At 57.4% G+C, this 57,671-nt stretch carries 50 protein-coding genes and 1 pseudogene (2 of these 51 running past the window's edge); 11 read left to right on the top strand and 40 right to left on the bottom strand.

The window, feature by feature from the left end:
• From AC13D2_RS16765 to AC13D2_RS16755, 3 genes are all read right to left on the bottom strand, one after another.
• Positions 1 to 100, bottom strand: the start of a protein-coding gene (locus AC13D2_RS16765) for a phosphotransferase family protein (protein WP_300493153.1). The gene continues 965 nt to the left of window position 1, outside the view; 100 of the gene's 1,065 nt are visible here — the first part of the coding sequence; its start codon is at positions 98 to 100; the stop codon falls past the left edge of the window.
• Positions 101 to 274: 174 nt separating this feature from the next.
• Positions 275 to 1,090, bottom strand: coding sequence for an SDR family oxidoreductase (locus AC13D2_RS16760; RefSeq protein WP_300493156.1), 816 nt, complete (start codon positions 1,088 to 1,090; stop codon positions 275 to 277).
• 369 nt (positions 1,091 to 1,459) lie between these two features.
• Positions 1,460 to 2,671, bottom strand: a complete 1,212-nt coding sequence (locus tag AC13D2_RS16755; RefSeq protein WP_300493159.1) for an acyl-CoA dehydrogenase family protein — start codon at positions 2,669 to 2,671, stop codon at positions 1,460 to 1,462.
• Positions 2,672 to 2,791: 120 nt separating this feature from the next.
• Here AC13D2_RS16755 and AC13D2_RS16750 point away from each other — a divergent pair, with 120 nt between their 5' ends.
• Positions 2,792 to 3,685, top strand: coding sequence for a LysR family transcriptional regulator (locus tag AC13D2_RS16750; RefSeq protein WP_482938932.1), 894 nt, complete (start codon positions 2,792 to 2,794; stop codon positions 3,683 to 3,685).
• Between the two features lie 9 nt (positions 3,686 to 3,694).
• Here AC13D2_RS16750 and AC13D2_RS16745 read toward each other — a convergent pair whose 3' ends face one another.
• Both AC13D2_RS16745 and AC13D2_RS16740 read right to left on the bottom strand, forming a co-directional pair.
• Positions 3,695 to 4,051 (bottom strand): hypothetical protein, encoded by a 357-nt coding sequence (locus AC13D2_RS16745; RefSeq protein WP_421910368.1) that lies wholly within the window; start codon positions 4,049 to 4,051, stop codon positions 3,695 to 3,697.
• 21 nt (positions 4,052 to 4,072) lie between these two features.
• Positions 4,073 to 4,837: an EAL domain-containing protein gene (locus AC13D2_RS16740; protein WP_292050086.1), complete on the bottom strand. Its 765-nt coding sequence runs from the start codon at positions 4,835 to 4,837 to the stop codon at positions 4,073 to 4,075.
• A 182-nt stretch (positions 4,838 to 5,019) separates the two neighbouring features.
• Here AC13D2_RS16740 and AC13D2_RS16735 point away from each other — a divergent pair, with 182 nt between their 5' ends.
• Positions 5,020 to 6,186: an isocitrate/isopropylmalate dehydrogenase family protein gene (locus tag AC13D2_RS16735; protein WP_007152031.1), complete on the top strand. Its 1,167-nt coding sequence runs from the start codon at positions 5,020 to 5,022 to the stop codon at positions 6,184 to 6,186.
• On the opposite strand, the gene AC13D2_RS16730 is transcribed toward AC13D2_RS16735, so the two are convergent.
• The 3 genes from AC13D2_RS16730 to AC13D2_RS16720 all read right to left on the bottom strand — a co-directional run bounded on the left by AC13D2_RS16730 (position 6,173) and on the right by AC13D2_RS16720 (position 8,281).
• Positions 6,173 to 6,742, bottom strand: a complete 570-nt coding sequence (locus AC13D2_RS16730) for a YceB family lipoprotein (RefSeq protein WP_292050088.1) — start codon at positions 6,740 to 6,742, stop codon at positions 6,173 to 6,175. The two genes, AC13D2_RS16735 and AC13D2_RS16730, sit on opposite strands and share 14 nt — an antisense overlap.
• A 115-nt stretch (positions 6,743 to 6,857) precedes the next feature.
• Positions 6,858 to 7,049 carry a CPXCG motif-containing cysteine-rich protein gene (locus tag AC13D2_RS16725; RefSeq protein ID WP_420390739.1) on the bottom strand — a complete coding sequence of 64 codons (192 nt, stop codon included), beginning with the start codon at positions 7,047 to 7,049 and terminating at the stop codon, positions 6,858 to 6,860.
• A gap of 5 nt (positions 7,050 to 7,054) precedes the next feature.
• The gene (locus AC13D2_RS16720) at positions 7,055 to 8,281 is read right to left on the bottom strand and encodes a pyridoxal phosphate-dependent aminotransferase (protein ID WP_420390738.1); all 1,227 of its coding nucleotides are present in this window, start codon (positions 8,279 to 8,281) and stop codon (positions 7,055 to 7,057) included.
• A gap of 259 nt (positions 8,282 to 8,540) precedes the next feature.
• Between AC13D2_RS16720 and AC13D2_RS16715 the strand changes: the two genes are divergently transcribed.
• The gene (locus AC13D2_RS16715; protein ID WP_420390737.1) at positions 8,541 to 9,524 is read left to right on the top strand and encodes a D-2-hydroxyacid dehydrogenase; all 984 of its coding nucleotides are present in this window, start codon (positions 8,541 to 8,543) and stop codon (positions 9,522 to 9,524) included.
• Between the two features lie 82 nt (positions 9,525 to 9,606).
• Here AC13D2_RS16715 and AC13D2_RS16710 read toward each other — a convergent pair whose 3' ends face one another.
• The 4 genes from AC13D2_RS16710 to AC13D2_RS16695 form a co-directional block, all read right to left on the bottom strand.
• Positions 9,607 to 10,272 carry a LuxR C-terminal-related transcriptional regulator gene (locus AC13D2_RS16710; RefSeq protein WP_007152036.1) on the bottom strand — a complete coding sequence of 222 codons (666 nt, stop codon included), beginning with the start codon at positions 10,270 to 10,272 and terminating at the stop codon, positions 9,607 to 9,609.
• Positions 10,273 to 10,316: 44 nt separating this feature from the next.
• Positions 10,317 to 12,263 (bottom strand): acetate--CoA ligase, encoded by a 1,947-nt coding sequence (gene acs, locus AC13D2_RS16705; RefSeq protein ID WP_292050093.1) that lies wholly within the window; start codon positions 12,261 to 12,263, stop codon positions 10,317 to 10,319.
• 299 nt (positions 12,264 to 12,562) lie between these two features.
• Complete coding sequence (locus AC13D2_RS16700; RefSeq protein WP_482938931.1) at positions 12,563 to 14,101, bottom strand: fatty acyl-CoA reductase; 1,539 nt, start codon at positions 14,099 to 14,101, stop codon at positions 12,563 to 12,565.
• 251 nt (positions 14,102 to 14,352) lie between these two features.
• A complete protein-coding gene (locus AC13D2_RS16695; protein WP_482938930.1) occupies positions 14,353 to 15,681 on the bottom strand; it encodes a MinD/ParA family ATP-binding protein in 1,329 nt (442 codons plus the stop codon).
• Between the two features lie 319 nt (positions 15,682 to 16,000).
• Between AC13D2_RS16695 and AC13D2_RS16690 the strand changes: the two genes are divergently transcribed.
• The 4 genes from AC13D2_RS16690 (at position 16,001) to AC13D2_RS16675 (ending at position 22,126) form a co-directional block, all read left to right on the top strand.
• Positions 16,001 to 17,977, top strand: a complete 1,977-nt coding sequence (locus tag AC13D2_RS16690; RefSeq protein WP_482938929.1) for an HDOD domain-containing protein — start codon at positions 16,001 to 16,003, stop codon at positions 17,975 to 17,977.
• A 24-nt stretch (positions 17,978 to 18,001) separates the two neighbouring features.
• Positions 18,002 to 20,176, top strand: a complete 2,175-nt coding sequence (locus AC13D2_RS16685) for a putative bifunctional diguanylate cyclase/phosphodiesterase (RefSeq protein ID WP_482938928.1) — start codon at positions 18,002 to 18,004, stop codon at positions 20,174 to 20,176.
• Between the two features lie 239 nt (positions 20,177 to 20,415).
• A complete protein-coding gene (locus tag AC13D2_RS16680) occupies positions 20,416 to 21,069 on the top strand; it encodes a class I SAM-dependent methyltransferase (protein WP_317306675.1) in 654 nt (217 codons plus the stop codon).
• Between the two features lie 49 nt (positions 21,070 to 21,118).
• Entirely contained in the window at positions 21,119 to 22,126 is a 1,008-nt protein-coding gene (locus tag AC13D2_RS16675; RefSeq protein ID WP_317306676.1) for a DUF2156 domain-containing protein, read from the top strand.
• Here AC13D2_RS16675 and murI read toward each other — a convergent pair.
• Both murI and nudC read right to left on the bottom strand, forming a co-directional pair.
• Positions 22,104 to 22,955: a glutamate racemase gene (murI, locus tag AC13D2_RS16670; RefSeq protein WP_317306678.1), complete on the bottom strand. Its 852-nt coding sequence runs from the start codon at positions 22,953 to 22,955 to the stop codon at positions 22,104 to 22,106. The genes AC13D2_RS16675 and murI overlap by 23 nt on opposite strands.
• A complete protein-coding gene (gene nudC / locus AC13D2_RS16665) occupies positions 22,952 to 23,773 on the bottom strand; it encodes an NAD(+) diphosphatase (protein WP_300493202.1) in 822 nt (273 codons plus the stop codon). The genes murI and nudC overlap by 4 nt, the downstream gene beginning before the upstream one ends.
• A gap of 142 nt (positions 23,774 to 23,915) precedes the next feature.
• On the opposite strand from nudC, the gene plsB reads away from it, so the two are divergent.
• Positions 23,916 to 26,384 carry a glycerol-3-phosphate 1-O-acyltransferase PlsB gene (gene plsB, locus AC13D2_RS16660; protein WP_300493205.1) on the top strand — a complete coding sequence of 823 codons (2,469 nt, stop codon included), beginning with the start codon at positions 23,916 to 23,918 and terminating at the stop codon, positions 26,382 to 26,384.
• A 14-nt stretch (positions 26,385 to 26,398) separates the two neighbouring features.
• Here plsB and AC13D2_RS16655 read toward each other — a convergent pair whose 3' ends face one another.
• From AC13D2_RS16655 to ppc, 7 genes are all read right to left on the bottom strand, one after another.
• Positions 26,399 to 27,208: a class I SAM-dependent methyltransferase gene (locus tag AC13D2_RS16655; RefSeq protein WP_292050097.1), complete on the bottom strand. Its 810-nt coding sequence runs from the start codon at positions 27,206 to 27,208 to the stop codon at positions 26,399 to 26,401.
• Entirely contained in the window at positions 27,208 to 27,570 is a 363-nt protein-coding gene (locus AC13D2_RS16650) for a UDP pyrophosphate phosphatase (RefSeq protein ID WP_292048026.1), read from the bottom strand. The genes AC13D2_RS16655 and AC13D2_RS16650 overlap by 1 nt, the downstream gene beginning before the upstream one ends.
• An 85-nt stretch (positions 27,571 to 27,655) precedes the next feature.
• Positions 27,656 to 28,453: an undecaprenyl-diphosphate phosphatase gene (locus AC13D2_RS16645; protein WP_292048024.1), complete on the bottom strand. Its 798-nt coding sequence runs from the start codon at positions 28,451 to 28,453 to the stop codon at positions 27,656 to 27,658.
• 36 nt (positions 28,454 to 28,489) lie between these two features.
• Positions 28,490 to 29,185 carry a tRNA (adenosine(37)-N6)-threonylcarbamoyltransferase complex dimerization subunit type 1 TsaB gene (gene tsaB / locus AC13D2_RS16640; RefSeq protein ID WP_292048023.1) on the bottom strand — a complete coding sequence of 232 codons (696 nt, stop codon included), beginning with the start codon at positions 29,183 to 29,185 and terminating at the stop codon, positions 28,490 to 28,492.
• 4 nt (positions 29,186 to 29,189) lie between these two features.
• Positions 29,190 to 29,843: an adenylate kinase gene (gene adk, locus AC13D2_RS16635; protein ID WP_292048022.1), complete on the bottom strand. Its 654-nt coding sequence runs from the start codon at positions 29,841 to 29,843 to the stop codon at positions 29,190 to 29,192.
• Positions 29,844 to 30,047: 204 nt separating this feature from the next.
• A complete protein-coding gene (locus AC13D2_RS16630; RefSeq protein WP_292048020.1) occupies positions 30,048 to 31,418 on the bottom strand; it encodes an HDOD domain-containing protein in 1,371 nt (456 codons plus the stop codon).
• A 38-nt stretch (positions 31,419 to 31,456) separates the two neighbouring features.
• Positions 31,457 to 34,102, bottom strand: coding sequence for a phosphoenolpyruvate carboxylase (gene ppc / locus AC13D2_RS16625; RefSeq protein WP_292050098.1), 2,646 nt, complete (start codon positions 34,100 to 34,102; stop codon positions 31,457 to 31,459).
• Positions 34,103 to 34,205: 103 nt separating this feature from the next.
• Here ppc and AC13D2_RS16620 point away from each other — a divergent pair, with 103 nt between their 5' ends.
• Positions 34,206 to 34,439 (top strand): hypothetical protein, encoded by a 234-nt coding sequence (locus tag AC13D2_RS16620; protein ID WP_292050099.1) that lies wholly within the window; start codon positions 34,206 to 34,208, stop codon positions 34,437 to 34,439.
• A gap of 83 nt (positions 34,440 to 34,522) precedes the next feature.
• Here the strand turns inward: AC13D2_RS16620 and AC13D2_RS16615 are convergent, their stop codons facing one another.
• The 5 genes from AC13D2_RS16615 to cysM all read right to left on the bottom strand — a co-directional run bounded on the left by AC13D2_RS16615 (position 34,523) and on the right by cysM (position 40,433).
• Positions 34,523 to 34,867 (bottom strand): hypothetical protein, encoded by a 345-nt coding sequence (locus AC13D2_RS16615; RefSeq protein ID WP_007152055.1) that lies wholly within the window; start codon positions 34,865 to 34,867, stop codon positions 34,523 to 34,525.
• Positions 34,868 to 34,995: 128 nt separating this feature from the next.
• A complete protein-coding gene (gene mazG, locus AC13D2_RS16610) occupies positions 34,996 to 35,853 on the bottom strand; it encodes a nucleoside triphosphate pyrophosphohydrolase (RefSeq protein ID WP_300493217.1) in 858 nt (285 codons plus the stop codon).
• Entirely contained in the window at positions 35,850 to 38,087 is a 2,238-nt protein-coding gene (relA, locus tag AC13D2_RS16605; protein WP_300493219.1) for a GTP diphosphokinase, read from the bottom strand. Before relA ends, mazG begins: the two co-directional genes overlap by 4 nt.
• A 58-nt stretch (positions 38,088 to 38,145) precedes the next feature.
• Entirely contained in the window at positions 38,146 to 39,483 is a 1,338-nt protein-coding gene (gene rlmD / locus AC13D2_RS16600; protein WP_482938927.1) for a 23S rRNA (uracil(1939)-C(5))-methyltransferase RlmD, read from the bottom strand.
• A gap of 56 nt (positions 39,484 to 39,539) precedes the next feature.
• Positions 39,540 to 40,433 (bottom strand): cysteine synthase CysM, encoded by an 894-nt coding sequence (cysM, locus tag AC13D2_RS16595; protein WP_036204217.1) that lies wholly within the window; start codon positions 40,431 to 40,433, stop codon positions 39,540 to 39,542.
• A 239-nt stretch (positions 40,434 to 40,672) separates the two neighbouring features.
• Between cysM and AC13D2_RS16590 the strand changes: the two genes are divergently transcribed.
• Positions 40,673 to 43,561 carry an ATP-binding protein gene (locus AC13D2_RS16590; protein WP_482938961.1) on the top strand — a complete coding sequence of 963 codons (2,889 nt, stop codon included), beginning with the start codon at positions 40,673 to 40,675 and terminating at the stop codon, positions 43,559 to 43,561.
• Positions 43,562 to 43,576: 15 nt separating this feature from the next.
• On the opposite strand, the gene pdxJ is transcribed toward AC13D2_RS16590, so the two are convergent.
• The 14 genes and pseudogenes from pdxJ to rpoE form a co-directional block, all read right to left on the bottom strand.
• Entirely contained in the window at positions 43,577 to 44,311 is a 735-nt protein-coding gene (pdxJ, locus tag AC13D2_RS16585) for a pyridoxine 5'-phosphate synthase (protein WP_292048043.1), read from the bottom strand.
• Positions 44,312 to 44,315: 4 nt separating this feature from the next.
• Positions 44,316 to 45,044, bottom strand: coding sequence for a DNA repair protein RecO (gene recO, locus AC13D2_RS16580; protein ID WP_482938926.1), 729 nt, complete (start codon positions 45,042 to 45,044; stop codon positions 44,316 to 44,318).
• Between the two features lie 7 nt (positions 45,045 to 45,051).
• Positions 45,052 to 45,969: a GTPase Era gene (gene era, locus AC13D2_RS16575; RefSeq protein WP_482938925.1), complete on the bottom strand. Its 918-nt coding sequence runs from the start codon at positions 45,967 to 45,969 to the stop codon at positions 45,052 to 45,054.
• Entirely contained in the window at positions 45,969 to 46,658 is a 690-nt protein-coding gene (gene rnc / locus AC13D2_RS16570) for a ribonuclease III (protein ID WP_007152064.1), read from the bottom strand. The genes era and rnc overlap by 1 nt, the downstream gene beginning before the upstream one ends.
• Positions 46,655 to 47,044 carry a DUF4845 domain-containing protein gene (locus tag AC13D2_RS16565; protein WP_420390725.1) on the bottom strand — a complete coding sequence of 130 codons (390 nt, stop codon included), beginning with the start codon at positions 47,042 to 47,044 and terminating at the stop codon, positions 46,655 to 46,657. Before AC13D2_RS16565 ends, rnc begins: the two co-directional genes overlap by 4 nt.
• A gap of 29 nt (positions 47,045 to 47,073) precedes the next feature.
• Positions 47,074 to 47,859 carry a signal peptidase I gene (gene lepB / locus AC13D2_RS16560; RefSeq protein WP_300493236.1) on the bottom strand — a complete coding sequence of 262 codons (786 nt, stop codon included), beginning with the start codon at positions 47,857 to 47,859 and terminating at the stop codon, positions 47,074 to 47,076.
• An 11-nt stretch (positions 47,860 to 47,870) separates the two neighbouring features.
• On the bottom strand, positions 47,871 to 49,673 hold the full coding sequence (gene lepA / locus AC13D2_RS16555; protein WP_300493239.1) for a translation elongation factor 4: 1,803 nt from the start codon (positions 49,671 to 49,673) through the stop codon (positions 47,871 to 47,873).
• A 104-nt stretch (positions 49,674 to 49,777) separates the two neighbouring features.
• A complete protein-coding gene (locus AC13D2_RS16550) occupies positions 49,778 to 51,475 on the bottom strand; it encodes a putative bifunctional diguanylate cyclase/phosphodiesterase (RefSeq protein WP_482938960.1) in 1,698 nt (565 codons plus the stop codon).
• A gap of 225 nt (positions 51,476 to 51,700) precedes the next feature.
• Positions 51,701 to 52,501 (bottom strand): annotated as a pseudogene (locus AC13D2_RS16545) (CHASE domain-containing protein); the annotation flags it as partial.
• A 151-nt stretch (positions 52,502 to 52,652) separates the two neighbouring features.
• Complete coding sequence (locus AC13D2_RS16540) at positions 52,653 to 54,107, bottom strand: DegQ family serine endoprotease (RefSeq protein ID WP_482938959.1); 1,455 nt, start codon at positions 54,105 to 54,107, stop codon at positions 52,653 to 52,655.
• A gap of 106 nt (positions 54,108 to 54,213) precedes the next feature.
• Positions 54,214 to 54,672, bottom strand: coding sequence for a SoxR reducing system RseC family protein (locus tag AC13D2_RS16535; RefSeq protein ID WP_292048004.1), 459 nt, complete (start codon positions 54,670 to 54,672; stop codon positions 54,214 to 54,216).
• Positions 54,669 to 55,631: a MucB/RseB C-terminal domain-containing protein gene (locus AC13D2_RS16530; protein ID WP_420391198.1), complete on the bottom strand. Its 963-nt coding sequence runs from the start codon at positions 55,629 to 55,631 to the stop codon at positions 54,669 to 54,671. Before AC13D2_RS16530 ends, AC13D2_RS16535 begins: the two co-directional genes overlap by 4 nt.
• Positions 55,632 to 55,759: 128 nt before the next feature.
• On the bottom strand, positions 55,760 to 56,329 hold the full coding sequence (locus AC13D2_RS16525; protein WP_420390723.1) for a sigma-E factor negative regulatory protein: 570 nt from the start codon (positions 56,327 to 56,329) through the stop codon (positions 55,760 to 55,762).
• Positions 56,330 to 56,343: 14 nt separating this feature from the next.
• Positions 56,344 to 56,961 (bottom strand): RNA polymerase sigma factor RpoE, encoded by a 618-nt coding sequence (gene rpoE / locus AC13D2_RS16520; protein WP_317308342.1) that lies wholly within the window; start codon positions 56,959 to 56,961, stop codon positions 56,344 to 56,346.
• Positions 56,962 to 57,160: 199 nt separating this feature from the next.
• On the opposite strand from rpoE, the gene nadB reads away from it, so the two are divergent.
• On the top strand, positions 57,161 to 57,671 hold the 5' end (the start) of the coding sequence (nadB, locus tag AC13D2_RS16515) for an L-aspartate oxidase (protein WP_300493246.1). The gene runs 1,094 nt beyond the window's last position; the window shows 511 of its 1,605 coding nt (coding positions 1–511); its start codon is at positions 57,161 to 57,163; its stop codon lies beyond the right edge, outside the window.

Below are 57,671 nucleotides of genomic sequence, written 5' to 3'. Positions count from 1 at the left end.
CTTCCAGGTCCGGGATGGCCTGCTTCATGAAGCGGTCAACGGCCGCAACATCCAGCTCTTCACCTTCGCGGATATCAACAGCCTGGTCGATCTGGGTCATTCGGCTCTCCTCTGTTTAAACGATGGCGGTCAATATCGCCAGTCAGCAAGGCGGCAGGTCTCTTCAGAACACGCTGTAAATACGTCCCTGTACGCTCGTCCTCCGCCATCCATGGCTCCGGACGGTTCTGAAGAGACCTGCCGCCTTACTTCCTTATCTCGCAGTAGACTGATACTAGGCCTTGCCACCCATTTTCTTCATCCAACGTTTGCTTTCCTGATGCATCAACCAGTCGAACGCCTTGGGCGCGTGGCGCTTTAGAACCCACATACGGCGCTCTTTGGCGTGGGGCAGCACCCAGAAATCCTTCTTCTCCACCGAGCGGACAATATCCTCGGCCACGTTTTCGGCGGTGATGGTGGAGCGCTTCATCAGTTTATTGACGTTCTGCTGAATGCCAGGAATATCAGACCGCATGCTGCTCGTCAGATTGGTCTGAAAAAACGCCGGGCATACGCAACTGACATGAATACCGGAGTCTCTCAGCTCCTGGCTCAGGGTTTCGGAAAGCGCGATGACACCGGCCTTGGAGACATTGTAGCTGTTCATCAACGGCGCGAGCATCAGCCCGGCCATGGAGGCGATGTTCACGAACGCACCGGAGCCCTGTTTCTTGAACTGCGGGGTAAAGGCCTTGCAGCCACGAACGACCCCCAGCACGTTGATGTCCATGATCCATTCCCAGTCGGCCATGGTGGTGTCTTCGATGGAGCCCGCGGAGGCGACACCGGCGTTATTCACCACAATATCCACCCCGCCCCACTTTCCAGTGAGTTCTTCGCAGATCTTCTCCAGGTCGGTCAGCCGGCGTACATCGCACTCAACAAAGTAACCTTCGCCACCGGCGTTATTGATTTCCTGCTCAACGGCAATGCCCTGCTCGGGATTAATATCGCCGATACAGACTTTCGCGCCCTTTTTCGCATACCTTAACGCAATCGCCCGGCCCAGGCCGCTGGCCCCGCCGGTAATAAATACTCGCTGTGTCATCGTTGTCTTCCGCTGGTTTCTCGTGTTTTAAATATGGGTGCAAGAGCCGTCCATGGGGAGGCCCTTCTGAAACACGCTGTGAATACGTCCCTGTACGCTCCGCTCCGCCATCCATGGCTCCGCAGGGTTTCAGAAGGGCCTCCCCATCGCCGGCTCCCGGGCATATGAGTTAACCGATCCTCTCTCCACAAAAATGGTCACGTTACTCTCCCTTGGCCCGACATGCCGACTCCCCGGTTAGTAGGGGACGGAGGGAGGCTGTTTCAGAAACTGTACGAAGCCATGGATGGCGGAGTCCAAGCGTCACATGGATGTACCGAAGGAGCGCGTTTCTGAAACAGCCTCCCTTCGTCCCCAGGCACCCAAGCTTCAGTTCCGGTATTTAGCCAGCTCCAGACGAGCCACCATCGCCCGGTGAACCTCATCCGGGCCATCAGCCAGGCGCAAAACCCGAGCATAGGCGAACAGCTGAGTCAGCGGGAAATCGTCGTCGCTGACACCGGCACCACCGTGAATCTGAATCGTATCGTCCACAATCTGCTGAAGCATCTTCGGAATCACCGCCTTAATCATGGAGACTTCCTGCAAGGCTCCAGAGATGCCCTTGGTATCCAGTGCCCAGGCGCACTTCAGTGTCAGCAGGCGCGCCTGCTCAATCGCCATACGGGCATTGGCAATGACATCCGGATTACCGCCCAGTTTAGCGATTGGCCGACCAAACGCCTCACGACTGGTCGCCCTTTTGATCATCAGTTCCAGAGTACGCTCCGCCGCACCGATGGCACGCATACAGTGGTGAACGCGCCCAGGCCCAAGACGGCCCTGGGCAATCTCGAAGCCACGACCGGGGCCCGCAATAAATGCAGTCTTGGGCAGGCGCACGTTATCAAAAGACACCACACCGTGACCGTAGGGCTCATCATAGGCGCCAAACACCGGCAGCATTCGCTCGATTTTGACCCCTGGGGTATCCAGCGGCACCAACACCATGGAATGACGGCGGTGCTTGTGGGCGTCCGGGTCGGTCAGTCCCATGAAGATGGCAACCTTGCAATCCGGGTGGCCGACGCCAGTGCTCCACCATTTGCGACCATTGAGAACAACCTCCTCGCCATCCACAGTGGCCGTCGCTTCCATATTAGTGGCGTCTGAAGACGCCACTCCCGGCTCGGTCATACAAAAAGCGGAGCGTACTTCACCGCTTTGCAGACGGGGCAGCCACTCGGCTTTCTGTTCTTCGGAGCCGTAATGGATCAGCACTTCCATGTTGCCAGTGTCCGGCGCATTGCAGTTGAAGATTTCCGGGGCGATAAAGCTACGGCCGGTTTCTTCAGCAATCAAGGCATAGTCGGAGTTGAGCAGGCCACACCCGTATTTCTCATCCGGAAAGAACATGTTCCACAGGCCCTGGGCTTTGGCCTTTGCTTTCAGCTCCTTGATGACGGGCAACACCACCCAGCGGTTTTCCTGCGCCATCAGTTCCTTGTGGTACTGCTCTTCAATGGGAAAAATCTCTTCCTGCATGAAGGTTTTGACGCGCTTGAGATAGTCCTGGCCCTTCTCGGAAATACTGAAATCCATTGCCATGTCCTCTTGGTTTGACCGATATGGAGCCAGTCTAGTTTTCTATTCACTATTACACGACTGAATAATTCTTATCATTTATCATAAGACTGACTTATTCGCGAAGTGGAGATGCTCATGGCACTGAATCGACTGGACCTGAACCTGCTGCATGTATTCGACACCATCTACCGGGAGGGCAGTCTGACCCGTGCCGCTCGGGCCCTCCACCTCACCCAGCCGGCGGTCAGCCATTCCCTGTCACGTCTGCGGGAGCATTTTGATGACCCGTTGTTCAGTCGTCAGGGCAACCAGATGGTGCCCACTCCGCTGGCCCGTCGTTTCCTGGAGTCCATGCGCCCGGGGCTGACCCAGATTCAAAGTGCGGTGAACCAGTTCCACGCCTTCGACCCGGCCAATCAGCGCAAAACCTACTCGCTGGCCTTGCGGGATATCCTCGAGTCGACGTTCCTGCCCAAACTGATGGGCCGGCTGGAAAGCTACCCCGAGCTGGAGATCATCAGCCAGCGGGTGCCCCGGCGGGATATGGAAACCCAGCTAGTAGCGGGCAAGTTGGATTTTGCGGTGGATGTGCTGTTGCCGGTCAGCAATCAGACGGGCCATGAACTATTGCGACACGACAGGCTGGTGGTGCTGGCGAGAAAGGGCCACCCGCTCACCAGCGGCGGCCTGACCTTGGACAAGTATCTCGAAGCCAGGCATGTACTGGTTTCTTCCCGCTCGGAGGGCCCCGGCATTGAGGACTTTGAGCTGTCGCGGTTCGGAGTGCAGCGAAACATACGCCTGAGGTGCCAGCATTACTACGCCGCCTGCAGGGTGGCTGAGGGAACCGACCTGTTGCTGACTATGCCGGAAAACTACGCACGGATCATCGCGGAACGGGCTGACATCGATATTCTGACCACACCCGCAGATCTGCCTGGTATTGATGTACACCTATACTGGCATAAGGCCTACGAACGGGAACCGGCGCTTATCTGGTTCCGGGAGCAGTTGGCCAGCATTGCGTGAAGGGCGCCGTCAGTAGGCACCCACCAGCTTCAGGAAACCAAGAAATCCGGCGGCGGTAATGCCCAGTGACGCGACAACAATCCCGAACCCCCACCAGATCGCGGCCCCATCCGACACCTCAGTGTCGTGCCCTCGCAACGTGCGATAGAACGCCCAGGGGCCAAGAACAAAGGCCCCCAACACCGCAAACACCAGCCCCACACTGACACCTGCAAATGTCCAGGTAGCCAACACCGTGGCGCGATCAGACACCTGCTCCTTGACGCCATGGCGAAGCAGGAACTGTTTGCAGAAGAACCAGATCAGGGCGAACAGGATGATGACAAACAACAATCCGCCAACGACGGTAATCAGGCGATAGAACAAAGTACATCCTCTGAATTTTGTCTAGCAGGGAAAGTAAGGCTCCGGAAGGCATTCGAATCCAGGTTTGGCAAAGAGATACCCCTGAAACAGCGTAATGCCCTGTGATCGGAGCCAGAAATATTCTTCTTTCGTTTCGACGCCTTCGGCCACAATACGCCCACCGAGCTGATCCATCATTGTGATGATGCCGGCAACAACCGCCTGCTTATTTGGCTCTTTGTGAACATCCCGGACCAGGGCCATATCAAGTTTGAGCAGATTCGGCGGACTGGCCATCAGGATATTATAGCGCGAATAACCGGCACCGAAATCGTCCAGAGCGGTGTGAAACCCCATTTCCTGATAGGTATTGATGATACCCACCAGATGATCAAGGGAAGACAGATCCTCCGTTTCAATCAGTTCAAATATGATTTTTCGGGTATCGAATTTGTAGGTTTTCGCAGCGGCCAACGTGGTCCTGATGCAATACTCGGGATTATAGACAGCATTGGGCATGAAATTGATGCTGAGCCTCGTTTTCATGCCCAGGCGCGCTGCCAGCTTTACCGCTTTCACACGGCAGATCTGGTCAAAGGAATAGCGGTTCTTTCCATTGACCTTTGAAAGCACGCTGTGGGCGCCTTCCCCACCTAGCCCCCGAACCAGAGCTTCGTAGGCATAAACACTTTCGTTCGTGACATCGACAATTGGCTGAAATGCGAAGGTCAAGGCAAAGTCCAGGCCCTCACCACAGGCGCACTGCTCGCAATGAGATTCGTCAAATAGAACGGCAGGCTTATTCACGACAACTCCCAGGCCAAGTCATCCAAGATTAAAGCTATCAATAGTATGACTGCACTATAACCACCAATCCTTAACTGGTAAAACTGCAGAGGTGTTAAATCGTGTGGAATCCCCATGGCACATGACTACACTGAATCACACAACTGACGCTACGATCACAGCAACAGGAAGGAGTATCCGGAATGGCCCAGAAAACCCGAATTGCCGTGACGCCCGGTGATGGCATCGGTCCCGAAGTGGTTGCCGAGGCGGTACACTGCCTGGAAACCCTGCGCAAACGACACGATTTGCCGATGGAGTGGACACGCTTTCCCTGGCCGTCCCATGCCTGGCACGAAGAAAACGGCGAATCCATGCCGGCTGATGCTCTGGACCAATTGAAATCCTATGACGCCATTCTCCTGGGCGCTCTGGGCGACCCCGGACCGGTCGACGACCCCGACCGTTACCTGCTGCCAGACAGTATCTCCCTGGCACCCCTGCTGGACATGCGCAAGGGATTTGATCAGTGGGTCTGCGAACGGCCCGCCAGGCTGCTTCCCGGTGCCCGTCAATATCTGGCGGATGAGCGCGCCAAGGACATCGACATGCTGGTGATTCGCGAAAACAGCGAAGGCGAGTACGTTAGCCAGGGCGGGCGACTCCGCAAGGGTGCGCCGGACGAGGTGGCCACCCAGATGGAAGTATTCACCCGCCGGGCAACCGATCGGATTATCCGCTACGGCTTCGAGCAGGCCCGCCTGCGGGCCGCCGCTCGTGCCGAGGAGGGCCGTACCCGACAGTTCCGCACTCTGGACGGTAAAACCTGCGAAAGCCAGGTGTGCATCGTGACCAAACGCAACGCTCTGCGCTATTGGGGCGATATGTACACCGAAGCCTTCGAGGAAATGGCGAAACAGTATCCGGATGTGGCTACCCACCATGAATTGGTGGACGCCGCTTGCATGAAGTTCGTGCAGGCGCCCTGGGCGTTCGATGTGGTGGTGGCCAGTAACCTGCAGGGCGACATCCTGACCGACCTGGCTGCGGTGCTGTCCGGCGGTATGGGCGTGGCGCCCTCCTGCAACCTGAACCCGGACGAAAACGGCATGCCTTCGATGTTCGAGCCAACCCACGGCAGCGCGCCGGATATTGCCGGCCAGGGCCTGGCCGACCCCACAGCCATGTTGTTCACCACGGCACGCATGCTGGAATGGCTGGGGCGGAAAGACCCGGCGGTGGCGACTGCCGGGCGGGAGTTATTTGATGCGGTGGCCGCCGACCTGGCCGAGAACGCCGGCAAATCCAGGGGCACTCAGGAAATTGGCGCCGCCGTGCGCGAGCGCCTGGAATCGCTTACTCGGCCATAACAAATTCGAGCCGTCCGGGCGCGACTCTCACGTCCATGGGCACCATGCCGAACATGCGCTGGGTGAAGTCCGTTTCATCCAGCCGGTACACCGGCATGGTTTCCAGCATCTGGGCAACCACCCGCATGACATTATCCGTGACCGGCTTGAGATCCCCTTTGAAAAACGACGAATCGATGCTGCTTTCCAACAGTTGCAGCCGCCGAATGTAGATGGCTTTCTCCTCGCTGTCGTAGACAGGAGCTCCCTCCACTTTCAGAGCAATATCGACTGGCAGCTTCGCCATCAGCGCATTCAGGGCCACCTGCCCTCTCAGGTCAATGACCGCCACGTCCCGACCATCAGGGCCAAGGGTAATATCCGCATTGCTCAGGCTCAGGCTGAGTGGCGAACCGCTTTGCAGCTGTCGGCGATCAAAGTCACTGACGGTGTCCTGAAAGTGGCGTTCCAATGTCGCTTCGGAAATCGAATAGGGTGACAGGCTGGCACAGCCACCTAGCACAAACATGGATAACAGAATAACCGCCGAAAACAGGCGGATTGATGCGTTGACCATCGAAAGACTCTCCTTTGCAGATATTCCTATCCTGAGCCAAGGTGGCTGCCCGGGCAAGCCGGGCGGGTTAATGATCGTTCAGGAAGGGTATTGACGTCGCCGAGGTTGGCGGGGGCTATTCGTTCTCGGCCCGGACAGTCACGGAGGGGGTCAGGTTCTCGTCGAGGACCACGTGGACCAGGATGGGCTGACAGCACACCTGGCAATCCTCCACGTACTCCTGATCTTCCACTGAAGGGTCGACGCTGATATCCAGCGTCTCCCAACAGTAGGGGCATTGCACAAGCACCGAGTCCAGAGCCGACATGACGGTCAGAACTGCTGCTTGGCCATCCAGGGGATGATCCGGTCGAAGGCTTCATCAAGCTTCTCGCACGTGGTCGAGAAACTGATCCGAACGGCGTTCGTGCACCCTTCGCCGAAGGCATCTCCCGGCACCAGACAAACACCGGTTTCCTTGAGCATTCGCAACGCCAGATCGGAGCCGTCCACGTGGGGCGGCAGGTCCGGGAACGCAAAGAAGGCGCCACCGGGTTTGTACCCCGTCAGGTAAGGCGTCTGGTCAACCAACTCCACCACCTTGTCGCGGCGTTCACGGTAGATGTCCACCATGTTCTTGACGCATTGCTGGTCTCCAGTGAGTGCCGCGACCCCCGCAAACTGGGACGGCGTATTGGCGACAGAGGTGGTGAACATGTGAAAACGCCGCAGCGACTTGATCGCCGCCTGGCTTGCAATCACCCAACCTACCCGCAACCCTGCCATGCTGTAGGTTTTCGAGAAGCTGCTGATGCACATGATGTTATCCAGATCCATCGAGCAGTTCAGTACGCTGGCGAAGTCGTCATCGTCAAAGATGAGGTGGTCATAGACCTCGTCGGCGTATACCTGGATCCCCCGGTAAGCGCATTCTTCCAGAATGGTCTCGACAGTACTGCGGGGATATACGGCCCCGGTCGGATTATTGGGGTTGTTCAGGATCAGCGCAAACGTGCGCGGTCCCATGGCCCGGATCACTTCGTCCGGGTCCAACTGGTGGTCGTTGTCCGCCCGGGTGGGCACAAACTTGACCTCACCACCGTTCATGCGGATCAGCGGTGCGTAAAGCAGGAACGACGGGTCCGTCACGATGAACTGCCGGCCTGGTGCGGACGTCGCCGAAATCGCCAGGTACATCGCCTCGGTCGCCCCACTGGTGATCAGTATATTGTCCCGGGTCAGCTTGCGGTCATAGCGTGCGCCGTAGTAGTCCCGCAGGGCAACCAATAACTCGGGCAGGCCCGCGTCCATGGTGTAACCCGTCTGTCCGGCATTGAGCGCATCAATATAAGCGTCAATGACATGCTTGGGAGTTGGCAAATCCGGCTGACCGATGGAAAGATGAATGACATCCTTCATGGTGGCCGCCATATTCACCATGCGACGAATGCCCGGCACCGGAACCGCCTGCATCGCCGGGTTCCAACTGGCCTTGTTCTTCCGGTATTTCACTTTACGCGGTTTGTCCTGGCCAGTTTCTCGATTGGCGGCTTCTGCCATAAACACCTCCTGGAAGCGGGGCAAAATAGTAGCTACTCCTGCAGGTTAGCCAGTAAACAGAGGCCGTACAAGACCTAAAACAGAAAGATTGGGCTGCCGGAACGAAACGCCGCAATACCCGCTACAACAAGGGCTACGACCTTTATCTTATATTGGCTCAGGTTGACCAGTTCAGGCTCAGATACCAGACTGTAGACTCGACATCCGGACTGTCGATTCCCGCGGCCGGACGCGAACAAACTGCATTGGCGGAGGACAGATGACCCAACTCAACAAACCGGTTGTAACCGTTCTGACAGCACCCGGTGAAAAAGAACCTCCTGGCATGGATGCCCTGCGAGCCCGTGCGGAGGTTCGCTTTGCTTCTGACGAGCCCACTCTGCGGGAGACCTTGCCTGGTACCGACGTAATGATGGTGACGGACTTTCGTACCGAGGCCCTGGCCGCGGCCTGGCCGTCGGCGGATAAACTGCAGTGGATTCACGCCACCAGTGCGGGCGTGGATGCCCTGATGTTCCCGGACCTCATTGAAGGCGACGTCACCGTGACCAACGCCCGGGGCATCTTCGACCGCACCATCGCCGAGTACGTGCTGTGTACGATTCTGATGTTCGCCAAGGATTTTCCGCGCTCCCTGCGCCTGCAGGCTGAGCACAAATGGCAACACCGGGACACTGAAAGAGCCGAAGGCAAACAGGTACTGATCGTCGGCGCCGGCTCCATCGGCGGCCAGATTGCCAGGTTGTGCAAGGCTGCCGGCCTGAAACCCCACGGTATTGCCCGCAAACCTCGCCACGACGACCCGGATTTTGTTGCCGTTCACGGCAATGACGACCTGACCGAGCAACTGGGCCTCGCGGATTTCGTGGTTATCGCCGCGCCTCTGACACCACAGACCGAAGGCCTGTTTAACGAAAAGGCCTTCAAATCCATGCGCAAGTCCGCCCGCCTGATCAACATCGGTCGCGGGCCCGTGGTGAAGACCGACGACCTGATTACTGCCCTGAACAACGGCGACATTGCCGGCGCGGCGCTGGATGTGTTCGAGGAAGAACCCCTGCCGGCGGATCACCCGTTATGGGATATGGAAAACGTCATCATGACCGCCCACATGTCTGGCGACTTCATCGGCTGGAAACGGGCTCTCACGGACCAGTTCCTTGAGAACCTGGACCGCTGGCACCAAGGTGAGGAACTGTTCAATCTGGTGGATAAGAAATTGGGGTATGCCAGTAAGAAGTGAGCCCGCTCGCCCAAACAAAAAAGCGGAAATCCCAAGACGGGATTTCCGCTTTTTTTGAATCAATAGAACCTTCTCAGGCCAATCAGCTACCAGACAACGACGTATCCGAAGGATCTATCTCCATCTGCTGAATCGCAATCACCGCCTGGGTCCGGTTACGAACCCCCAGCTTCCGGAACACCGCCGTGATATGGGCCTTGATGGTGGCCTCCGAGACATCCAGATCATAAGCGATCTGTTTGTTCAAAAGCCCCTCGGCCAGCATACCCAGCACCCGGAACTGCTGCGGCGTCAGTGATGCCAGTTTTTCAGAGAAGTCCGTCATGTCTGAATGCATTCGCTCGATCTTGTCCGCCACACCCTCCGGCAACCAGACATCCCCTTCCAGGACTGCCTGAATCGCCTCGGTGATGGTCGGCAGAGGCGCCGACTTCGGAATGAAGCCCGACGCCCCATAATCGATCGAACGGCGCATCACCTGCATTTCTTCCGATCCTGACACCACCACCACCGGCAGGCCGGGATATTGCCCGCGCATAAACACGAGCCCCGAAAAGCCGTGGGCGCCCGGCATGTTCAGATCCAGTAACACCAGATCCGCATCCGGATGCGACTCTACCGCCGCCTGCAGCGCCTTGATGCTGTCCACTTCCACTGTCTTGGCATCAGGTACCGCCTGACTGACCGCCTGTTTCAGAGCTGCCCGAAACAGCGGGTGATCATCGGCGACGATAATGGTTTGTGTCATTCAACAAATTCCTCACAGGGTCACAGCCTGATAACAAGCAGGCCTTACTTGTTCGCACGACCGCTGATCAGGTCATCCACCACACCCGGGTCCGCCAGGGTGGAGGTATCGCCCAACTGATCGTGCTCGTTCGACGCAATTTTACGCAAAATCCGACGCATAATCTTGCCAGAACGAGTCTTGGGCAGTCCAGGTGCCCATTGAATCACGTCTGGAGAGGCAATGGGGCCGATTTCCTTGCGAACCCACTGGACCAACTCTTTCTTGAGCTCATCCGACGGCTCCTCTCCGTGAACCAGGGTGACATAGACGTATATGCCTTGCCCCTTGATGTCGTGAGGGTAGCCTACCACAGCCGCCTCGGCGACCTTGTCGTGTGCCACCAGTGCGCTTTCCACTTCAGCCGTACCCAGGCGGTGTCCTGAGACGTTCAGAACGTCATCAACACGACCGGTAATCCAGTAGTAACCGTCCTCGTCGCGACGGGCTCCGTCACCAGTAAAGTACATGCCTTTATAGGTACTGAAGTAGGTCTGCTTGAAGCGCTCATGGTCGCCGAAGATGGTGCGCATCTGGCCAGGCCAGCTGTCCAGTATCACCAGGTTACCCTCGGTCTTGCCTTCCAGGATCTTGCCATCGTTGTCCACCAACGCCGGCTTCACGCCAAAGAACGGCACGGTCGCGGAACCAGGCTTCAGATCAATGGCGCCCGGCAGCGGCGATATCAGGATGCCACCGGTCTCGGTCTGCCACCAGGTGTCCACAATCGGGCATTTGCTGTTACCGATCACGCGGTGGTACCACTCCCAGGCTTCCGGGTTAATTGGCTCACCCACCGAGCCCAGCAGGCGCAGACTGTCGCGGGTGGTGCCGTTCATGCACGACTCGCCCTCGGCCATCAGAGCACGGATGGCAGTGGGTGCGGTGTACAGGATATTGACCTTGTGCTTGTCCACCACCTGGCCCATGCGGGACGTGTCCGGGTAGTTGGGTACACCTTCAAACAGAACGGTGACAGCGCCGTTGGCAAGCGGGCCGTACAGAATGTAGCTGTGACCGGTGACCCAACCGAAGTCCGCAGTACACCAATAGACGTCGCCATCATGGTAATCAAACACGTACTCATGGGTCATGGAGGTGTACACCATGTACCCGCCCGTGGTGTGCAGTACGCCTTTCGGGGCGCCGGTGGAACCTGAGGTGTAAAGCATGAACAGCGGGTCTTCGGCGTTCATGGGCTCTGCCGGGCAATCTGTGGACGCACCCTTCATCAGCTCTTCGTAACTCACATCGCGACCGTCTTTCCAGGGCACATCGCCACCGGTGCGTTTGACCACGATAACCTTGTCCACGTCGGCGCCGGCTTCTTTGCTCAGCGCGGCGTCGACATTTTTCTTGAGCGGTATTTTGCGACCACCGCGGACACCTTCATCGGCCGTTACCACGAACCGGGATTTACCGTTAGCAATCCGGGCACCCAGTGCTTCCGGCGAAAACCCGCCGAAGACAACGGAATGGATGGCGCCGATGCGGGCACAGGCCAGCATGGCAACACCTGTTTCAACAATCATGGGCATATAGATCGTAACAACATCGCCCTTCTTGACGCCCTGGTCTTTCAGGACGTTCGCGAACTTACAGGTTTCTTCGTACAGTTCGCGGTAGGTCACGTTGCGGGAATCAGCCGGGTCGTCGCCCTCGAAAATAATGGCCGTCTGGTCACCGCGCTTCTCCAGGTGACGGTCCAGGCAGTTGGCGGCGGCGTTCAGTTGGCCGTCTTCAAACCATTTGATGGATAGGTTGTCGTAGTCGTAAGTGGTGTTTTTTACCTTCGAGAAGGGCTTGATCCAGTCCAGTCGCTTGCCGTGTTCGGCCCAGAAGGTTTCCGGGTCATCCACCGACTGCTGGTACATTTTCTCGTACTGATCCCGGTTTAGCAGGGCCCGTTTGGCCACGTCCGGACTTACCGGATAAACCTGTTTATCAGTCATTGTGCTCCCCCTTATTAGTCAGAGTCTGTTGTCATTATCGGTTATTTAATAAAGAGCGTGACGGGCAAAAAAAGCCCTGAAGACGGATACACATAGTTCAACACGCGCGCCAGTGAACAATGAATTAGACTAACGTCCCAATCCGCCAGCACTTTTAGCCAGAATGACGGTCTCACGAGGGGCGACCCTATGTTCTGGAGCCTGCTCTAAAGGATAGTCCTGCCAGCAGAAACAACAAGTGACGTTCCGGACCCCGGGAACCGGGGTCCGGATAGAAAGGACAGCCGACTGATGGGGTATCAGGCGGCCTTCTTGTGGGTCTGGGCGGCCCGCAGGCTGTACAGTTTCCGCTCCTTGAGAGCGTAGCGGTTAAGGCCTCCAAGGTGGATCTTGCACAGGTACAGCTGCCAGTCGATCTGACGCGCATCCACCGGAAACAGGACTCGATCCAGTTTCCCCATCCGGGAGGCCAGGGCCATCAGCGAATCGTTGCGGAAAATGTAATCCGGTGCCGTGTAAAAACCAAAGATGGTGGCGAGTGAACGCGTGGTATCGAGGTTTTTAAGGACCTTCAGCTCACGGTTCTGGCCAGCCAGTCTCAATGCCTTGCCTGCAATGGACAATGGCACGCGCATGCCGCCAACCACAACATCAAACAGCTTGCGATTGACCGCCACAAACGGTTTCGTGGGCCGTCGGTAGAACAACTGGCCATACGACGCATAGTTGGACTTGGCTTCTGCCATCAGGTAGTCAATGAACTTACCCAGCGAAATCGGATTTGAACTGCCACTGCAGCACTGGTAGATGCGGCGTTGCGCAGGCTCGGAAATGGCTTCTGCCAGGGACAGGATGATGCTGTTGGCCACCAGGTCCACCGGGATCACATCTATAATGCCGCTACGCTTGCCTGGGAACAGGGATACCTTCTCGCGGGCGTAGGCGAGGATGATGGCGTCCGCCACCTTCACGCCTTCAATCCATCCCGGAGAGGGCTCTTCCAGTGCACTTTCAATGATGGAGGGGCGAACAATCGTGAGTGATCGCCCGGAAAGGGCTTTCATCAGGAGTTGCTCACCCAGCCATTTGGTAAACGTGTAGGTGTCGCTCCAGCCGTAGTGGTTGGCCTCGCGAATGCCCAGGTCCACTAGCTTTTTCTCAAGCACTTTGCCGGAGTATCGGGCCTTCACGTCGGAGATCTTGTCCTGCAGAAGGTGTACAAGCTCTTCCGTTTCATAGTATCCGTCGGTGCTGCGGGGGATAGACTCGCCCGCCGGCTTGATGACGGACTCCGTGATCTGGCCGGAATTCTTGCCGTTGACGTAGCAGGTGGATACCTGGATAACCGCCATGGTGCTATTGAGCTCCGCCAGGGCGGCAACGTTCTCCAGGCACAGGGTATTGATTTTCAGTGCCTTGTCGAGCTCCTCCCGGAAGTTGACGCTGGCTGCGGAATTGATAAACGCGTCGACCTGCCCGGCAAGCGCGCGGAACCGTTCTGGCGGAAGCCCAAAACGGGGCTCAGTCACTTCACCGGTGATGCAGTGAACGCGTTCCTCAAGAAAGGTTTCGAACGCCTCGTTGTCATCGTGTCGAAGGCGCTCGAATACAGACGAACTGGCGATCTCATTGAGGAATCGCTCACGCGCCGCTGGATGCCTTTTGTTACCACGGATAAGCAGATGGATTCCGCCAATATCCGGCACCGTGCGAATCAATTTTTCCAGTACCACCTTACCGAGAAACCCGGTGGTGCCGGTGATCAGCACGTGTTTACCGCGTAGCTGCTCAAGAACACCGGACGCTGACGCTCCGTTTTGTTGCTGCTGTGTTGCCATAGCGAGAACTCCTTCTCAAATTCACTGTGTAGCCATCAAATTGCGGTAGTTTTCAGGTAAGAGACTGCCTGCCTCTTGCCTCTGCATTTTGCGGGCCACGATTCCGGGAATAGGGCTGATTTTTGCACAGACCGAATGACAGTGCGGTGACATAGGGCAAAGTTACGCTACAAACTGCATCAATAAAATGACAATAAAATAAGGTGACTAAATGCAAAAAAAGGCGTGGAGAAAAACCGGATAAAAGACGCTCAGGAACCGTTCTTGTCTGTGCCTCCCAGCGAGCGCAAAAGCTGGTCCAGGGAGATATTGGACGGCTGTTCCTTAAGCGCTCGGATCAACCGGCTCTGCTCGCCAAAGCTGATACGGTCATAGTAGGGTTCCCGCTCTGGCCTGTTTGCCATTGGTTCCGGCCTGCGAGGAACCACCGCAGGGTCAATCTCTGAGGCGAGGTGGCGAAGATGGGTCGCCATATGCTCTCTTTGTTCCTTTTCCAGCTTTTCCCAATTGAGGGAGGCTAAGCCGGTCTGGATAATCTCAACGGTATCTGCGTCCATTTTGCGCCCCAACAGTGCAAAAAGACTCTGGAACGCTTCATAACGCAGCAGCGGCTTTTCATCGCTGCCTGCCAGTATCTTGCCGAGTTCCGCGGTCAGTCGTTTGCACTCCTGGGCTGGGTCCACCGGTGCCCGTGGTTGCTCGCTGCCCGCTGAGCGATCTGTATCTGATGCTCCTGTTTCAGCTGGGCTGGAGGAGACCCGATGCCAATAGGCGGCAATCCCGGCCTTGCGAGGCGGCAACTGGCGTAGCCGCACATTCAACATGTCGGCCAATGTGCGGAACTGGCGGGTGGACGGATCGGAAGCCCGCATCAACGCCACCGGACGCTGATTCATCACCGACTGGCGCAGAGTTTCGTCACGCCAGATCGCACCCAGGTAATGCAATTGCAACCCCAGGTGTCGCACCGCAGCGGCATCAAGGCGCTGAAACACGGAGCGAGCCTGACTTGCACCCTGGGCCATGTTCACCAACACGCTCGGCGTCCTTCGGTAGCCACGGCGAATCAGCAGTTTGATCAGGGAGAAGGCATCGGTCAGCGATGCGGGGTCTGGCGTGACCACGACGCAGGCCAGTTCCGCCGCCGCAATCATGTGCATGCCGGTCTTCTGCAAGCCGGAGGCAGTGTCTGTGATCACGTAGTCGTAATTTTTCTCTAGCCTCGACAACGCCTTGAGTACACGGAGACTTTCTTCAGCAGCCATGTCGACACATTGCTCGACCCCCGAGGCGCCGGGAATGATGTGCAGCCCCCACTCCGATTCCATGATCACATCGCGGAGGGAGCACTCATTGGCCATTACGTTAGCCAGGGTCCGTTCCGGATACCGGCCCAGCATGATACTGACATTAGCCAGATCCGTGTCACCATCCAGCAACAATACTCTGTAACCCTCTCGCGCAAGGGTCAGGGAAAGGTTCAGTGCCACCGATGTTTTTCCGACACCACCCTTGCCACCGGTAATCGCCAGTGTTCTGGGTTGCTTCGGAATGTGCCTGGAAGTGCGGGAGTCGGTCATGAATGCCTATAGGCGCTGTCTTGTCCGTCGACTGACACGTGATCCGGGTGAAATTTGAGTACTGTGTCAAAGTGTAACCCGGACGGAGTTCTAACTGTAGACAAAAAGAGGCGGGTTGCCTGCCCAATAATGGACGGTTTTGCGACATTTAACCTGTAAAAAGTTTACACACATCCAAACACAGGTAATACTCTGCTTAAAAAAGGACCAATAACTGTTTAATAAACGCAGCTTATTGTCTAAGCTCCATCGGGTTAGTATTTATGAACAAGTCGTCAGATACTAACGACAACATCTGGCGCGTTATACAGGCAGGCCTATGCTGATTGCCCCTGACATACAGCTACCGAGTCTCCCAGAGGTTACCCTTAGGGTGCTTGAAGCCTGTCATCAGGACGAAAATTATCGCCGAATAAGCGATATTGTTTCTGCCGACACCGCACTGGTTACTCGTGTTCTCGCCCTGGCCAACTCAGCATTGTATGGCCCCACCTCGCAAATACGCTCCATTGACCAGGCGCTGCTCAGGCTGGGAACACGACGATTCCATACTCTGGTTCTGACTGCGGCACTGCGCCAGCTCCTTTACGAACTCGGGGCAGACCAGTGGCAACAGCTAAGGGACTTCTGGCGCCATTCACTGACCACCGCTCTGACTGCCAGGGCCCTGGCAACACTGACGCGCTACCCCGAACCCGACCAGGCGTTCATGCTGGGAATGCTGCACAATGTGGGCGAGCTGATCGCGCTGAAAACCCCGCCTGGAGAGACCCAGCAATACTACCTTGACCACCAGTCCGATATTGCTGCCGAACTGGTAGATTCATGGGGTCTGGGACCCATGGCAGTTGATGCTATGCGCTACCAACAGGCCATGCCAACGGAAATACGAGATGCCGGACACCTGGTCAAACTGATTAGCCTGGCAACACGCCTGGCACTTTCGGACGCGGTGGGCATTGCTGCAGCGGGGACCATTTTTGGCCTCAATGAAGAACTCACGCGAGAGATCAACCGCAGGATCGACCAGGAAGTGAGCGGCGTGGCCGAATCGCTGGGCATTCCGCTTTCGGAAGACTACGACGCCCGCCACTCCAACCACAAACTCAAACAGACCATACTGAAACAGGCCATGGCCAGCCAGGCGTTGGAACTGTCGCCGATTCGCGGCAGTGCCCAGGAGAGCCTGGCCGCAACCGTCACCAGCCTGACACTGATCACCGGCCTTCCGGCACTCTATTTTGGCCAGGCCGGGGACGGGCTGACGCTGCTATCCTCCAGCACTGGTGACGTCCCTGATCTCACGGTTGCCATTGGGGCAGCCACCAGCGTGCTGACCGAGGCCTGCAGCAGCGGCAGCGCCCTGTGCCTCGATCATCGCTCACCGACGGTACTGGACCGCCAGTTGCTTTCGCTCTTGAAAACGCCTTCTCTGGTGGCTATCCCCGTGCGTGGGGAAGATCCATGTGCAGGCGTATTTGTCGTCGGTACTGACCATGAAAGCTCTGGCCAGGCAGAAGAAATTGGTCGCCTGTTCAGCGCAAAACTGTCTGACGCCGTCACCGCCACGCAGCCCAGGAGCACTGCCCAGGACGGTCTGGAAGCCGAACTGGCCCGACAGGCCATTCGTCGTCAGGTCCATGAAGTGAGCAACCCGCTTACCATTATCCGGCAATATATCTATCAACTGCGAAACCGGCTGGATGATAACGAAGTGCAGGGAGAGCTGGACGTCATACGTGACGAGCTCGATCGCGCAGGGGATCTCTTGTTGCAGATCAGCCGGGCTCCGAGCCATGATTCAATGAACCCGACCGGCGCCTGCAATCTTAATGACGAGCTGAGAATTCTGCGGGACTTGCTGGAAGACAGCCTGTTCAGCGGCGGCGACAGGGCGCTGGAGCTGGATCTGTGCGAGGACCCCACCGACGTTACCGTGCCCGGCGCGGTCATCCGTCAGGTGGTTATCAACCTGGTCCGTAATGCGGCAGAATGTCTCGTTGACGGCGGCGAAGTGGCTATTCACACGCTGGCACCGGTCTGGCAAAGCGGAAAAACCTGGGTGGAACTGGAAGTGGCGGACACCGGTAATGGAATTCCCGATGAGGTCCGCAAACACCTGTTTTCACCGGTTCAATCCACCAAGAGCAAGGACCACAGCGGTCTTGGTCTGAGCGTGGTTAAACAGTTGATTGATGACATGGAGGGCATCATTAGTTGCCGCACGGGACGCGGAGGGACAGCATTCCGAATTCTGTTTCCCGCGGCGGCAAATAAAAAAAACGATGAAAAATGACGAAGAAACGACGGGCGTACTGACATGAAACCTGCGAGCACCGAGTGGACTTACGGCGACGACGGAAAGGCGCGCATCCTGGTCGTCGACGATGATCCGAGACTGCTTTCCGGCCTTGCTTCACTGCTCAGAAGCAAGGGGTACGAGGTCACCGAAGCGGAAGGTGGGCGCATGGCCTGTCGCATCCTTGAGACCGAGTTTTTCGATCTGGCGATGCTGGATCTTCGCATGCCAGACGTGGATGGCTTCGGGGTGATGGAGCGTCTGTCGTCGAGGCAACCCGAATGCGGCGTGATTGTCGTAAGTGGTGAAAGCTCATTCAGTTCCGTCAGCCGAGCACTGCGCAGGGGGGCACTGGACTATATCCGCAAACCGTTCGACCCGGAAGAACTGCTGGCAACGGTCGATGGTGTGCTCGGCAAGCGTTCGCTGCTTCGCGCCCATGAGCACATCCGAATGCGCCTGGAAAAATCCGAGGAACTGCATCGCTACATCGTCAACAGCTCACCCGATATCGTTTTCATGCTCGATGGCGACGGGCATTTCTGTTTTGTGAACAGCAAGATCGAGAGCCTGCTCGGCTACCAGCCCGCCGAACTCTGTGGACGTCACTTTCGCCACATCCTGGATGATCGGGACATCGCGCGGGGGACCTACGCCCTGAAAGGCCCAAACATCACCGCAGACAATCCGAGGACACTGGAGGTTCGCCTCAAGACCCGAGGCAGTCGCAAGGCGACCCGCCACTTCGAAATTACCGCGTTTCCGATTGACCCGGAAACCTGGCCCCACGCCAATCATGGCGGCGGCACACACCATGACCGCGAGGCCCGCTACTACGGCACCGCCCGCGATGTCACCGAGCGCAAGGAAGCGGAAGCCTTTATCAATTTCCAGGCTTACCACGACTTGCTGACCCGACTCCCAAACCGCGCCCTGTTCAAGGACCGGCTCGACCTGGCCATCACCCACGCCCGCCGCAGCGAACAGAAGCTGGCCGTGATGTTCCTGGACCTCGACCGCTTCAAAGTCGTCAACGACACGCTGGGACATGCCATGGGCGATCGCCTGTTGCAGGCGGTCACGCAGCGGCTGGAACGCTGCCTGCGCAAGGGGGACACTCTGTCACGCTTCGGTGGTGATGAATTCACTCTGCTGTTGCCGTCGATACACGGTCACGAGGACGCACGACAGATTTCAAAGAAGTTGATCAAGACACTGCGTGCACCTTTCCAACTGGGCGAGCATGAAGTCTTCGTGGGCGTGAGTATCGGCATTGCCACCTACCCGGAAGCCGGCAAATCCATGGATCAACTGATCCAGAATGCCGACATTGCCATGTATCACGTCAAAGCACGGGGCAAGGATGGCTATCGCTTCTACTCGGAGAGCATGAGCATTGACACTGCCAACCGCCTGAGCCTGGAAAGGGACCTGCGGATGGCGCTGGAGCGCGATGAGTTGCGAGTGTTTTACCAGCCGCAGGTCTGTTCCTCGAGCAATCGTGTGGTGGGTTTGGAAGCGCTGGTGCGCTGGCAACACCCGGACAGGGGATTACTCTATCCACGGGACTTCCTGCCACTGGCGGAAGAAACCAAACTCATTGCCAAACTCAGTGAATGCGTACTCGACCAGGCCTGCCACGATGTCGGCCAGTGGATTCGAGAAGGACACAGCGACCTGCGGCTGGCCGTAAACCTGTCCCCGGTCCAGGTGGAGCACCCAAGGTTTGTAGAGACCCTGATGACTCAACTCCAGGCCCACGGCTTCCCGCCCCAGAACCTGGAAATCGAGATCACTGAAAACGTGATCATGAACGATCTTGAGCAAATCAGTCAGAAACTCCGGGAACTGGCGTCATTCGGCGTCAGGATTGCCATTGATGATTTCGGCACTGGCTACTCCTCCCTGAATTACATCCACCGGCTGCCCATTCACACCCTGAAAGTGGATCAGTCCTTTGTCAAAGCCATTCGCAGAGGCGAAGACGGTGCCTGCATTGTAAACGCCATTGTCGCCATGGCCCATGGACTGAAGCTTCAGATCGTGGCGGAGGGCGTGGAAACGGACGAACAGCTCACCTACCTCAAAAGCCTGGGGTGCCACCAGGTTCAGGGGTTCTTCTACGGCCCCGCACGGCCTGCAGACGTCATCGGTAAAACCCTCGGACATACCCCGGCGCGCGCAGTCGCTTTCTAATCTCTCTTATTATCGATACTCCATTGTCGGACAGTCAGATCTAGAATGTTGACCTGGTTTGCAAAGTGTTGCTGTTCGTTACGTTATGTATCTGGAAATGCGCGGTACTGCACATAATTCCCCCACCGGCTTCTCTAAGCTCAAATCCATCAGGCGCTTCCTTCAATTCACCTGACGGTGAATCAACAATCACAAGAAGAATGGAAGCATCCCCAGGATATGGACAGGCAGAAGTCACCATGCGCGATAAATACAAATACATTGGTCCGGTTTACGATTTTCTGAGCAACCTCTACAGCGGCAAGAACATTCACCGCTGCAAGACCGCCATGCTCGATGTGGAAACCGTCAAGCCCGGCGCCCGCATCCTGTTCGCCGGGGTGGGCCATGGCCGTGACGCGATCCGTGCTGCGGAACTGGGCGCGGACGTAACCGTGGTGGACCTCTCCGAGACCATGCTGCGCAAGTTTGCCGAAGCCCAGGAAAAAGAGGCGCCACACCTGACCATCCGCCGCATTCACAGCGACATCATGAAGGTGGAAGAGTTCGAACAGTACGACATGGTGGTGGCCAACTTTTTCCTCAATGTGTTTGACGAAGACATGATGGTGCGGGTGCTCGAACACCTGATCCGTCTGGGCAAGGCGGACGCCAGGGTCGTTGTGGGCGACTTCTGCTACCCCACCGGCAACATTGTGGCCCGCCTGTTCAAGAAGATGTACTGGTATATGGCCGTCTTCATCTTCTGGCTGTTCGCCAACAATGCCTTCCACAAGATTTACAACTACCCCGAACACATGCAGCGCCTTGGCCTGCACGTCACCGAGAAAAAGCATTTCAAACTGCTGAACATGAACTGTTACTGGTCAATCCTGGGACGGAAACAGGTGTAGACACGAGGCCTCACGCCGGATTTACAACAATAAACGGGGGAGTTTCACAATGTCAGACCAGATCCTTTCACTTGATGGCGTCCGCTCTCTGGACGAGGGTGCATTCACCTTTGCAGAGCGCATCAATTACCTCAAGAAGTACGGCACCCATTCCCAGTCGTTCTCGACGTTGCAACCTGAGATGCAGTACTTCGACGTGCCCGGCGTTGGCTACCTGGCATATATGCGCAAATGGGGCGGCACTTTCGTGCTCTCCGACCCGGTCACCGCCCCGGAACACTTTGAGTTGATTCTGGAGCAATTTCACCAACGCTTCCCTTCCGCCTGCTATATCCAGGTTTCCAAACCCGTCGTGGACTACCTCTACCGCCGCTTTGGCCTGTTTGGCACCCAGTTTGGCAGCGAGTCCCGCATCAACCTGAAGAACTGGTCCCTCAGCGGAAAGAAAAAACAGATCCTGCGCACGGCCCTCAACCAGGCGGAGAAAAACGGCATTACCGTGAAGGAGCGTTTCAGCGATGACCACACCCGCGAAATCTCCGATGCCTGGATCCGCACCCGTAAGTGCAAGAGCAAGGAGATCCGTTTCCTGATACGCCCCATGGAGATGGAGTACCGGGAAAACGAACGCCATTTCTACGCGTACCAGGATGGTAAGGCGGTGGGCTTTATCTACTTCGACCCCATCTACCGCAATAACGAGATCATCAGTTACGTGCCTAACATCTCAAGGGCTAACGCAGATTTCCGCCAGGGTATTTTCTACACCCTGATGGCCCACGCTATGGATGTGTTCAAGGCAGAAGGCGTGCCCCACCTGGACCTGGGTTTGATTCCGCTATCCCTGGACCCGGCTACCGAGCATCAGGAAAGCCGGTTGCTCAAGCGCATCATGCACGGCCTGTATGAGAAGGGGAACTTCCTCTACAACTTCAAGGGTCTGGAATTTACCAAGTCACGGTTCCGTGGTGACAATTTCAAAACCTACTGTTGTCACCGCCGATCCTTACCGGCATTGGAGTTCCTGGCCATGTTCAAGCTGACCCGCCTGCTATAACACCGGCTGCCGCCGAGGGCCAGCTACCACGGATGTCGTTGGTGGCCAGGCCGAGCCCATTCAGGAACCCCCCAATACCTTGTGGGACATCCCCGGAAAACAGGGCCGCATCAACCACCCCCCCTTTGCTGTTGAGGGCCATAAGACTTTTCAGTTCCAGTCCCTGCTGCTCAAATAACCAGATCGCCCGGCGCGCGATCGCCTCGCCGGAATCCACCCAGTGTTTTACGGCAGGTAACTGGCGCTGTAACAGATCCTTTATCAACGGGTAATGAGTGCAGCCCAGAACCACGGTGTCCACACCCACGTCCCGGAACGGTTGTAACGCCACGGACAATGCCTGTTCGGGGACTGGCGAGCCGGACACCAGGTTTTCGATCCATTGGACCAGGTCCGGATGCCCCAGCCTTTCCACCGTGCAATCGCTGGCAAACTCGTCAATCAGGTCAGTAAGATAGGGTCGACGGACGGTGGCGGGAGTGGCCAGCACGCCAATACGACGGTTTTCAGACACCCCCGCAGCAGGCTTTACCGCCGGCACCACACCGATCACCGGTATCGGTGTCATGGCCCGCAGGTACGGCAACACCACTGTGCTCGCGGTGTTACAGGCCACCACAATGACATCACAGGGGAATTCCGACAGCGCCAGCCGAATCAGTGTCTGGCTGCGCTCAATCACCACCGATTCCGGCTGGGCGCCGTAGGGAAAGCCGGCGTTGTCAGCCAGGTACACCAACCTCACCCGCGACAATTGTCGGTGGATACAGTCAGCAACGCTCAACCCACCAACGCCTGAATCAAAGACCAGCACTCTTGGCACGGTCACGACGATGCCTCCTGCCCTTCAATTTCCCGTGCCATGGCCTGAATCAGGCCGCCGGATATGGTTGTTACCGGTGGTACAGGTGGCATATCGCCCGGCAGAAACCAGTCCGCTTCCGCAATTTCGTCTTCCTGCAGCACCAGCTCGCCACCGGCGTAGTCCGCAAAGAAGCCCAGCATTAACTGATGGGGAAACGGCCATGGCTGAGAGGAGTGGTAGCGAACCCCACTAACCTCAAGGCCGGTTTCCTCTTTCACTTCCCGGGCAACCGCCGCTTCAATGGTTTCGCCCGGCTCCACAAAGCCCGCAATCAGGCTGAAAAAATGACGCTTCGTCCGCGACGATCGTGCAAGCAACATGCGTTCACCACGGCGGATAACCACGATCACGCAGGGAGCCAGCCTGGGATACCAGGGAATGCCGCAGGGTTCGCACCATTTCGCCCTCTCCAACGGGTGTAGCACCGTCAATTCACCACAGCGGCCGCAGAAGCGATGGTCCCGCCACCATTGATGTACCTGGAACGCGGTACCCAACATTTCGGCGGGGGCATCCTCCAGCATCAACAGCGCTTCCCGAAGTGGCACCCGCTCTGTAGATCCAGCCAGACTGGCCGCGTCGGCTTGGGCCACGTAGACAGGCTTGCCGTTCATCTGGCCAACATAAACCGGCCCGATATCACCCTGCATACTCGGAACGACCATCCGCCAGGATTCCAGCCAGCCAACGTCGGGCTTCAGCACCGCATCACCGTCGATGGCCAACACAAGATCGTCATCGTCGGGCTCTTTTGGAGACCAGCCGGGAGTCCATAACGCCATAATCCGTGTCCAGAAGCTATTATGTGGGTAGAGCTGGAAATGTATCACAGCGGCACAACACAACAGAACGACTGCATGGCTTTCCGCGCTGCATGCAACCAAGTAAACTTACCGCCTGTTTTGTGAACCGGAGCGACCGTTTATGCGTTTTTTCCTGGGCCTTCGCAGCCTGATCCTGACCCTTTTTCGCAAAATCCTGTTTTTGTGGGTCCGGACGGATGTGAGTGGCAACAGCGTGGAAGCCCTGGGAGTAGACCCGGAAAAACCGGTTTGCTACGTACTGCAGTACAGCTCGCTGTCCAGCCGATTAGTCCTGGAACAGGAGGTGCTGCGAGCCGGTCTGCCCGGTGCCGAGTCGTCCCTTCCGGTCAAGAACGGTCCGAACCACTCTTTCTTTTTCCTCTACCGCCGGATTGGTGGTCTGTTTCGTCGGCGCCAGACACCGGTTCCCACCAGTGAATTTCGCGCGCTGGTTCGCCATGGCCTGGAACACCCTGAGCAGGATGTCCAGATCGTCCCCGTGTCGCTGTTCTGGGGTCGCTCTCCAGACAAGGAAAAATCGCTGGTCAAACTGCTGCTGTCCGACACCTGGTCCGTGGCTGGGCGTTTGCAAAAACTCCTGATTATCATGGTGCATGGGCGCAGCACTTACGTGCAGTTCAACCAGCCCCTGTCCCTGAAACAGGTGGTTGATGAATACCGCCATAGTGAGGAACGCGCCAACCGCAAACTGGCCCGCATACTCCGCACCCACTTCCGCCGGGTGCGCCAAGCCGTGCTCGGCCCTGACCTGTCTCATCGCCGCACACTGGTGGGTGGACTGGTGCGGACCCAGGCGGTCAAGGAAGCCATCCGGGAAACCGCCCGCAAAGATGATATCCCACCGGAAAAAGTGCGCGCCAAGGCGTATAAATATGCGGACGAGATCGCCGCCAGCATGTCCATAGTGACCATACGTTTCCTGGAGGTGGTGCTGTCATGGCTGTGGAACCGTATCTACAACGGCATCGCCATCAACAACATCCGCGTTGCCAAGGAAGAAGCCCAGGACAATGCCGTGGTGTATGTTCCCTGCCATCGCTCCCATATTGATTACCTGTTGCTGTCCTACGTGCTCTATAAGAACGGACTGATGCCCCCGCACATTGCTGCGGGCATCAACCTGAACATGCCTATTGTTGGCCCTATCCTGCGACGCGGCGGCGCGTTCTTCATGCGTCGGAGCTTCCGTGACAACCCGCTATACGCCACGGTTTTCAACGAATACATGCACGTGATGTTCTCCCGCGGCTATTCCGTTGAGTACTTCGTCGAGGGCGGGCGCAGCCGCACCGGCCGCATGCTCCAGCCTCGTCCCGGCATGCTGTCCATGACCGTCCGCAGCTTCCTGCGGGACCATCGCAAACCCATCGTATTCGTCCCGGTATACATTGGTTACGAGAAGGTGATGGAAGGCCGCTCTTACCTCGGTGAATTACGGGGCAAGAAAAAACAGAAAGAGAGCGTATTCGCAATTGCCAAGACGGTTCGCAAGTTGAGTAACTCGTTTGGCCAGGTCGCTGTAAACTTCGGTGAAGCCATTCCTCTGGCGGACGTACTGAACGAGGTCGAACCAAGCTGGCGGGAAGAAGCCTACGATTCCGAATACCGGCCAAAATGGCTGAATCAGGCGGTGTCTGAACTGTCCAATCGTGTTGCGTCCAGCATTAACGCATCTGTAGCCGTCAATCCCATTGGCATGACCGCGACGGTCTTGCTGGGCACCGACCGCCTGGCGATGGATGAAGGCCAGCTGATCCGTCTGATGGACCAGTATGCCGACCTGTTGAAAGCCTTTCCTTACGCCGACACCATGACGCTGCCGGAAGGCAGTGGCAAGGATTGGGTCGACTACTGCGAAAACATGGGCCTGATCACGCGCCAGCCCCAGAAACTGGGTGACATCATCGCGTTGGAAGGCAGCAACGCGATTCTGATGACCTATTACCGCAACAATATCCAGCATCTGTTTGCCCTGCCTTCTCTGATTGCGAGCCTGTTCGAGAACAAGAACTCCCTGCGCCGGGACAAGATCGAGTTCCTGGCCAGCGTGGCGTACCCCTACCTGAAATCCGAACTTTTCCTCAAATACGATGACGAGGAGATTGACGGGATCATCAACCAATGGATCGACGTTCTATTGGCGAAAGGGTTGCTGTTCGAAGAAGAGGAAGACAGGATCAGCCGCCCTGAGGAAGGCACCGATGCCATGCTGCGCCTGCGGGTGCTGTCACGGTTCATCATCCAGACCCTTGAACGCTATCACATTGCCATCGGCATCCTGCGCAAATACGGGTCGGGTAAGATTACCGCCGGCGAACTGGAAGAGCAGAGCACGCTTCTGGCCGAGCGTATGTCCATCCTGTTCGGCCTCAATGCCCCGGAGTTCTTCGACAAGACCCTGTTCCGTAACTTCATCGCCAACATGCAGCACAATGGCGTTATTACCACCGATGACGACGGACTGTTGTGCTACACCGACGGCCTGGATGAAGTAGCGGAAGACGCACGGTTGGTGCTAAGTGTTGAAAAACGCCAGGCCATTCAGCAGGTGACCATGCTTGGAGCCTGAACGCGACCGGTGACCTATCCGGCGGGAAACGCCTTGATGGAGTAGATGTCGTACCGGCTGCTCTTCCCTTCAATACGGGTGGTGGGTTCGGGGCCACGAACTGGCTCCGCCTTGCGCGGGCGTTTGACAACAACCCGATAGGTTGCCACCGCCAAAGCGGCCTTCAACAACGCCGGTGAGTCATCGTCGTCTCCCACCACCGTGCGGAACAACTGCATTTCCTTCTTGGCCAGGGCTGACTTGTCGCGATGGGGAAACATCGGGTCAAGGTAGATCACATCCGCAGCGCCCGCGCCCGCCTGCGATAACCAGTCGATACTGTTACCCGACTGCAACGCCATCCGGGTGACAATGGGCGCGCTCTGCTCGTTCAGCGCCGCGCGGGAAAGTCCATCGCTAAGCAACGCATGGATAACCGGCGAACGTTCAAAAAGGGTTAACCTGCAGCCCAGAGAGGCCAGTACAAACGCATCCTGGCCAAGGCCCGCAGTTGCATCCAGAACATGAAGGGGCTGGCGGGCTTTCTTCAGGCCAACGGCCTTGGCAATCAGCTGGCCGGTGCCACCGCCGTGCTCTCTCCGGTATCCAGCCTTCCCGGTCACGAACTCGGCCCTGACAGGCCCTGGAGCTCCCTTACCGGTCACCTGTAGGCCAAGACCATTTTCGTCCAGAAACAGCAGCACTGGGTAATCACGAACGTCTCGCGGACGAAGTGTACCCAGCAAGGGCAGCGACAATGTTTCAGCAAGGGAACGTGCGGCGTGGAGGTCACCAAGAGGGCTGCAGCCGACTGCGAGTTCGGACAGGGTGTTTCCGGGCGGCATCAAACCAGGATATCGATGCCTGAGAGCCCGGCATCCGCGACGTCGCCTCCGGCGGCGACATCGGCAAACGTGGACAAGGCTCTGGAGGTGCTCAGGGAAACTTCATCGGCGCGGAAACGCTCCAGGCGCACATCCTCGGCAGCCTGACGCGCCTCGACCCTGCGCTCAAGCGACTCAGCAGAAGGAACCGGCCGTTGTTCAGCGTTAGGGGACCGCGCGTCGGTGAGGTCTCGGCGAACGGCCTGGCTGTCGTTATCGGGTGCGGACGCAGGCGCCCGGGCGACGTCACTGCGCTCACGAACCGGGCTACTATTGCCGGACTGGAAAGTGAGACTGCTGTTTGGGTTAACACCACCGATCATTCTGGCACACCGGTTAAAAAGACCACAGGTCTTGGATTATGGAAGATCCCGAGCCGATTTTAAAGCAGGCTGTTCAATTTTTGCCCTACCAGAGCATAACAAGCAACAGCAGACCGAGTACCAGGCGGTAGATAACGAACGGCATCAGACCAAGTTGCTCAAGAAACTTGAGGAACAGGTGGATACAGACCACGGCACTGACAAATGACAGCGCAGCACCCAGAGCAATGGCCGCCCAGTCGGTTGCGCCGCCCTGCTCCGCCAGCTCCAGGGTTTTCAGCAGACCGGCGGCGAGAATCAGCGGGATCGACAACAGGAACGAGAACCGGGCAGCGGCCTCCCGTCCAAACCCGAGAAACAGAGCCGCCGTGATGGTAATACCGGATCGGGAGGTGCCCGGAATCAGCGCCAGCGCCTGGGCCACGCCAATGATCACCGCATCTTTCATGGTCAATGCCGGCAGATCCCGGTTGCGACGTCCCACCGCGTCTGACCACCACAGCACCAAACCAAAACCGATGGTCGAAACCGCAATCACCAACCCGGAACGCAGAGAGGTTTCAATGAAATCATTGAGCAGCAGGCCAGCCAATCCGGCCGGAACCGTGCCGGCGATGACCGCCCACGCAAGGCCACTGTCCTGCCCGACGCGACCCCGAACCGTGTCTCCGGCCCAGGCAACGGTGAGACGGCAAACTTCCGATCGAAAATACCAGACCACCGCTGCCAACGTCCCTACATGCACGGCGACGTCGAAGGCCAGGCCCTGATCCGGCCAGCCAAATACCTGCGAAGGAAGAATCAGGTGGGCCGAACTACTGATCGGCAGAAACTCCGTCAGCCCCTGTATAACGGCCAATACAATAATGTGCCACAGTTCCATCGGCAGTGATTCCGGGTGTTAGCAGTGAGGTCGTTGTTAGCGGCCGGGCAGTTTTTTCCAGGCCACTTCATCACGAATGTAAACCGGTTGCGCCTGTTCGGCCGGCACCCCCGCTCCCGCATCAAAGGCACGGGCGGCGATCTCCGCCACTCTGGACGCCCTGGGCACCAGAGTCTCGTCGACGCGCTCCATGGTTGCGGCAACACCGTCCGGGAAATTTTCTTTCAGGTTCCATCCCTGGCCGGCACCAAACCACCGGGATGCGCCATCCGCCAGACCCACAGACGCTGGAGCGCATACCCGCTCGTCACCCACCAACTCTGGTTGTCCATCGCGGCAGATATAGCAGGCCCAATACACTTCGCCCATGCGGGCATCGAAGGCCACTGCAACGGCATCGCCATTCAGCATTTGCCAATGGTGTATCGCATCCTGGGCAACAGCTGCCAGGGACGAAACCGGAATGACGGGAATGCCGAGACCATAGGCAAGCCCCTGGACAACCCCCGTGGCAATGCGAAGGCCCGTGAACGAGCCCGGACCACAGGCAAATGCAAGCGCATCCAGGTCTGCCGGCACCAGCTCCTTCTCGGCGAGAAGCTCGCGGATCATCGGCATCAACAGGCGGGTGTGCCCCCGGGGAGCCAGGTCGAACCGCTCAGCCACGCTATCGTCCATCAGCAGGGCTGCCGAGCAGCCCTCTGATGAGGTATCCAGTGCCAGTAATTTCACGGGGTTACTTCAATTGGGTAAGAATCTGGTCGCGAATGTCATCCAGGCTGCCCACGCCTTTTACGCGCACATATTTCGGCGCAGCCGCAGGGTCTTCTTTCGCCCAGTCCTGATAGTAACCGACCAGTGGCGCGGTTTGCTCGTGGTAGATCTTCAGGCGTTTGCGGACGGTTTCTTCCTTGTCGTCCTCGCGCTGGATGAGGGCATCGCCGGTCTCGTCGTCTTTACCCTCGGTCTTGGGCGGATCGTACTTCACATGATAGATGCGACCACTGCCCTCGTGTACCCGGCGACCTGACAGACGGCTTACGATTTCCTCGTCATCAACGGCGATTTCCACCACGTAGTCAATGACAATACCCTGGTCTTTCAGGGCCTCGGCCTGGGGAATGGTACGGGGGAAACCGTCGAGCAGGAAGCCGTTCTTGCAGTCAGGCTGCTGAACCCGTTCTTCGATGAGCGCAATGATGATGTCATCAGATACCAGGCCGCCAGACGCCATCACTTCCTTGACCTGCTTGCCAAGATCGGACTCGGCTTTCACCGCCGCGCGAAGCATGTCACCGGTCGAAATCTGTGGGATTTCAAACCGTTCGGTGATGAACTGGGCCTGCGTACCCTTGCCTGCGCCTGGCGCGCCTAACATGATGATTCTCATAACGCTGTGCTCCCGTTGTAGTCATTATCATTTGAAAAGCTGTTGCAAAACCCGGCGGCTTTGCGACAGCTTCTCGGCAGCAACGAGCCCGGAGCCCCTGCCAAGGAAGACGCATTATACGAACTCAGCCCCCTCATAGAAAGTGGACCTCCGTAGCATGCACCAAAAGGTTACATCCGGCTTTGAGTTGATAGTGCTCGAGGGTCAGGATGACAGGGATAACGCCAGCGCGTCCAGCTCCCCTGAAACGCTGTCAATCTCTTCGTTCAGACGGGCGATATCCCCTTCAGAAAGCCCGAGGGACGACGCAAGGGAGACGATATCATCCGGGTTGAACTCATCCCCAATCCCCCTTTCCTTCAGCAGCGCATTGGCCAACTGGACCATAAGCACATACGGTTCATGCTCGCCATGATAGCCGTCGTGCTGGTGCATGCCTGCAGCCTTTACCACCGGGTCAGGCAGCTCCCAAAGCCGGTGAAGGATGCCACCGATGGCGCCGTGGCCGACCGCCAGCATCTGCTGGTCGTTACTGGCCCCGAACACCTGTTGCTCCAGTGAGTGCATACTGGCGTCGGGATTGGCTTCCCGCAACGTATTCAGTTCATCGAACTCCTGGGGAAACAGGTGGCCAATCAGCAGCAGGCCGAAGTTGTGCAGAAGGCCACACAGATACGCCAGGCCCTTGTCGGAATGGCACTTTGGCGCCATGCGCTGGCACACAAACGCGTTATACAGGGAGTGGCGCCAGAACTGGTCCATCCCCAGCAGACCCTGACGCGGCACCTCGAAAGCACGCACCGACGCTATACCCAGCGCGATATGGGCCACACGATCGAACCCAAGAACGCGGGTCACCGCTTCCTGTACCGAGTTGATCTGACCGGGATAATTGAACAGGGCAGAACGGGCATAACGCATGATTTGGGCGGTAAGGCTGGGATCAAACTCAATCAACTCACCCAGTTCACGGGCGGTCGCCTCAGAATTGGCCGTCAAACGGAGAATGCGCAGCGCCAACGCCGGCATTGGCGGCAAGCGATAGAGCTTTTGCAGTTTGTCAGCCACTTCTTCCAGCGTCAGGGCATCGCGCTCGTCGTTGTTTCGGCCGCGAATTGCCAGGTGGCCCTGAGTGGCGTCTGCGAAAGCCCTGGCCAGAGAGGTGCGGTCCAGCTCAAGGAGCGTGTTGTCGGTTCCGCAACACATGAGGGTGCGCGAGTACCCCAGGATGTCCTCATCGACGAGTACCGCTACGTCGTAGGCGGCCCCGACCGGCGGCTGAAAACCCGGGGCACAATCAGCGAACAGCCGGGCGGACTGGCGGGCCGTTAGCGGCTGCAGGCGTCGGCCTGTCTGCTTGTGCACCAGATCCATATCCAGACTGGTGTTATAACCGTGAACGGCCATGACGACGCCATTGATATCGATCAGGGGCGTTGCCCGGACAAACTCACTTTGAGGCCGCCCGGACGCCATAACCGCGGCATCAAAGCTAAGCACCTGATCAATCTCAAGTTCCCGATAGGCAATTCCCTTGCCGGTTAAAAAGCGCTCCAGTTTTGCCGCTAACGCCACGGCGTTACTCCTGTTTTTTATGGTCCGCTGAACCTGCTTTAGCCGGTATTACGCATGCCGGCTGCAATACCGGCCATGGTGACTTTGAGTGCGCGTTCCACCATCTCGGGCACTTCGCCCTTGCCCTCACCCTCACGGTCACGCTTGAGCAGTTCCGCCTGTAAATAGTGTAGCGGATCAGTATACGGATTACGTACCCGCATGGAATGGGCAAACACAGGTTCCTGCTCCAGCAAAGTGTCCTGCTGCTTCAGTTCCAGCAAATGACGAATGCAGCCTTGCAGGCGCTCTCGCAGGTTCTTCCCTAGTTCAAGCAGCTTTGGATCATCGACCAACGTCTTTTCGTAGTAGCTGGCGATTCGCAGGTCGGATTTTGCCAGCACCATCTCCAGCATATCCACATAGGTTTTGAAGAACGGCCACTGCTGCATCATTTCCCGCAGCACGGGTACGCGGTCGTTGTCGAATGCGTCTGCCAAGGCAACGTCGCTACCCAGCCAACTGGGCAGCATCATCCGCATCTGGGTCCAGGCGAAAATCCAGGGAATGGCCCGCAGGCTTTCCACGCCACCGCCGGGTTTGCGTCTTGCCGGGCGGCTACCGAGGGCCAGCTTACCCAGCGCCTGCTCCGGGGTGACCTGACGGAAATAGGGAACGAAATCCGGGTTGTCCCGGACCACGTCACGGTAGGCTTTGAGGGAACGCTCGGTGAGCCAGTCCATCGCCTCCCGCCATTCCGGTTCTGGCCCTCGCGGTGGCGCCAGGGTGGCTTCAATCACCGCAGTGGTGTACAGCGTAAGGCTCTGTTCCGCCAGCCGGGGGAGGCCAAACTTGAAGCGGATCATCTCGCCCTGCTCGGTGATCCGGAAACTGCCGTTCACCGAACCCGGCGGTTGGGACAGGATTGCACGGTTGGCCGGGCCGCCACCGCGGCCAACGGTGCCTCCGCGGCCATGGAACAGCGTGAGGTGTACGCCATACTGATTGGCGACCTCGGTGAGCTTTTCCTGAGCCTGGTATTGAGCCCAGGCCGCCATCATCTGACCAGCGTCTTTGGAGGAATCGGAATAGCCGATCATGACCTCCTGCCGACCTTCGCAATAGTCCCGATACCAGTCCACGCTGTAGAGCGCCGCCATGCTGTCAGGGGCGCCGCGCAAGTCATCCAGGGTCTCGAAGAGGGGCACCACCCGCATCGGGTTTTCCATACCTGCTTCACGTAGCAACAAAATCACGTTCAGCACGTCCGACGGCTTGCTGGCCATGGAGATAACATAGGAACCCAGCGCTTCCGGCGTCTGCTCGGCCACCACTTCACAGGTGGCCAGCACCTCGGCCACTTCCTCGGAGGGCTTCCAGTGTCTGGGGACCAGTGGTCGGCGCCCCTTGAGTTCACGCACCAGAAAGTCCTGGCGCTCCTGTTCCGACCAGGACAGGTAATCACCCAGGCCCAGATACTCAACCATTTCCGCAACCGCCTCAGCATGACGGGTCGACTCCTGGCGGATGTCGAGGCGAATCAGAGGCAGGCCAAAGGTGTGGGCGCGGCGAATGGTGTCCAGCAGCGGGCCATTGGCAATGGATTCCAGCCCGCAGTCCACCAGGGATCGATAACAAAGTTCCAATGGGCCCGTGAAGTCCTCATTGGCAAACAGAATTCCGGTCGCGTCGGCTGGCTCGCCGGCAACGCTGGCTTCCGCCCAGTCCCGGGTTTTGATCAGCTTTTCCCTCAACCCGGCCAGCACCTGGCGATAGGGCTCCCGGGTATCACCGGCGATATCCCGCAATTCGTCACTGGCCTGCCACATCGACAATTCCGCACGCAGGGACTGGATATCCCGCAGATACAGGTCGGCTGCCATCCAGCGGCCCAGCAGGAACACCTTGCGGGTTACTTTATGGGTCACATTGGGGTTGCCATCGCGATCACCGCCCATCCAGGAGGCGATCCGGATCGGCGACGCGTCCAGCGGTAACCCATTTCCGGTGGCGTCTGAAAGCGACAGATCCAGCCCTCGCAGAAAACGCGGCAAAGCCTGCCACAAACTGTTTTCGATGACGGCGAACCCCCACTTGGCTTCGTCGACCGCTGTCGGGCGATCATGGCGGATCTCATCTGTGTGCCAGGCTTCGGTAACCAACTGTGCCAGACGACCCACAATTTCCTCTCGCTCCGCAGGCAGCAGGTCCTCATGATCCAGGCGAGCAAGGCAATCCGACATCTCGTCGTATTTCATGATCAGGGTGCGGCGGGCGACTTCCGTGGGGTGTGCCGTTAGCACGTATTCAATGCGCAAGTCAGCAACACGCCGGTGTAATTCGTCAGCGCTGACACCGCCCTTTTTCAGACGGCTGAACACGTCTCCAAGGGACTCCACCATCAGGTCGGACTGATGGCCACGTTTGCGGCGGATGCCGTGGTACTGTTCCGCCAGGTTGGCCAGGTTCAGGAACTGGTTAAAGGCACGGGTTACCGGCAACAACTCGTCATCACGAAGTTTGCCCAGCAGGTTCACCAGCCGCTGGCCTGAGCCGCTTTCCTGGCGCCGGTCTGCCTTGGCGGCCGCACGCACTTCTTCAATCAACTCGTAACAGTCCTGCCCGGGATGGCGCTGGATACTCTGTCCCAGCAACTCGCCCAGCATGCGAACGTTTTCTCGAAGGTCTGGGTGTAGCTCGGTCACATTGAGGTCCTTTTAAATTGACGGAGGCGAAGTAAACTAACGATACTGTTTATTCTCATAAAGTCTTTCTAACGATTAAAGCCTGTGGCCGCAAGGAGTATTCATGAAAGTAACCGATCTGCCCAAGCACTGGGAAAGCAAGAAAGAGTCCGTTGAGCGGAGCCACGATTACAATCTCCGTTTGCCGCTGGAAGACGCAGCACGCATTGCGGCGCTGGCCGAACTTTACCCGGACCGTTCGGAGAGTGACATACTGAATGACATGATTGGCGCAGCGCTGGACGACCTGGTCAGGCTGAGCCCGTTGAAGGACAAGCTGGAAGGCAGGGAAAAATAAAGCGGTGGCACTTCTCTGCGGGGTGGCGAAACCACCCCGTCGGGTATTGCAGAGTCGTCGCGATCAATCAGGGATTGGCCTGATCAGGCAACCGATTCGAGCTGACGCGCCTTTAGCCGCTGGATATGCTTCTGGCTGAGACTGATGAAGCGCGGGGTCATCCCCTGATCTTCATAGATTTCGAAGCCGTCTTCATCAAACGCAACAACCTTTGACCCCTGAACGTAAGGGAAACTGGTTTCCAGTTCATCCAGGGCAGCGGAAATCAGGTCCCTCATCAGGTCTTGGGAAGACTTCATCGGATACAACGCGGCCAACTTCTCCAGTCGCTTGTGATGCTGGTCAGAGAGATCGGCAAAATACGCATCACGGGTCAGCCGACCACGTGCATGCTTGTCCCAGTAGTTGACCAGATCTTTGATTTTCATGGTGCCTTCACTCCTGCATCTTCTTGGTGGCCCACAGGGTGCACGAAATACGTGCATCCTTAACCGGAAGTGTAGACGAAGCGACCGCACCGGGGGCGGAAAACTTGGTAACGGATTGTACTTATCCGTTACGCTTTACGAGTCTTTTCTACCCCTTTGACGGCTTGCCAGACGGCGTCCAATGCCTCCAGCGGTTCGCCGTCGAGATTGCGGCCTTCGCGTTCGAGGTATTCCTCAATAGCACGGAATCGCGTCTCAAACTTGTGATTGGTGCTATTGAGGGCCTGCTCAGGATTAACACTCATAAAGCGTGCCAGATTGACACAAACGAAGAGCAGGTCGCCCAGTTCGTCTTCCACAGCGTCCCCACGACCTGTGCCGGAACACGCGCTGTACCAGGCCTCCTTTAACTCATCGATCTCTTCGTGAAGCTTGTCGAATACCGGTTCAACCTCTGGCCAATCAAACCCATGATTAGCGGCCCTGCGCTGAAGTTTCTCAGCACGCACCATTGCGGGGAGCGTTCGGGCAACGCCCTCGAGCCGGCTTGATCGCTCTGCCTCCGCAGACGTCTCCGGCTTCGCAGCCCGCTCCTCTGCCTTGATACGTTCCCAACTTGCCTTGATGTCAGCCTCGCTGGGTCGATTGTCCGGATCGATCCGGCTTTCCAGAGTGCCGTCCGGGAAAACGTGGGGATGGCGCCGGACCAGCTTGCGCACGAGGTTGTCGACGACTGAGTCAAAGTCAAAGTGGTTGTCTTCTTTTCCCATCTGGCTGTAGAAGATTACCTGGAACAGCAGATCACCCAACTCATCTTCCAGATGCGGATAGTCCTCACGGTCGATGGCATCCGCAACCTCGTAGGCCTCTTCGATGGTGTGGGGCACGATGGTTTTGTAGCTCTGGCGGGTATCCCACGGGCATCCGGACTCCGGGTCCCGCAGTCGCGCCATCAACGTTTTGAGATCATCAATGGAATAGCTCATGATCTTTTTCGCCTGACATCAATGATATTGGGGAGATTGCGAATCTGGGCAAGCAACTTGGCCAACTGGTCGAGGCTGGAAATTTCCAGGGTCACGGTCATGGTGGCCGTATTCTCGTCCTTGTTGGATAAGGTATTGAGTGCCAGAACGTCACTTTTGGAAGACGACAACACCTGGGTGATATCCCGCAACAACCCGGAGCGGTCGTAGGCTTCAATTTCGACATCAACGGGATACACGGCCACAGGCTGACCGCCCCAACTCACCTCGATAATCCGATTGGGCTCGAACTCCTTCAGATTCAGGAAGGTGATGCAGTCCTGCCGATGCACGGTGACACCACGGCCGACGGTGATGTAGCCGCCGATCGGATCACCAGGTAGGGGTTTGCAGCATTTCGCCACCTGGGTCTTGAGTTTGCCAACGCCCAGAATCTGGATATCCGATTCGGTGTCATAGGGCTTGCGCCTCTGGGTGCTAAGCTTCAGATCCAGTTGCTCGGATTTCGGCTCCAGCATCTGCTGGGCCACGTTGGCCACGTGGGTGGGGCGAAGATCGCCAGCCCCCACCGCCGCAAACATGTCCTCGGCGGCCTGGTAATTCACTTTGCGAGCCAGATCGTTGAGGTCCACCTCGTACAGCGACAGGCGCTTGAATTCGTCTTCCACGATGGCCCGACCATCAACAATGTTGCGGTCGCGGTCTTGCTGCTTGAACCAGTGGGTGACCTTGGCCCGGGCACGGGAGGTCTGGATATACCCCAGGCTCGGATTAAGCCAGTCACGGCTGGGCGCCTGGTTATTGGATGTGAGTATGGATATCTGGTCACCAGTCTTTAGCGGGTAGGTCAGCGGCACAATGCGGCTATTGACCTTGGCCCCGCGACAGGCATGGCCGATTTCGGTGTGCACGCGATAGGCGAAATCCACCGGCGTCGCGCCCTGTGGCAGGTCTACCACATGGCCTTCCGGTGTAAACACGTAGACCCGATCTGAGGCGACATCGGACTTGAGATGATCCGCCAGCCCGGACAGGTCGCCGAGCTCTTCCTGCCATTCCAGCACCTGCCGCAGCCAGTTGATCTTGGCGTCATAGCCCACAGACCGGTTGCCCTTGTCCGTGCCTTTGTAGAGCCAGTGGGCACAAACACCCAGCTCAGCTTCCTCATGCATGGCCTGGGTACGGATCTGCACTTCCATCACCTTGCCTTCCGGCCCGATGACTGCCGTGTGCAGGGACTGATACCCGTTTTCCTTGGGATTGGCAACGTAATCGTCGAATTCGTTGGGAATATGGCGCCAGAGTGTGTGCACGATACCAAGCGCGGCGTAACAGTCACGGACTTCCGGCACCAGGATACGGACGGCCCGAACATCGTACACCTGGGAAAAGTCGATGCCCTTGCGCCGCATCTTCCGCCAGATACTGTAGATGTGCTTCGCACGCCCTGAAAGCTCGCCATCTATGCCAGACGCAACCAGTTCGTTCTTGATGGTGGTAATCACACGCTTGATGTAGCTTTCGCGGTCAAGCCGCTTTTCATCGAGCAGCTTGGCGATTTTTTTGTAGGCGGTTTCGTGCAGGTAGCGGAACGAGAGATCTTCGAGCTCCCATTTGATGTGACCAATACCCAGTCGATGGGCCAGCGGTGCATAGATATCGAACACCTCGCGAGCCACACGCATGCGTTTCTCTTCAGGCGCGTTTTTCACGGCACGAATGGCACAGGTGCGTTCAGCAAGCTTGATCAGCGCCACCCGGACGTCGTCGATCATGGTGACCAACATCTTGCGAACGTTGTCGAGCTGGCCTTCGGTCTGGCCCAGCACATTGCCCTTGAGTGGGTGATGGATAGACGATATCGCCGCCATCTGCTGCACACCGTCAATCAGCCCGGCCACCTCATCGCCGAACTCCTTGCGGATCTTCTCCAGGGGAATCCGTTCCTCCCGCACCGCCCGGTAGAGAATTGCCGCCACCAGACTGGTCTGGTCGAGGTGCAGCTCCACCAATACCTGAGCCATTTCTATGCCGGTGCGGAAGCTGCTGGCACCCGGGGCCCAAACCCTGTCCTCGCGTACCGCCTGGACATCAATGGCGGCGGCCATTTCACAGGCCCGCCGGAACTGTTCAGCATCCTCAAGATGCGTCTGTGACTCGATCTGACGGACCCAACGCTCGATATCAACCTGGCCGTCACCCGTCACTGCATAGTCTTCGCGAACTTTTACCATATCGCTCTTGTTCTTCCTGGTCGCTTATCCGGCCATCCCTGACCGGTCCCGAGAGGCATCAATTATCCACGCGCTCGAACATCGCCATGGATTCAACATGGGTGGTGTGGGGAAACATGTCCATAACGCCCGCCCTCACCAGCCGATAACCATTACGCACCATCACCCCTGCGTCCCTGGCCAACGTGGCCGGGTTGCAGGAAACATAAACAATTCGCTTTGCACCAAAGGCCGTCAGGTATTCACACACCTCCTGAGCCCCGGAACGCGGCGGATCAATCAGTATTTTGTCGAACCCTTCCGCTGCCCACGGTTGTGCAGTGAAATCGGCGTGCAAGTCAGCGCCGTGGAATGCGACATTCGATAGCCCGTTGAGTTCCGCATTTTCCCGTCCGCGAACCACCATGGCATCGTCACCTTCCACACCAACCACCTGCCCGGCGCGGCGGGCCAGCGGCAGAGTGAAATTACCCAGTCCGCAGAAAAGATCCAGCACCCGCTCACCAGGCTGGATATCCAGCCACTCAACCGCCCGGTGTACCATGTTGCGATTGATGTCCACATTGACCTGAGTAAAGTCCATGGGGTGGAACTTTATGGTCAGGTCGAATTCTTCCATGCCGTAGGACAGGCGCTCCTCACCGGATTCGGGCCAGATTCTGTGAACGGTATCCGGCCCTTTCGGTTGCAGGTAGATATGCAATTCATGGGCCTGGCCGAAATCGATCAACCCTTGCCTGTCGGAATCGCTCAATGGGTCCATGTTGCGGAATATCATCGCCGCTGAATCGTCGCCGCAGGCGACCTCCACCTGGGGTATGCGCCGATAGGCGTCCATGCCATGTAGCAGTTCACGCAAAGGGGTGATGCGATCGCCAATACGCGGATCCAACACCACGCAGCGATCAATATCGGTCAGGAAACTGTTGCGCTTTTCCCGGAACCCAACCAGCACCGATTCCCGTGCTGGCACGTATTTCACCCCCAGCCTGGCTTTGCGACGATAGCCGAGGGCCGGGGAACGCATGGGCGCCACCCACTCTTCGGGTTCGATGCCCCCGAAATGGGCAAAATGTTCCCGCAGGGTATCTTCCTTGAACCGGATCTGGGCATCGCCACTCATGTGCTGGAGGCTACACCCACCACAAAGGTCGGCAAAATTACAGGGCGGTGTTATACGCGCGTCGTCGGCTTCAAGCACTTCCACAGCCCGCAATTCATCAAACTTGCTGCGTGTACTGATAAATTTTGCCATCACCGTCTCGCCCGGCAGGGCCCCGTCAACGAACTGTGCCTTGCCATTGTCCCGGGCGATGCCCCGGCCATCGTGACTGAGGGTTTCCACCACACAACGCACCGGTTCGCTTGGCAGGGCTTTCCTGCGTCTTCTACTCATAGAAAGTCTCTTAACTAAATTCAGGGTTTGCCGGGTGCAGGCACCTTTTACCGGTTTCAGGCACCAGGGAAAACGCCGGTGGACAGGTAGCGGTCGCCCCGGTCACAGATAATGGCCACGATTACTGCGTTTTCAACCTGTGCCGACAGCTTGAGGGCTGCGGCGATGGAGCCGCCTGATGAAACACCACAGAAAATGCCTTCCTCACTGGCCAGGGCACGCATGGTGTCCTCGGCTTCCTGCTGACCGATGTCCATGACCGTATCCACACGGGTGGCATCAAAAATTTTCGGCAGGTACGGTTCCGGCCACCGCCGGATGCCGGGGATGGACGCCCCTTCCTGTGGCTGCAGGCCAACAATCTGGATATCCGGGTTCCGTTCCTTGAAATATCTGGACACGCCCATGATGGTCCCAGTGGTACCCATAGAGCTGACAAAGTGCGTGACCCGCCCTGCCGTCTGCTCCCAGATTTCCGGGCCGGTGGTGCGGTAATGAGCCAGGGGATTGTCCTGGTTGGCAAACTGATCCAGTACTTTGCCCTTACCTTCCGCTTCCATCTGCTGGGCCAGGTCACGAGCCGTTTCCATGCCTTCCTCTTTGGTGACAGTGACAATCTCCGCACCATAGGCACGCATCGACGCCCGACGCTCCTCACTCATGTTCGCTGGCATGATCAGCACCATACGGTAGCCCTTGATGGCTGCCGCCATTGCCAGAGCAATTCCGGTATTTCCACTGGTGGCCTCGATCAGGGTGTCGCCCGGTTTGATCTCACCCCGGCGCTCTGCTTCCTGGATCATGCTGATAGCCGGGCGGTCTTTCACCGAACCGGCGGGGTTATTACCCTCAAGCTTGGCCAGAATCACGTTGCTGGTCTCGCCCGGAAGCCGCTGCAGACGCACAAGAGGCGTATGCCCTACATAATCTTCAATGGTCGGGAAATGCATGTTGTAACCTTCCTCAATTCTTCCGGAACCAGCCGGTAACGTCGACGACACAAGCCTGTGATACACTCCGGGTTCGCATGATACGCGGAATATCCGCAGTCTCCCAATACGGCTTCTCGCTATATCCATGACTGTGGGCTATAACCGGGGCGCCATCACGGCCAGACTGCGTGGAATCAACTATTCTGACAGGGAAGAATGCCGGGCATCTGGCCGGCGACGTCAATCGGGAACTCACTATGCGGCGTTGGGGCATACGCAAAAAAGTACTGGTGGTGACACTCGTCCCCACCCTTCTGACCACACTGATGCTGGGGCTGTTCTTCACCTACAGCTGGGTCAACAACATTGAGAACCTGCTGCAGGATCGCGGCGAGTCATTGTCACGCCAATTGTCGGCGGGTTCGGAATACGGTCTGTTTACTGCCAATCGAAGTCTGCTCAGCAGCCTGTCCAACGCCCTGTTGGAAGAACAGGATGTGCGCTCTATTACCTTCTTCGATAGCGAGCACAATCGGCTGCTGCATAGCGGCCCGGGGAGCTCGGATGATATAGGCAAGAACACGTTGACCGGCGAAGAGGCGGTACGGGTTACGCGTCCCGACAGTACCGTCTTCGTAACACCGGTCTACCTCCAGGACCTGATGATCGAAAGCATGCTTGACCCGGACTCCCGCCAGAACGTGGGCGCAGGCAACAAGCCGATTGGCTGGGTGACGGTTGAGATGTCCCACATACGCACGGAGAAGGAAACCTACAAAGCACTGTTGATTTCCCTCCTGCTGGTACTCGGTGGCGTGTTCCTCAGCCTGGTGATTGCCCTGCGCCTGAGCCGTTCGTTCACCGATCCGGTCTTCGAACTCAATGAAGCCGTGGCGAAGCTCAAGGAAGGCAAGCTGGACACCCGTGTCTACACCCGCGCCGGCCCGGAATTCGAGCAATTGGAATCCGGCCTGAACGCCATGGCTGGAGAACTGAGCAAGGCCCAGGCGGAGATGCAGCAAAACATTGACCAGGCCACGGAAGACCTCAGGGAAACTCTGGAAACCATCGAAATCCAGAACATCGAACTCGATTTCGCCCGCAAGGAAGCCCTGGAAGCCAGCCGCATAAAGTCGGAATTCCTGGCCAACATGTCCCACGAAATCCGCACACCGTTGAATGGCATCATCGGTTTTACCGAATTGCTGCTGAAAAGCCCGCTACCGCGGCAGCAACGGGACCACCTGAGCACTATCCGCAAGTCATCGGAAATTCTGCTGACCATCATCAACGACATTCTCGATTTCTCCAAGATCGAGGCCGGCAAACTCATCCTCGACCGTATTCCCTTCCAGCTCCGGGACATCGTAGAAGAAGTTATGGTAATGCTGGCTCCCGCCGCTCACAGCAAGAACCTGGACCTGGTCCCGCTGGTCTACAACGATGTACCAGACAATATCATGGGTGATCCGCTGCGGGTAAAGCAGGTGATTACCAACCTGGTCAACAATGCCATCAAATTCACTCAGACCGGTGAAGTGGTTCTGCGCGCCAGCCTTGAAGAAGAAGATAAAGAGAGCAACCAGATCACCCTGAGGCTCAGCATTACCGATTCCGGTGTCGGGCTCTCACGGGCTCAACAACAGTCCCTGTTCAACGCCTTCAGCCAAGCCGACGCTTCCACTGCCCGCCAATATGGGGGTACCGGGCTGGGGCTTGCCATATCCAAGCGCCTGGTTGAGGAAATGGGCGGCAAGATCGGGCTTGAGAGTGAGCTCGGCAAGGGGTCAACGTTCTGGTTCACCCTGACCTCGGAACTGTCCTCCTCCGGCGAAGCCATCGCACCCAAAGACGCTCTGTTTGGCGAAAAGGCCATCTACCTCGACCAACAGAAAACCACTGGCCTGGCGGTGGAACACATGCTCCGGGAATGGGGCATGACGGTAGACCGGGCGTCATCACCGGGTGCCATGCAGGAGCAGATCGAGGAAGCCCAAAAGGAGCAGTCCGGCTACGCCGTCGCGATTGTTGGCATTACTCGTCATCTGTTGAATTCGAGTCAGTACTGTTCGTTGGTAAGATCACTGGAGCTGGAGCGGGATTGCCGCACACTGCTGTTGACCCCCACCCTTGAAACTCACGATACGCCGCTGTCGGGGCTGGCCAGCGGCCACCTGACCAAACCAGTATGCCGCGAATCCCTGTACGATGAACTGTTGTTGCTGGTGCACGGTATCAGCAACCGGCAACGCCAGTTGCCGGATCATTCCCATACCATTAACCGCGAGCTGCCCTCCCAATCAACACGCGTGCCCAGGGTTCTGGCAGTGGACGATAACGATGCCAACCTGAAGCTGGTAATGACCCTGCTCAACGACTGCGGCGTTATGGCGGAAGGCGCAACCAGCGGCTTTGAAGCACTGAGCAAGGCCCGCCAACACTCATTCGACCTGGTATTCATGGATCTTCAGATGCCCGGAATGGACGGAGTGGAAACCACGGAGAGGCTACGAAGTCTGGATGGCACCAGCCATCGCACTCCAATTATTGCGCTGACGGCCCATGCCCTCGCAGAAGAGCAGGACCGGCTGATCCAGCAGGGGTTTGATGGTTACCTGGCCAAACCCATCAGCAACAGTCAACTGATCGACATCATTCACGACTACACCGGCTATACCTGTCCCCCCAGCTCCGCGGGTGAACACCTGCCGGTACCAGAAGTACGCGATACACGTCGTTCGGTTCGCCCGTCGACCAGGAATAAACAACCTGACTGTGTCAGCGTGGCCGAAAGCATACAGTTGGCTGCCGGAAAAGCAGATCTGGCCGAGGAGCTGTTCAGCATGCTCGTTGAACAGATCCATGCCGATATCGACCAAGTACCGGAACTCTGGAACAGCGACAACATGAGCGAGCTTCTGGAATGCGTCCACAAACTGCATGGCGCCACGCGCTACTGTGGCGTGCCGGAGCTGCGTGCTGCCGCGAACCAATTGGAAACCGCCTTGAAGTGCTCAGCGCCGGATATGGAGTACCAGAAAGATCAGTTGCTTGTGGCCATGGAACGTTTGCAAACGTGGAGTGAACAGACCGACTGGCAGCAGCTGTTCCGGCAGCAGAACCCACAGCAGGCAACCGTGGACTGAACGACACTCAGCGCGTTAGGCCCGCGCGCTTTCGAGAATAGCCTTCATATCCCTTACGGCCTCCTTGAGCCCGGTAAACACCGCCCTGGCAATGATGGCATGGCCAATATTGAGTTCGTTGATACCGGCAATGGCGGCAACGCGTTCAGTATTGTGGTAGTGCAGCCCGTGGCCGGCATTGACCACTAACCCTTTCCTGCGGGCGTATGCCACCGCCTCCTGTAAGGTGTTAAAAGCCACCTCGACAATCTTCGGGTCAGTCGCTTCCGCGTACTCCCCCGTGTGCAGTTCCACCACCGGCGCACCGCAACGGACCGCCGCATCGATCTGTGTCACATCCGGGTCGATAAACAGGGAGACCTCGGCACCAATTTTTGCCAATCGGTCACAGGCTTTGGCCACCCGCGCCTCCTGGCCGTCCACATCCAGACCGCCTTCAGTTGTCAACTCTTCGCGCTTCTCGGGCACCAGGCACACACATTCGGGGCGCACTTGCTCGGCAAACGCCAGCATGGCGTCAGTGACTGCCATTTCCAGGTTCATCTTGGTGGTGAGAATTTCCTTCAGTAGCAGCACGTCACGATCCTGGATGTGCCTGCGATCTTCGCGGGGATGGATGGTGATACCGTCGGCGCCCGCCTCTTCCGCCAGAATCGCCGCCTGTACAGGATCTGGATATCGGGTCCCTCTGGCCTGACGCAAGGTAGCAACATGGTCAATATTCACACCCAGCAAGACTCTGGGCTTCATTGAGCTAGAGGTCATTACGATCTCCTCGATGATGACTGAACAGGCTTCTGCTATGGAGCACCTTGCCCTGCAACAGGTAGTCCACTAGTACCCGTGTTACTCGTTTGGCGATGCGCCGGCACTCAGCGGATTCGAGGTCGCCATCGGCCAGCGCCAACAGTGTACCGCCCGGCAGATTCTGGAGCCTGACACCCGGCGAGGGCTCGGCCAGAATCCCCTGCTCCGGATCATAGCAATAAAGCCTTCCGGCCTCGACCGGCTGCCCGGTATCGGTCGCCTGATCCCAGACGAAGTCATACCCCAGCTCCGCAGCCAGCGATTGCTCGAAACGTCGCAGAACCGGCTCCACATCCTCGGCTTTCGATAACTCGGCGATGACATCAATGTAGGCGGCAAACAGTCGGTGGTGAGGATCGGCCATCGGCAGCAGACGCTGCAATAGCTCATTGACGTAAAGGCCGCTGTACAGGGAGAGAGTGCGCTTCAGGGAGGGACCGCTGCGAACGTCCGCCTGCGTCAGAGTCTTCAGATCGCTGCGACCGGTCCAGTCCAGCAGCAGAGGCTGGAAAGGCTGCAACTGTGCCTTGAGTGGGCTCTTTGCGCTGTTGCCCCCACGAGCGACCACGGTTACCCGGCCCGCGTTGAGGGAAAACACATCCACCATCAGACTGGTTTCGCGCCAGGGCCGGCGGTGAAGGACATACGCGGGCTCCTGTTGCATTGGCCCCGTCATAGACGCCTCAGAAGTCGTTCATACCCAGGCTTTTCAATGCCCGGTCGCTGTCCGCCCAACCCCGCTTGACCTTGACCCAAAGCCTCAGCATGACTTTACTATCGAACAGGCGCTCCATATCCGTTCTGGCTTCCTGACCAATGCGGCGCAGGCGTTCGCCCTTGTCGCCAATAATAATCTTTTTCTGGCCTTCACGCTCCACCAGTATCAGCGCAGAAATGTGCAGGGTCTTACCATCCTTGCGAAATTCTTCGATCTCTACCGCCACGGAGTACGGCAGCTCTGCCCCCAATTGCCGGGTAATCTTCTCGCGCACCATTTCGGAGGCCATAAAGCGTTCGCTGCGATCCGTGATCTGGTAATCCGGGTAAAAATGCACACTTTCCGGCAGAAACCGATTGACCGCAGACTCCAGCGGCTCCAGGTTCATCCCCTTGAGAGCAGACAACGGAATGATTTCGGCAAATTCGCGCTTCCGGGATAGCATATCGAGGTGTGGCAACAGGGCCTCCCGATTTTCAATGCGGTCGACCTTGTTCACTGCCAGAATCACCGGGCATTTCAGGCTGCTGAGCTTTTCCAGAACCATTTCGTCCGCCGTCGTCCACGCCATCTGGTCGACGACAAACACCGCAACATCGACGTCCTTGAGAGCCGATGTCGCCGCCTTGTTCATATACCGGTTAATAGCGCGGGGCTCTTCCTCGTGCATCCCCGGCGTATCCACGTAGATTGCCTGAACCGGGCCTTCAGTCTTGATGCCCAATACCTGATGACGTGTTGTCTGGGGTTTACGGGACGTGATACTGAGTTTCTGGCCAAGAATGTGGTTCAGTAATGTGGACTTGCCCACATTGGGCCGGCCGACGATCGCCACAAAACCACAACGGCTGTCCGGGTTTTCCGGGCGGGTCACATCATTCATCAGTCATTCTCCACACCCAATTGCTTAAGGGCATTGCGGGCGGCCTGCTGCTCGGCGATTCGACGGCTATTGCCAGTGCCGGTCGTTTTTCGGTCCAGTGATGGCAGGGCACAGGAAACATGGAACGTCTGGGCGTGGGCTTCACCATCCACGGAAATGACGTCGTAACGAGGCAGTGGAAACTGCCGTGACTGCAGGTACTCCTGAAGCCGGGTTTTGGGATCTTTCTGGGTATCCTGCAGATCCAGCTTCTGAAGGCGTACCTCAAACCAGCGCAACACCTGTTCTCGACAGGTGTGAAAGTCACTATCCAGATATATGGCACCGATGATGGACTCAACAGCGTCGGCAAGGATGGATTCTCGACGGAAACCACCACTCTTCATTTCACCTGATCCCAGCCTGAGGTACTTGCCTAACTCGAATTCGCGGCCAATTTCCGCCAGGGTCACACCTTTGACCATACGGGCCCGCAGACGGCTCAACTGGCCTTCCCGGGCTTTTTCAAAATGCAGGTACAGGTATTCAGCAATGACCATGTTAACGATCGAATCACCCAGGAACTCAAGGCGCTCGTTGTTCTGGTTGCCAAAACTTCTATGGGTCAGCGCCAGCAACAGCCGCTCAGGCGTCTTGAACTGGTAGCCGATGCGTCGCTGTAACTGCTCGAGATCCGGTTGTGAACTCACTTGCCCTTCATCTCATACTCATGTTGAAAGTGGATAACGCTATCCACATTACGGAACAGGTTATTGCGGACTTCGTAATCCACATTAATGATAACCAGATCCCCGTCTTTCTGAACGGTGATGTTCTTTTCATCAAAACCGCGGACATTGTTCACGCTAAGGCGCTTGTTGATCAGACTTCTCACCTGCGCAGGGCCCATGGTGGAAAGATCCTCTGTCCCTTCCAGGCTCTCAAGCGCTTCCTGAATGGTGATGTCGTCAAGATACGCTGGCCCCAACTTGATGGCCAACGTCAGCAAGCCGCCGAAAAAGAGCACCATAATCATGATAACAAGCGCCGATGCACCCGACTGCCTGTGCATGGAGGAAAGACTGTTCTTCTTCATGTTCGATACACCCCTGAATAACAACGCACTTATTCCAAACCGCCCACACGGTCAAAGGATGGCAGACTGGTGAGCGATTGCCAGTGCATCCAGATCGCGAACGCCTTGCCGACCACCATTTCATCTGGAACAAAGCCCCAATAACGACTGTCATTACTGTTGTCCCGATTATCACCCATCACGAAATACTCACCCTCGGGCACCACCCACTCACCTTCTCCAGATCGCCCCGTGCGCCCCAGGGTCAGGAAGATGTCGTGCTCAACGTCACCCAGGTCTTCACGCCTCAGTTCCACCGGTGGTAGTCGGGCAACAAAGCGTGTCTCCACTTTATCGCCATTGATAAACAGCTCACGATCCTGGTATCGGATACGGTCGCCCGGCAGTCCGACCACGCGTTTGATGTAATTGGTGCTGCCGTCGTCCGGATAGCGGAACACCATGACATCACCGCGCTGGGGATCATCCACCGACAGGATCTTGGTGCCCGCAACCGGCAGGCGAAGCCCGTAGGCGTATTTGTTAACGAGGATGAAGTCTCCAACTTCAAGGGTGGGTAGCATGGAGCCTGACGGAATCTGGAAGGGTTCCACCAGAAACGAGCGCAACACCAGCACCACCGCCAGCACCGGAAAAAACGAACGGCTAAGATCGACGAGGTAGGGCTCCTTCGGCTCTTCCTCCGCAGTAACCTCCCCGCTGGCGCCTTCTGCGACCGCGAGCCTGCGCTTACGCAGGAATACAACATCCAACAGCCAGATCAGCCCCGTTGCAAACGTTAGAACAACCAGAACCAGGGGGAAATCAATATCCATTCAGGTGCCTTTTAGTTATCCACTTTCAATACGGCAAGGAATGCTTCTTGAGGCACCTCAACATTGCCCAGTTGCTTCATGCGCTTCTTGCCTTCTTTCTGCTTTTGCAGCAGTTTCTTCTTCCGGCTGACATCGCCACCGTAGCACTTGGCTGTGACATTCTTGCGAAGCGCCTTGACGGTCACCCGCGATACCACCTGATTCCCGATCGCCGCCTGGATCGCGATGTCGAACATCTGGCGTGGGATCAGCTCTTTCATCTTGTCAATCAGGGCGCGCCCTCGGTAGTGGGACTGGTCCTTATGGACAATCAGTGCCAATGCGTCCACGCGCTCGCCGTTGATCAGCACGTCCAGGCGTACCAGGTTGGCCGCCTGGAACCGCACGAATTGATAATCCAGTGATGCGAACCCGCGGCTGGCGGACTTGATCCGGTCGAAAAAGTCCAGCACCACCTCGGCCATTGGTAACTCGTAAGTCACCTGAACCTGGGTGGACATAAAGTGCATGTTTTTCTGAACGCCACGCTTTTCTTCACATAGGGCGATCACGTTACCCAGATGCTCCTGGGGCACCAGAATGCTGGCCTCCACAATTGGCTCGCGCATTTCCTCGATTGACCCAATATCCGGAAGACTGGACGGGTTGTCCACCGACAGGGTCTCACCCTGTTTGGTAACGACTTCATAGATAACCGTCGGGGCGGTGGTGATCAGGTCGATGTCGTATTCCCGCTCCAGCCGCTCCTGGACAATCTCCATGTGAAGCATACCCAGGAAGCCACAGCGGAAACCGAACCCGAGGGCGTCTGAGCTCTCCGGCTCGAAGAACAACGAGGCGTCGTTCAGGGTCAGCTTCTCAAGGGCATCCCGGAAATCGTTGTAATCATCGGAACTGACTGGAAACAGGCCCGCATAGACCTGAGGCTTGACCTTTTTGAATCCGGGTAGCATCGGAATGTCTTCCGAGCCTTTCTGCTGAACAATGGTGTCACCAACCGGGGCACCATGAATGTCCTTGATGCCGGCCACCACGAAGCCGACATCCCCGGATTCCAGAATATCAGTGTCTTTGGGTTTGGGATTGAAAATACCGACCTTGTCAGCATTCCAGGCCTTGCCCGTCGACTTCATAACGATCTTGTCACCCTTCTTGAGGGTGCCCTCAGTCACCCTGACCAACGACACAACCCCCAGGTAGTTGTCGAACCAGGAGTCGATAATCAGTGCCTGCAAGGGCGCGTTTCGGTCACCCTTGGGTGGCGGAATTTTCCTGATCAAGTCCTCCAGGACATCCTCGACACCCGTACCACTCTTGGCGCTGCAGCGCACTGCGTCCGTAGCCTCGATGCCAATGATGTCCTCAATTTCCTGGGCCACTCGCTCCGGCTCGGCCTGCGGAAGATCCATCTTGTTAAGCACCGGCACCACTTCCAGCCCCTGTTCGATAGCAGTGTAACAGTTAGCGACTGACTGGGCCTCAACCCCCTGGCCGGCATCCACGACCAGCAAAGCACCTTCACAGGCGTAGAGAGAACGCGACACCTCATAGGAAAAGTCGACGTGGCCGGGCGTATCGATGAAGTTAAGCTTGTACTCGATGCCGTCCCGGGCCTTGTAGTTCAGCGTCACACTCTGGGCCTTGATAGTAATACCACGCTCACGCTCAAGATCCATGGAATCAAGGACCTGCTCAGCCATCTCGCGTTCGGTCAGGCCACCGCAGATCTGGATAAATCGGTCCGCCAGAGTGGATTTACCGTGGTCAATGTGGGCGATAATCGAAAAATTTCGGATTCGGCTCAGTTCAGTCACAGACAATGATTACTCGCAAAAGACGAAGGATTGAGCCCGGAAGGGCCGTTGCCGGAGTCCGGCGACGGCGTGATTTTACCGGTTACCGGCCGCTATTGCCATGATCAGGAGATCAGCGGCCGCTCATATTGCCTAATAAGGAAACCGATAAGCGCATCTTCGTCCAATGGGTAACTAAACAGGTTACCCTGGCATTGGGCGCAACCAGCGCTTTTGAGGAAGCTGAGCTGCTGCGGCGTTTCCACGCCCTCGGCAACAACGGTCAGGTGCAACTTTCTGGCCAGAGCAACCACCGCTGAGGCGACATCAGTCGCACTGACGTTGTAGGGGATGTCGCGAATGAAGCGATGATCAATCTTGATGACATCAAGCGGCAATTGCTGGAGCGCCACAAGAGAACAGGAACCAGTGCCAAAGTCATCCAGGATCAGGCAGACCCCCATGTCGTTCAGGGACACCAGGAGCTCCCTGAGCATGCGCGGGTCTTCATTCAGCAGTTCCGCCGGCATTTCAAGCTCAAGCCGCTCTGGCGACACTCCCGTTTCGGTAATGACCTGGCGCATCATATCCAGAAACCCGGAATCCGTCAGTTGGCGAACTGACAGGTTGACCGCCATTTTCAGTGACTCAAACCCGGCACGCTCAAGGGCCTGAACCTGGATACAGGCCTGCCTCAGCGCCAGCTCACCCAGGCGTATGATCAGACCCGTTTCCTCGGCCAGGGTAATGAATTGCTGGGCACTGACCAGCCCCTTCTCGGGGTGATGCCAGCGCAGGAAAGCCTCGACGCCAATCACCCGCTCGCTTTCGAGGTCCACCTTGGGCTGGTAATGCAGCACAAACCGATCACCTTCCAACGCCGTTGCCAGCTCTTCCTGCTGAAGCAGGCGCCTGGCGGCCTTGATGTTCATGGCCGGGGTAAAGAATTGGTAGGTGTTGCGTCCCAACTCCTTGGCCCGGTACATGGCCAGGTCGGCATACTTCATAAGCGTGCCAGGGTCCTCGCTGTCATGGGGAATCATGGTAATACCGATGCTGACGGTAACGCCCACTTCGTGATCATTGAGCCGAACCCGCTGACACAGCCTCCGCAGAATGACGTCGGCAACCTTCCCAGCATCATCGGGACCACTGATCCGCGACAACAGCACCACGAACTCATCGCCACCCAATCGGGCTACCGAATCCTCCTCGCGCACGCATCCGGCCAACCACTGGGAAACCTTCTTCAGCAGCTCGTCACCACTATCGTGGCCCAGGGTATCGTTAATACGTTTGAAACCGTCGAGATCCAGGAACATGAGGGCGGCCGGCTCTTCACTGCGACGACTCCTGCGAACCACGTGGTTAAGTCGGTCACGGAATAGCTGACGATTGGCAAGTCCGGTCAGCGGATCGTAGAACGCCAGGCGGTGCAGTTCCGTCTGTGCGGCTTTCAACTGGGTCAGGTCACGGAGGCTCAACACAACCCCATTCACGCCGGGCACCGTCAGCATGGCGGTGAACGTGCCTTCCATATCCCGCCACTGGCCTTGCGAATCGCGTATACGGCCACGGATAACCGGCATCTGCTTGCCAGGCGACCTGATGGCTTCATCGAATCCCAACTTCAATTTCGGCCAGTCCTCGGTATGAACGAGGGACTCCAGCTCCAAGCCATACACCTTATCCGGGTCGAAACCAAGAATGTCATGGCTGGACGGGCTGGCGTATCGGGGCCGGCCATCGTTATCCAGCACAAGCGTGACGTTAGCCGCACCTTCGGTAATGGCCCGATAACGACCGGCACCAATCTGCGCCATGATGCGGCCACGAATCATGGTCAGCACAAACAGGAACATCAGCAGACTGATCACAACGCCGGAACCAAGAACGATGGGCGGTCGCGGATCAGACGCCAGATAGTCAAACGCCGGGGTGGAACGGGTCTGCAACAGCCAGTCACGCCCACCGTGAGTGATGGTCTGGCTCATTTCAAAGCTGAAATTCTCATCCAGGGAGCCCAGGTTTGACCCATACATCTGGGTATCCCGCAAAACCTCCCCATTGTCGTATATCTTCACATCCAGGAACGGCGAAATCAGGCCAACAATGCCATCAAGGAGGGTGTTCATCCGAAAGGCACTAAACACATAGCCAGCAAGCATCATCTGCCGCTCCACACGGCTCTCAGGCACTTCTCCACCCTGGTAAACCGGGTAGTACATCAGGAAGCCGGCCTAATCTTCCGCCACTTCCTCCTGCACCAGCACGACTTTACCCGTCACTTTTGGTTTGGCATGGTCCCGTGCCCGCGCCATGGCGTGCCGGTGCACCGGATCACTGAAGGCATCGTAACCAAGTGCCTTGCGATTCCGCTCGGTTCCGGGCTCCAGATACACCATGGGGTAGTAATCCGGCCCGGTGCCAAGAGGCGTCACGAGGTAATTGAGGACACCGTCCTTCCTGACCGATGCGATATGATCTGCCATCTGGCGGACACCAATCCTCCGCACGTAGCCGATGCCCTGGATCCCCGGGTAATACCGGTTGATATCCACGTTATCGACATACTCCCCCCAGTCGTCCCTATCCACCTCACCGGCAACGGCAAACAGGCCTGCACTGCCCGCCAATACCTGCTCATAGTTCAGCAGGCGCTCTTCAATGGCGGTTCGCAGCTGTAGCGACTGTGTTTTGAAACGGGCTTCGGTACGGTCTTCGACCAGGCGAATGGACACTTGCCACAACAGGGCGGTGACAGCGAGAGAGGCGATCAACACTAACCAAGCGGCCCACGAATAGCGGAGCTGGAGCAGTTTCCGGAGGGGAAGTTCCTTTCTGTTCATCATTTTTGTTCAGGTCCGATCCGTGGCCAGTAATCTGATTATTTTGGCAAGTATAACAAAAGCCCCACTGGCTGTCGTTTAAACGACCTCCAGCAGGGCTCTCGATTTTGTACCGTTTTGTGACCGCCGGTCAGGGCCGGCGGATCTACTGTCAGGGCTTCATGACCAGATAAGTGGCCCGCCCCTGGCGAACAACCCGTACCGAGACGGCGCTGTCTTCTGGCAGGGATGACACCGCTTCACGGAAATCATCTACAGAAGTCACCTTGCGGCGGTTCAGTTCGGTAATCACGTCCCGTGGACGGATACCGGCATCAAGCGCCGGCCCGCGGGCAACGTCTGTCACAAGCACACCACCAGATACCCCCAGTGACTCCTGGAGTTCAGCGGGCAGGGGCTCAACGGTCATCCCCAAGGGCGCCGATGATGGGCCATTGCTGCCTGACGCCGGGGCGGATGCCGGTTCCGCACCCTCTTCCGGCAGTTTGCCGATCTCAACGTCCAGTGTAATCTGCCGACCTTCCCTCATAACTTCCATGGTGGCCGATTCACCGACCGGCGTGCGCCCTACCATCGGCGGCAGATCCGAAGACAACGTAACGTCCTCTCCCTCGTATTTGAGCACAATATCACCGGCCTGTAATCCCGCCTTCTCGGCAGGCGAACCCGTCATCACTTCTGCAACCAGGGCGCCACGAGGACGCTTCAGGCCAAATGATTCCGCCAGATCACGATTGACTTCCTGTATCAGCACACCCAACCAGCCACGGGACACCGATCCGTTATCCCGGAGCTGCCGGAACACATTCATGGCATCGTCAATGGGAATGGCGAAGGACACCCCCATAAATCCCCCCGAGCGGGTGTAGATCTGGGAGTTAATACCCACAACCTCGCCATCCAGGTTAAACAGCGGCCCGCCGGAATTACCCGGGTTGATAGCAACGTCGGTCTGGATAAACGGAACGTAGTTTTCCGATGGCAATGAACGGCCCAGGGCACTGACAATGCCAGCGGTTACGGTGTAATCAAAACCAAAGGGCGAGCCGATGGCCAGAACCCACTCCCCTACTTTCAAGTCATTGGAGCGCCCGATCCGCACCACGGGCAAGTCGTCGCCGCCCTCAATCTTGAGGACCGCCATGTCCGAACGTGGGTCGGTGCCAATCAGCTTGGCGGGCAATTCACGACGATCATTCAGGCGCACAATGATCTCGTCGGCCCCTTCCACCACATGGTTGTTGGTCAACACGTAGCCATCGCTGGAAACGATAAACCCGGACCCCATGGACTGACGCGGCGCTGATCCACCAGGGCTGCCGCCAAACGGTGACTGAGGACCGCGGAAGAAATCCTGGAAAAACTCCGGCAACTGCTCCAGCTGTCGATCGTTAAAAGGGAGGCCGTTTGAGCGGCCACGATTGGCTGACTTGGGTTCCGTCGTCGTGCTGATGTTAACCACAGCATTCGAGTTTTCTTCGACCAGTTCGGTAAAGTCAGGGAGGCTCCGGGCCGAGACAGACTGGGCCAGCGACAATGGAACAAGAAGACACAAGAGATACCAGACGAACACGATGGAACCCTGGCGCTGAGGCCGGCGCAGCATGTCTTGATCGTTCTTTACTTCAGGCATTAAAGACCCCCTGTTCAACGGACGTTGTATACTCAATGTGCGGTCAAAGCCGATAATTTCAACAGAGCCTGTTGGAACATCATTCCGGGGAAGCGACTACCCCCTGCCTCACTTCCACCAGCGTCGGTTCCCAGGTTCCCGTTTTACGTGACTGCCCCTGGCGAGCGGCCAGCAAGCCCAGAGCAAGCCCCGCAGCAGCGCCCATCATGGCGACGGCCTCACTGGCTGCGTGGCCGACCGACAACTGGTGCCCCAACACAGCCCCGACCACCATCGACACCAATGGCAGGGCATAAACCAGCAGGGAAGCACCAAGTAGCGCAGACTCATCAATGGCCACCGTCACCTCATCACCCACCCTGGCGCCAAGGCTGTTGTCCACCAGAACCTGATTGGCCCTGCCGCCTGAGACACCGGCCAGTGCGCGCTGACCACAACCATGGCGAGCGGAACAACTTTCGCAGGCACTTGTGCGAATAGTCTGTACCCACACCCTGTCGCCGGCAACACCAACTACCCTGCCAGTTTCAGTAATCATTTCTGACCTCCACCAAACGCCAGGGTATCGTCAACCTTCACCGACTCGGCCACTTTACGGGCTGTCGTCGGCGGAATCTCCCCGACGACGGTCACGAAAAAGGCAACGTCATCGACGTTGATCTGTTTCATATACACCGTCGTGGCACCAATTCGCGAAGCGCCTGTGGGCATCGCCATCTTCCGTGCTGGCTCCACAAACACCGAAAAGGCCGCCAGCCCGTCCGAGAACGCCACGGCTTGCCCTTTACCCGACCGTGGTGAAGCAGCGGGAACAAAGCCATCCGGGCGCCACTCGAGCGTCCAGCCGTCCATCCGTGCCGCGGGAGACGACGCCTGTTCCGGTTTCAGGTCCCGCTTGATGGCCTCTCCCTCCGTTCGTACGATAAATTCGCTATCCGGGAGAGAGTCCGTTATTTCAAGGCTGGTGAACTGAAAATGCTCAAGCACCTCACCACCGACGGAACGCACATGACTTTTCACCAATAGACCGGTGGATTTTTCCAGCCACAACTGATGACTGTATCGAAGATCATCCCTCGCCCTGAGTCCGAGCTTGACCACATCGTAGCCAGCAATACGATCATCTCCCACCAGCTCCGGCTGATACCATTGACTGACCGGCATCAACTGGTGGGAAAACGCCTCAGCAAACGGGCCCGACGGAATGACCTGGTCCAACTGGATGCGCCCATGGTCAGGAAGCACACAGATGACCCGCATCCCCTTTCGAACGATCTCTCCACTGGCTCCGTCCTGCAGAACCAACCGCTCTTCCACCACGCCATCCCGATACCGGTGCGCAATCTGCATAGAACTGACCTGATCGCCCCGGGCATACACAAAGACGCCGCGATAGGACGTCATATTCAGGGAGGGACCAAGGCGGTCGAGCCAATATTCGGCGCGCTCCTCATTGTTCCCGGCATTCTCCGTAGCATTGGCAGACACCTGCCACATCAACCCGGCGAAAAACGCCAACATGACCACCCAATGCCTGATTGCACCGGGGAATCGACTCCGGATTGCCGTTACAATTCTGCCCATCAGCCGTTTAACTCCAGCCAGTATCCCAAGAACATGAAGCGTCAATACTCTGGCCCGGACGCGCTAACGACCCGCGCATAACCAACCGAGCCCCGGCCGGCTCCTACACTGTTATGTTGGGCGTGCTCAAGAAGGTAGCGGCTGAGGTGCTCCCACTGCTCCTCATCCAGACCTTGCAATGCTACCTCCGGGACCGGCTCGGCAGCCGATCCCCTCGGATCCTGTTCTTCCGCAACGCCCGCTGCTGCAATCGTTCCATCGTCTTCGGCGGACTCCCAACCAGCACCGGCGCCAAAACCAATCACCGCTGCCAGAGTGACCATGGCAACCGCTGGCCAATGCCAGCTTTTGTCCCGGCGGGGCATCGATCCGACCGTCGCAGCAGGCGATACCGCACCGCCGCCATCCAGAGCATCCCTGACCCCGGCACTGACATCCACAGCCTCCGGTGCCACACCGCCCTGATGCATCAGATCCCGCACCTGCTGCCAACGTTGCCACTGCGAACGAACCTGATCCTGCTCAGCATGCGACAGCAGTCTGCGGACCGACAATTCATCTGCCTCGTCATCCATCATTGCAGACAGCGTTTCTTTGAGACGATCATCCATAGGATGCAACCTCATTACGTCCGGGAATCATTTAATAAGGGGCCCAGGTGGCGATCGACCGCATCCCGTGCCCTGAATATTCGTGACCTTACCGTGCCGATGGGGCACTCAAGAATACCGGCGATGTCTTCGTAGCTCAGCCCATCGTACTCCCTGAGCAAAAACGCAGATCGGAGCTCCTCCGGCAGGTTTGATATCGCCTCTCTGAGCGCGCTTTGCAACTGGTCCCGTTGCAGCAGCTTCTCTGGAGACGCATTGTCCCTGAGCCTAGAGCCGTCGTCATAGTTCTCGGCTTCACCCGCATCGGCACTGCCCTGCGGACGACGCCCCCGGGACTCCAGAAAATTCTTGGCCGTGTTCACGGCGATCCGGTACAACCAGGTGTAGAACGCGCTGTCTCCCCGAAAACGGTCAATCGCCCGGTACGCCTTGACGAAGGTTTCCTGGGTAAGGTCCATCACCTCCTGGCTGTCGTAGACATAACGACTGATAATCGACGCAACCCGGGACTGATATTTGACGACCAGAAGATCAAAGGCGGGCCGGTCACCATGACGGACCTTTCTTACCAGTTGAAGGTCTGTCTGGCTCTCGCTGTTTTCTTCCTTGTGTCTTTCTGTATCCGCATTCATGGACGGGGTGCCGGGGTTGCCATAGCGTTCGACCATCTGGCCCACTTGTCTGCTATTCAATGGAATCATGCTGCTGTCCGGCATCCGATGAGTCTACAATGCTCCCACTTACTTGGGAGCACCCCGTCAGGCCAAATAGACAGCGAGCGCAAAGTTTAGTTCAATACACATCCACATTATGGCCCGCGATTACAACCCGATGCCACAGTCCTACGAATTCGATGTCCTGATTGTCGGCAGCGGTGCTGCCGGCCTCACTGTTGCCCTGAATTTGCCCGAGCACTTGCGGATTGCCGTCATCAGCAAGGCAGATATCAGCAGCGGTGCAACGCTCTGGGCCCAGGGCGGCATTGCAGCCGTGCTGGATGACGAAGACTCCCTTGAGAACCACGTTAGCGACACTCTCAACGCAGGGGGCGGTCTCTGCCACGAGGATGCCGTCCGGTTTACAGTCGAGCATGGCCGCGAGAGTATCAACTGGCTAATTGACAGCGGTGTTACCTTTACCCGCGATGACCAGTCCCAGTACCACCTGACACGGGAGGGCGGGCATAGCCACCGTCGTATTATCCACGCGGCGGACGCCACCGGCCACGCCGTTTCCACCACCCTGACGTCCCAGGCGCAGGCGCGACCCAACATTACCCTGATGTCCCGTCGGGTTGCCGTGGACCTGATCACCAATCGCAAGCTGGCGTTGCCCGGAAACG

The sequence above is a fragment of the Marinobacter sp. B-12 genome, from assembly GCF_056857915.1.
Note: the sequence above shows the minus strand (reverse complement) of the source record. Positions and strands in the feature narration are given on the sequence as shown.

Bases quoted from the DNA above. Each gene is read 5' to 3' on its own strand.
- AC13D2_RS16760 (WP_300493156.1), bottom strand. From the start codon at position 1,090: ATGACACAGCGAGTATTTATTACCGGCGGGGCCAGCGGCCTGGGCCGG.
- AC13D2_RS16755 (WP_300493159.1), bottom strand. From the start codon at position 2,671: ATGGATTTCAGTATTTCCGAGAAGGGCCAGGACTATCTCAAGCGCGTC.
- AC13D2_RS16750 (WP_482938932.1), top strand. From the start codon at position 2,792: ATGGCACTGAATCGACTGGACCTGAACCTGCTGCATGTATTCGACACC.
- AC13D2_RS16735 (WP_007152031.1), top strand. From the start codon at position 5,020: ATGGCCCAGAAAACCCGAATTGCCGTGACGCCCGGTGATGGCATCGGT.
- AC13D2_RS16730 (WP_292050088.1), bottom strand. From the start codon at position 6,742: ATGGTCAACGCATCAATCCGCCTGTTTTCGGCGGTTATTCTGTTATCC.
- AC13D2_RS16725 (WP_420390739.1), bottom strand. From the start codon at position 7,049: ATGTCGGCTCTGGACTCGGTGCTTGTGCAATGCCCCTACTGTTGGGAG.
- AC13D2_RS16720 (WP_420390738.1), bottom strand. From the start codon at position 8,281: ATGGCAGAAGCCGCCAATCGAGAAACTGGCCAGGACAAACCGCGTAAA.
- AC13D2_RS16715 (WP_420390737.1), top strand. From the start codon at position 8,541: ATGACCCAACTCAACAAACCGGTTGTAACCGTTCTGACAGCACCCGGT.
- AC13D2_RS16710 (WP_007152036.1), bottom strand. From the start codon at position 10,272: ATGACACAAACCATTATCGTCGCCGATGATCACCCGCTGTTTCGGGCA.
- acs (WP_292050093.1), bottom strand. From the start codon at position 12,263: ATGACTGATAAACAGGTTTATCCGGTAAGTCCGGACGTGGCCAAACGG.
- AC13D2_RS16700 (WP_482938931.1), bottom strand. From the start codon at position 14,101: ATGGCAACACAGCAGCAACAAAACGGAGCGTCAGCGTCCGGTGTTCTT.
- AC13D2_RS16695 (WP_482938930.1), bottom strand. From the start codon at position 15,681: ATGACCGACTCCCGCACTTCCAGGCACATTCCGAAGCAACCCAGAACA.
- AC13D2_RS16690 (WP_482938929.1), top strand. From the start codon at position 16,001: ATGCTGATTGCCCCTGACATACAGCTACCGAGTCTCCCAGAGGTTACC.
- AC13D2_RS16685 (WP_482938928.1), top strand. From the start codon at position 18,002: ATGAAACCTGCGAGCACCGAGTGGACTTACGGCGACGACGGAAAGGCG.
- AC13D2_RS16680 (WP_317306675.1), top strand. From the start codon at position 20,416: ATGCGCGATAAATACAAATACATTGGTCCGGTTTACGATTTTCTGAGC.
- AC13D2_RS16675 (WP_317306676.1), top strand. From the start codon at position 21,119: ATGTCAGACCAGATCCTTTCACTTGATGGCGTCCGCTCTCTGGACGAG.
- nudC (WP_300493202.1), bottom strand. From the start codon at position 23,773: ATGGCGTTATGGACTCCCGGCTGGTCTCCAAAAGAGCCCGACGATGAC.
- plsB (WP_300493205.1), top strand. From the start codon at position 23,916: ATGCGTTTTTTCCTGGGCCTTCGCAGCCTGATCCTGACCCTTTTTCGC.
- AC13D2_RS16655 (WP_292050097.1), bottom strand. From the start codon at position 27,208: ATGCCGCCCGGAAACACCCTGTCCGAACTCGCAGTCGGCTGCAGCCCT.
- AC13D2_RS16650 (WP_292048026.1), bottom strand. From the start codon at position 27,570: ATGATCGGTGGTGTTAACCCAAACAGCAGTCTCACTTTCCAGTCCGGC.
- AC13D2_RS16645 (WP_292048024.1), bottom strand. From the start codon at position 28,453: ATGGAACTGTGGCACATTATTGTATTGGCCGTTATACAGGGGCTGACG.
- adk (WP_292048022.1), bottom strand. From the start codon at position 29,843: ATGAGAATCATCATGTTAGGCGCGCCAGGCGCAGGCAAGGGTACGCAG.
- AC13D2_RS16620 (WP_292050099.1), top strand. From the start codon at position 34,206: ATGAAAGTAACCGATCTGCCCAAGCACTGGGAAAGCAAGAAAGAGTCC.
- AC13D2_RS16615 (WP_007152055.1), bottom strand. From the start codon at position 34,867: ATGAAAATCAAAGATCTGGTCAACTACTGGGACAAGCATGCACGTGGT.
- mazG (WP_300493217.1), bottom strand. From the start codon at position 35,853: ATGAGCTATTCCATTGATGATCTCAAAACGTTGATGGCGCGACTGCGG.
- relA (WP_300493219.1), bottom strand. From the start codon at position 38,087: ATGGTAAAAGTTCGCGAAGACTATGCAGTGACGGGTGACGGCCAGGTT.
- rlmD (WP_482938927.1), bottom strand. From the start codon at position 39,483: ATGAGTAGAAGACGCAGGAAAGCCCTGCCAAGCGAACCGGTGCGTTGT.
- cysM (WP_036204217.1), bottom strand. From the start codon at position 40,433: ATGCATTTCCCGACCATTGAAGATTATGTAGGGCATACGCCTCTTGTG.
- AC13D2_RS16590 (WP_482938961.1), top strand. From the start codon at position 40,673: ATGCGGCGTTGGGGCATACGCAAAAAAGTACTGGTGGTGACACTCGTC.
- pdxJ (WP_292048043.1), bottom strand. From the start codon at position 44,311: ATGAAGCCCAGAGTCTTGCTGGGTGTGAATATTGACCATGTTGCTACC.
- recO (WP_482938926.1), bottom strand. From the start codon at position 45,044: ATGACGGGGCCAATGCAACAGGAGCCCGCGTATGTCCTTCACCGCCGG.
- era (WP_482938925.1), bottom strand. From the start codon at position 45,969: ATGAATGATGTGACCCGCCCGGAAAACCCGGACAGCCGTTGTGGTTTT.
- AC13D2_RS16565 (WP_420390725.1), bottom strand. From the start codon at position 47,044: ATGAAGAAGAACAGTCTTTCCTCCATGCACAGGCAGTCGGGTGCATCG.
- lepB (WP_300493236.1), bottom strand. From the start codon at position 47,859: ATGGATATTGATTTCCCCCTGGTTCTGGTTGTTCTAACGTTTGCAACG.
- AC13D2_RS16550 (WP_482938960.1), bottom strand. From the start codon at position 51,475: ATGGCGCAGATTGGTGCCGGTCGTTATCGGGCCATTACCGAAGGTGCG.
- AC13D2_RS16540 (WP_482938959.1), bottom strand. From the start codon at position 54,107: ATGCTGCGCCGGCCTCAGCGCCAGGGTTCCATCGTGTTCGTCTGGTAT.
- AC13D2_RS16535 (WP_292048004.1), bottom strand. From the start codon at position 54,672: ATGATTACTGAAACTGGCAGGGTAGTTGGTGTTGCCGGCGACAGGGTG.
- AC13D2_RS16530 (WP_420391198.1), bottom strand. From the start codon at position 55,631: ATGTGGCAGGTGTCTGCCAATGCTACGGAGAATGCCGGGAACAATGAG.
- AC13D2_RS16525 (WP_420390723.1), bottom strand. From the start codon at position 56,329: ATGGATGATCGTCTCAAAGAAACGCTGTCTGCAATGATGGATGACGAG.
- rpoE (WP_317308342.1), bottom strand. From the start codon at position 56,961: ATGAATGCGGATACAGAAAGACACAAGGAAGAAAACAGCGAGAGCCAG.